The sequence below is a fragment of the Ruegeria sp. YTSA219 genome (assembly GCF_059609985.1).
In genome coordinates this window covers 221,696-277,687 of sequence record NZ_JBXWMT010000003.1, presented here as the reverse complement: position 1 = coordinate 277,687, position 55,992 = coordinate 221,696, and the positions used below count along the sequence as shown (strand labels likewise).

Below are 55,992 nucleotides of genomic sequence, written 5' to 3'. Positions count from 1 at the left end.
TGCCCAGCGTCTTGCCACGATTGAGCACGGTAAAGCGATCACCCACTGCCAGCGCATGGCGCACGTTATGGCTGATAAACACCACACCCACGCCCTGATTACGCACCTTGTCGATGGTTGCCAAAACATTCGATGTCTGACGTACCCCAAGTGCCGAGGTCGGCTCATCAAGGATCAAAACCTTGGCCCCGAAGTAAACCGCCCGGGCAATGGCAACCGTTTGACGCTCGCCCCCTGACAGGGTTCCAACGGCCTGATCCGGCCCGCGCAGATTGATACCCATCTTGCGCATCTCGGCCATACAGACCTCATTGGCCTGGTCGATATCGAACCGTTTCAGCAATCCCTTGCCCTTGGTCGGTTCGCGACCCATGAAGAAATTCCGCGTCACACTCATCAGCGGGATCATCGCCAGATCCTGAAACACGGTCGCAATGCCCGCCTCCATCGCATCGCGTGGCGTGTCAAACTGCAGCGGTTTGCCTTCGAAAAAGATCTCGCCCTTGGTGGGTTTGTGAACTCCGGACATGGTCTTGATGAAGGTCGACTTTCCGGCACCGTTGTCGCCCAGCAGGCAGTGGCATTCGCCAGGCCTGACGTCAAAGCTGACGCCTGCCAGGGCAATAATGTTACCAAAGTGCTTTTCGATATTCTTCATTTGCACGATCGGCGCGACATCCTTTACCGCATCCCCGTGATGGAACTTGCTGTCTTCAGTCATATCAGCGCTCCCCGGTTACGCGTTTGCGGATGGCGTTGTTGAACAATACCGCGATCAGAAGCATTGCGCCCAAGAACACCTGGAACCAGTCCTGATCGAAATCCGTGTAAGTCAGCCCGATGACCACCATGCCAAAGATGATCGCGCCAAAGAACGCCCCGATGGCCGATCCATAGCCGCCGGTCAGCAGACAGCCCCCGATCACCGCTGCAATGATGGCCTCAAACTCTTTCTGGAAGCCACGGCGCGCATCGGTCGATCCCGCGTCGATCACGGTGATGATTGCAACCAGCGCCGCGCAACAGGCGGTTAGCATGAACAAAGAAACTTTGATACGGCTCACCGGCACACCAGAATTCGACGCCGCATTACTGTCGCCACCGGCGGCAAAAATCCAGTTTCCAGCTGGGGTCCGCAGCAAAACATAGGTCGCCGCTAGGGCCAGAACGATAAACCACAAAATCTCGACCGGAATGCCCGGTACTTTCGGCGCCCCGTTTTTGAATGTGTCGATCAATCCGTTTGCAGCCAGCCAGGCAAACAAACCGGCAAAAGCTTCGCCCGAGAAGAACGGGGCCAGCCAGTCGTTTTCGACTACGTCGCGCACGCCACGCAGCTGGGTTGACCCCCCAGTGGCTGCTTTGAGACCCACCAGTGAGAGACCGCGCAGAATGAAAAGGAAAGCCAGAGTTACAATAAAAGAAGGCAAACCCGACCGTATGACGATATTGCCGTTCACCGCCCCAACAAAGGCCGCAAAAACAAATGTCATTGGGATCGCAATGATCAGAGGTAACTGCCAAGTCACCACGCAGACACCAAAGAACAGGCCTGCAAAGGCAACCATCGAACCGATCGACAGGTCAAACTCACCCCCGATCATCAGCAGCGCCGCTCCGATAGCCAGGATACCCAGCTGTGCCGCGGGCGTCATGAAGTTCATAACTCCAGCCAGCGTGAACATGGAATCGTCTGCCGTGAGCGCGAAGAAAATGACCACCAGTACCACACCGGCCATGGCACCAAGCTCTGGACGTTTCATCAGCTTGGTCAGAAACGGTTCTTTCTTTACGCGTTCGTCCGTAGTGACGGGCGCTGACTCACTCATGTTTCCCTCCCAATTCGGTTGAAACGGCGCACCTGGCGCCGTTTCTGTTTTTCACTGTCCCAAACGGATCAGCGGATACCCTGTGCCGACAGGTCGATAACCTGGGCTGCCTTGTCCTGTGTGATCAGGTTCGGACCCGATGGCACGTTGCCACCTGGCATCAGACCGTATTTGGCATGCAGGCCCATGAAGTTCACAGACAGATAGCCCTGCAGATACTGCTGCTGGTCGATGGCAAATGCCGCATCTCCATCGGCGATGGACTGCAGGAAGTTCGCAGACAGGTCGAACGAGGCCACGTTCACATCACGGCCCGATGCTTTCACAGCCGCTACCGTGGGTTCACCAGCCGAACTTGCACCCAGCGCCATGACTGTGTCGACAGCGTCATTCGCGGCCAGAGCGGCCGAGACCTTCGCTTCGATTTCTGAAGGATCGTTCGAGGTCGGCAGAACTTCGACGCTGCCACCAAAGCCTTCGGCAAAACCGGCGCAACGCAGGTCAAGCGCCACATTTCCGACTTCGTGGTTCACACAGATCGCATTTGCGCCACCCATCGAAGCCAGCTTTTCGCCTGCGGCCTTGCCCGCATCAAACTCGTCCTGACCGACATGCAGCAATGCGCCCAGCTGTTTGGACACGTCCGAACCCGAGTTGATCGAGATCACCGGAATTCCGGCAGCAACAGCACGTTCGATTGACGGGCCAAGTGCATCGGCATCCGGGATCGAGACAATCAACCCGTCCGGTTCCTGGTTCACGGCGGCGTCGATCAGCTGTGACATCGCAACCATGTCAAAGGTCTCGGGTGCGCGGTATTCCACGTTCACGCCGACATCCTTGCCCGCTTGCTCAACGCCGTTTTTCACGACGTTCCAGAAGGCGTCATTGGCCTGACCATGAGACACAACGACGATCTCCTGCGCGAATGCAGGCGTGGCCATCGCCAGTGCACCAGCTGCCAGTGCGCCTTTAAAGAAATTATTCATATGGTTTCTCCTCCCGTTTGAACAGTGTGTTGGGGTCTTGGCCCCAATCTTCCGATTAAACCGAATCTTCTTCGCCCCGATCCGGGGCGAAGCTGCCCCAAGTTTCCGCATATCCGATCATTTTGCAACCGGTTTCAAAACTTTGGCCAAAACCATCGACTGTCCGGACTGCGCAGAACGGGTTGCGGCCTCGGCCATAGCAAGCGCGGCGACACCGTCGTCCAGAGTTACAGGCACCCCTGATCCAGAATTTACTGACCTAACGAATGCATCCCATTCGGCGCGATAGGCAGACATGTAGCGTTCAAGGAAAAAGTAAGTCGGCTTGGCACCGGTCACGCCATTCGAAGTTGACTTAACTACTGAGTTTTCAAGGATATTTTGCGCCTGAAGCATCCCTTCTGATCCCAGCAGTTCAACCCTCTGATCATACCCATAAGCCGCACGCCGAGAGTTTTTGATCACAGCGATCCGGCCATCTGCATAAGTCATTGTCACGACTGCCGTGTCCACATCGCCCACGGCACCGATTTCGGGGTCAACAACCGATGTGCCCACTGCCGAGATTACTTCCGGCAGGTCACCCATCAGGAAGTTCGCCATGTCGAAATCATGAATCATCATGTCCCGAAACAGCCCTCCCGATACTTTGACATAGCTCACCGGTGGCGGCGCTGGGTCGAAAGATGTAATGGACAACAACTCGGCCTTGCCGACCTCACCAGCCTCAAATGCAGCCTTCAAAGCAGAAAAATTCGGGTCGAATCGACGATTGAAACCGACCATGACGGGCTGGCCGGTGGCTTTTGCAACGGATTGACAGGTGACAGCCCTCTCAAGGCTCAAATCAACCGGCTTCTCGCACAATACCGCTTTCCCGGCTTGGGTGGCCGCTTCGATCAGGTCGGAATGCGTATCCGTCGGCGTGGCGATCAGCACTGCATTTATCGAAGGATCGGAAATAATCTCTTGTGACTGTCGCGCACTGGCCCCAAATTCCTCGGCCAAACGCGCCGACGCTTCGGGCAGTGCATCAGACACCGCGCTCAGTTCACTGTAAGGATGCGCCGCAATAGCCTGCGCGTGAACACGCCCAATGCGCCCAGCCCCCAGCAATCCTACTTTTAGCATCCCGCGCCCCCGAATCCCTTTTTTCGACACCACAATGATTCTCTTTGCAACCGGTTGCAAGAATTATTTCACAGTTGCGCGAATTCACCCTTGTTTTCGGGTACTCGGCATGTGTGCCCACTGCAGCTGCGGCCGTCCAATTCACAAATATACAGTAACTGGCGCCTCTGACTCAGAACGCAAGCGAAAGGCCGCGCGTCATCCTGAATTCATCTTATCTGGGAAACGCACATTGGCACACTCAACACTTGTTCAGGCCTACCCTGCTATGGCTTGGATTCATTTTGGTTAACATAAAACCACTCAAGTGTTACACTCGACGCATTATTAGATTCCAAGATTTATTTGCAGTTTGAGGTATTGTTATGGCCACAAGAATCCGCAAAAACGTTTGGACCCTGCCAGCCAACGACGAAACTCTGATCTGGTATGAGCGTGCTGTCGAAGCTCTCTGGGACCGAGATCTGGAAGACCCGACATCGTGGTTTTTCATGGGCGCAGTTCATGGGCAGCCGCAGAATTTTCCGAACATTCCCGGTTCCGGACAATTCTGGAACCAATGCCAGCACCAAAGCTGGTTCTTCCTGCCCTGGCACCGTGGATATATCACCGCATTTGAGGCCGTCGTCGGCAAAGCCGTCGCCGATCTGGGCGGGCCGCAGGATTGGGCGCTGCCTTATTGGGACTATTCCCAACCCCTGTCAGAAAACCCGAATGCGCGCCGCCTTCCTGTGGCGTTCCGTGAGCCGACCAAGTCAGACGGCACGCGCAACTTCCTGTTTTCCCGCCGACGTGTAGTGGTGAATGGAGATTTCGGATTTCCGGACGACGTGGTGTCGCTGGATGCGTTGGATCATGAAGATTTCACCAATGATACGCCCGGATTCTCATCAGGGTTTGGTGGCCCGCAAACCGGGTTTCACCCCGGCGGTGGGGACAATGGCGCATTGGAAAGCACGCCCCATAACGACATACACGTTTGGATTGGGGGCTCTGGCGGTTTTATGGCAAATCCGGCCACTGCGGCCTTTGATCCGATTTTCTGGCTGCACCATTGCAACATTGATCGGCTATGGGAAGTCTGGCGCAACGCCGACCCGAGCCATGTCGCCCCACCCTCGCCACTGTGGCGCACTGGCCAGACATTCTCGATGCATGATGGCGATGGCACGGCATTCACCTTCAACAGCGAAGAAATGCTGGACAGCACAAACGTCCTGCACGGGTTTCAATATGACGGCGTTCCACCCGCAGTAGAACCCGCCATTCCAGCAGAGGAGTTTGTCATGGCAGGCAAGGAACCCGAGCTTGCCGGCGCAAGCGAAGCTCCGGTCAAGTTGCGTGGTGCAATGACCACTGCCGGCGTAAAGCTCGACACTTCAGTCGCGCTGATTTCCGGCGCCGAGGCCCCCGGCACCACCCGGCGCGTTCACCTGCATCTTGAGGGGATCAAGGGCCGTGGCATGCCCGGATCTTACCGCGTCATGCTGGATCTTCCGGATGACGCTTTGCCGCCAGCGATTATCGGCACCTTGTCGCCTTTTGGCCTTGAACAGGCAAGCAACCCGGACGGCCCACATGGCGGCAACGGCCTTGCGGTGACTTACGAGATCACAAAGCTGGCCTTTGCACTGGGGCTGAACCAAGGCGACGCCAACAGGTTGCAAATACGGTTTCAACGGATGTTTGATGACAGCGAGGCCTTTGGCCAAGTACCAGGGTTGGAACAGATCGCCCCAACAGAACAGCAGCCAGACATTGAGATCGGCCGCATAAACCTTTATTTCGACTGATCGCCCATGGCGTCGGCTACCGGAATAGATCGCCCTCGCCTGTTTGGACAGGCCGATATCGAAATACGCACGACACTTGGCGTGGCCGCGCTTGCATGGCTTTGGCTTGCTTTGGTGCCCGCGCCCTCATTGCATTGGCCGGCGATGGTTCTGGCGATGATGCTTCCAACGCTTGTTCCGCAGATCGCCCATGTCCGCGCGCGCAGCTTCGCAGATCGAAGATCACGCGCGGCACTTCTGTTTGTTCTGCCATATCTGTTGGCCTGGCTGGTCGCAGGCGCGCTTGCTGCGTTTCTTCTGGCGCCGGTTCTGCACCAAACCGTGTTTGCGCCGTTGGCTTGCCTGTGCGCCGCAGCATGGCAGTTCAGCCCGCGAAAACGCAGCGCATTAAGGAAATGCCACAGCCGTCCGGTCCTGGCCGCCTTTGGCCCTAGTGCCGACCGCGATGTGCTGATCTTTGGGCTGACCTATGCGCGCGATTGTATCACCTCTTGCTTGCCGATGATGCTTGTCATGCTAGGGACTCATGACTTTGCCGTCATGATCTTTTTGACAGTGATCATCCTGTCGGAGCGCGCCGTTCTTCGCCCCGACCCCCGCGCCAGCGCATTCACCCTGTTGCTGACCGCGCTTGCGCTTACGGCGTTGGCCCATGCGCCCCACCATCTTTTGCTTTTGTATAAGGATATTTGCCATGCAGGAATATGACGCCCTAACAAGGTCCGATGTCTCGCTCGACGACGATCCGCTAGTCATTGAAGTGGTCTCGGATACACCGCAATCCTTGTCGGCTATTCAAGAACGTGTGGGTAGTGCACTTCCTGATGTTGCCACCAGTACCCAAGCGGTCTTCGACGCAGATGCGGATCGATTTTTCTTTGTTGAATTCCCCGAGATCGATCCAAAAGGCCAAGAGCGTGAGGTTTTTGCATTTGGCCGTGCCCTCCGTATGGCGCTGGACGTAGCCGAGGCCAACCCGGTCTTGCCAGACAGCCTGTACGGGGCTGCACATGTGGGTACGGAAAGCTTTCTCAGTTTCTGCGAAACCAAGCGCGACAACTCTCGGCCCTATGGCTGGCACCACAAACGGATCAAGACACCGCTGGCCTGGCAGCACACCCGGGGTCAGGGCAGCAAGGTCGCGGTGATCGACACGGGCTATTCCGACCATAGCGAACTGGCGGGCGTGATCGAAACCAACGGCATGTGGAATTTTGTCGAAGGGAACGGGGATGCGCGTGACCGGTTTTCAGGCGGCGTCCTTAAACATCCTGGTCATGGCACGCTTGTCACCTCGGTCGTCGGATCGCGGGGCGGGGCCGATATGAATGGCGATACCACCTCGCCGGGGGCGATAACCGGTACGGCCCCTGCGGCCAAGGTTCTGCCAATCCGGGCGATCAAATCGGTGATCGACATGACACAGCTGCGTATTCCTGCGGCAATCTCTCATGCGGTCAACCAAAACGCCGATGTCATCGTGATGGCGCTTGGCGGGCCGGTGCGGGTCTCTTCAACCGAACAGGCGCTGCGCAATGCGGTACAGGCCGGACTGGTCATCGTCTGCGCCGCGGGCAACTGTTATCCGAACGTGGTCTTTCCCGCCGCCTATGCATCACTGGAAATCTGCACAGCGGTCGCTGCACTGCAGCCCGACAGACGCCCCTGGCGCAAAACTGGGCGTGGCCCCGAGGTCAGCTTTTCGGCCTATGGCGAAAACGTTTGGGGCGCGGCCAAGAACAAGGCGACCGACCCAAACTCGGGTATCCGCGCCAGCCAGGGCACCACGCTTGCCACCTCGATGACAGGCGGTGTCGCTGCACTTTGGGTCGCGCATCACGGCGGTCGGGCAGCGCTGTTGCAAAAGGCCCAGAATGCAGGAACAACCGTTCAGGCGATGTGGTTGCACTGTGCCAAACACGGGATGAACAAGCCAGCCGTCTGGAACGGGGCCACCGATCTTGGCGCGGGCATCATCAACGCTCAGGCGGTCCTGGACGCGCCGCTACCCACAGGCGCCGAAAGCCCGGCGGCACCCGATCCGAATGCGACCCCAACATTGAACATTCTGGTCTCGCATCTTGCGGGAACAGACAGCACCGCCGCCGGAGAGGTTACCCCTGACATGGCCGATTACGCCAATGAGATCATCTGGCTCAGCTATCGCCGTGGGGCCCGCAAACGCATCGCCGAAAGCGATGGTGGGGCCGAGGCCATGGTTGGCGAAGACGCCCCGACCTCGGGGCTGGACACCGCATTGTCGGACAAACCGGCCCTCAGCGCCTATTTGGGCATGGGATAAGCCACGGATGGTGAATGCAGCGCATATCCGGATTGCAATCCAAAAGCATGAACCGATTGTGCGTCATGCTTTGACTGCGCTGTTTCCCGACCCTGATGACCCGGTGAATTATGAAGCCGTCGAGGAAAGTGTAGACGAAGATATCGGCGAAACGCTTGCCGATGTCTTGCTGGAAATTCTGGTCGACGCTGCGAAGGTCAAACAGTTCCTCAATTTTCTGCGCGCGCGCGGCGCCGACCCTGTGCCGCGCGACCGTAACCTGATTTTTGCCGAAAACATCGCTCGGTTTGACGGCACCCTGATCGGCACACCGGCGAATAATTCGTTCGACTTTGCCGCATTGGGCGATTTTGCCCCGCGCGCGGAAAGCTTTCGCTGTCAGATCTGGATCAAAAACACATTCGAAGGATCCGGCGCGTTTGTGGCCCCAAACCTGGTGCTGACCGCAGCCCATGTTCTGGACCCGCTAAACGCCGTGCCCGCCGGGGTCGACCCTCGGCTTGAAATACTGGCCTCGGACGAAAAGCGGTACCGGGCAAAATGCGTAAAGCTCTGGCCCTATCACGACAGTGAAAGGGCCGGGAACCTGCCGCCGGGCGATGAGGTGGATATCGCGCTGCTGCGGATATTCCTGCCGCTGGGGCATACCTATGGCAGTGTCGATGTGACCGGCGATCCCCCCGATTTTGAGGGTGCAGACCTGTTCACATTGGTCCACTACCCCGAAGGTGTCACCAAGGGGTTCATGCCCGGCAAAGTGCACCGAGAACCTGGCGCCAAGCGGTTCCCTCATGACATCGACACATCCGGCGGGTCATCGGGTGGCCCAGGTTTTGACAGCCAGTTCAGGTTTCTGGGCATCCACCAGGGCAAATGGGAGACGACCAAACGGCTTGTCCCTTTCGAGCAGTTCCACGATGACCCCGACTTCCAAGATCTGATCAGCAAAAACTCGAACCAGCGGGACATGTGGTCGCTGAGCCGCGACATTGACGGAACCATCATCATCGGCCGCAACCAATTCGTAACCGGGCTTGCCCATATGCTGGATCATCCCAAATCCAAACTGCGTGGGATCTGGATCAGGCGCGAGGATACGACGTCTATTCGCGGTCTCGGATTCAGCTATGACATGCTGGAATCCTATCTGCTGATGCAAGAAGCACCTAACGCCGCGCCGCAACATCGTTGCATTCGTTTGGGGCCGACCCTGAATACGGACGATTTACTTGCTGATCTGGCCGAGAAGGCCAACGGGACCGTCGCCTCGCCAGACGCTGCTGCTGGAACAACCGCCGCCCAGACCACCGATGTTGCATTCGAGGGCAGCCGCGCGGAGACCCTGATTGCGGACATGGACCTGGCCGCCCAAACCGCAGGGCAAACATGGTGGATCTATTTCGACAACCCGCCCGAAGGGCTCTCACCACGTGCCCAGGTACAGTTCGAGCACATCGCCAAATGCTTGCCCACATCCGAGAACCTGCGCCTGATCCTCGCAGGCTATGAAACCTATCGCCTGTCGCCCCTGCGTTTTGCAAATGTCGGCGCTGTCGACGGCGCGCAGCGCAGCGGCCTATTGGTGGAAGAGCTGGGACCATTCACACGTAGCGATGTTGAGGCTACACTGAACAGCATGATCACCTCGCTTGACCCGGCAAAAGAGCTGACACCGGCTGCTCGACGGGCAATGGTGGACTCTGCTCTGGCCGGGTTGAGCCCTGACAACACAGGTGAATTCGATGGCGAACATCTGGAAACCGTTGTCACCCGTGTTCGCCAAGAGGCCAAACGCTTTCTGGAGATAGAAGAATGAACCAGGCGCAGGAAGAACTTCGTTCGCGCCTGCTGCGCGCTGCAGCCCTTCGAGGGGCATTTGAACCACGGCAGCTTATGCGCGAGGTGCTGAGCGAAGATGAGTACCGCAACCGGGTGCTACGGGCCCGGCTGATGTCATCCCTGCGCGAGTTGAGCCATGTTGATAAGTCGGGCAGCTCTACGAAATGGATACTGCGCCTGACTGCACGACATCGCGAATTATCCGGGATCGAAGAGTTCGACTCGGCGGCAACGCAGACCGAGATCGTGCAGGCTCTGTCGGGACGAGAAGGTTTCGCACCGAGCGCTCTGGATCACCTTATCGAGGCGGAAACAGATGAACAAAACCTGTCGCAGCACCTTGTCACGTTAGAGCGTGCAGGCCAAAAAGCGCCGGGATATGACCGCCTGTTCAGGCTGCGCAGCCGATTGAACCTGCTCAGACGCGAGCGCCGATCAAAAGAGCGCCTGGGTGAGAAATTCGTGGGGCGAGTCAGCGAAATCGACATGATTCAACGCTGGATCGACCATCCGTTGCGCCATGCCCCTTTGAAAACCCTGCATATCGAAGGTCAGTACGGAATCGGCAAATCCTACCTTCTGGAACGCATCATCCAGATCACCGGCGAACGCGACGACGTCATCCTGATCCGGCTGGATTTCGATCAGCCCTCATTGCAGACCGGTCCGATCTTTGAAGAGGTCTCGCGCCAGATCGGCACCGCGATACCACAGGCGGCGCCCGATTTGCGCAGATTGCGGCTGCGCTATTCCGAACAGGTCACCCGAGAGATCTACGAAAGCTCGGACCTTACACCGCGTCAGTTGATCCGGGCGATGATCAATGCGGTGGCTGATGCCGGTCTGCGCCTGGTTATCCTGCTGGATACGCTTGAAGTTCTGGATGGTCAGGGCGCTACTTTCGTGAACAACCTGATGAGCGATCTGGACCGTTTTGTGGAAAAGGAACAGATCGAAGTATCGATCATCTCTGCCGGTCGCGGGCCGATTTTCGGCGATGATCACCCAAGACGGGGCGAATACATCAAGCTCGACCAGATCGAAGACGAGTTGGTCAATCAAACGCTGGATGAGGCCGGAATCCCCGAGGAATTCCGCGATCAGATCATTTTGCGCTGTCAGGGCAACCCGTTGAAATTGCGGCTGTTGATTGACGAGGTGCAGACCGAGGGCCGATTGGCCGAAGTCTCCGAAGACGAGAATGACCCGATTGCTGCAGGCATCGTAAACCGGGCCGTCACATCGCGCCTGCCCGTGCATCTGCGCGGCATTGCCAATTACGGCATGGTTCTTAGCGAGATAAACGCCGACAATCTGAACGGCATCGTCGCACCGGCGCTTGGGCTGGGCGACCTCAGCGACGAAGCAGGCACAATCGTCGCGGATCTTGGTCTGCAATCCTGGCTGATGGACGCCGCCACCGAAGGTCAACTGACCCATAAGGCCGATATGCGGCGGGACCTGTTGGAACCGACCTACAGCCAAAGCCCCATCGAAACCGCGCAGGTCAACCGCGCGGCCTGTGCGTATTACGCCGACCGCGATCCGCTGCTGTTCCTGTACCATTCGCTTCAGCTTATGCGCGTCGGAGAAGCCGCGCCAAGCATCGACCCCTCATTGGCCGAACGCTTCCCCGAACATCTTCTGACCGAGCTGCCAATCGACGCGCAGGACCTGATCCGTCAGGCACGCGGCCAGCGTTCGGCCCCGGTGCAAAAGACCGAGCAGCGGGAATACAGCGCAGCCGGGCTGGACAGCGGTTCCGATCTGCCCCCATCGAAACTGGTACAAATTTCCCCAAAAGCGGCCACTGCACGGGCGCAGATTATCAAAAGCCGCGGATATGTCGCCTCACCGGATGAGCGCGCTGTCAATGACCTGCGCGCGATGTTGGAACAGGGCCAGCGTCGCGAAGCGACCCATATCATCCGCGAGGGGCTGCGGGGCGCCTATGATCCGGCAAGCGAGGTTGGTATCCTGATCCTGTGCCACAACTGGCAAAGCGGTCATTGGTCCATGGCACGTGATCTGTTCAACCTTCTGCCCGAAGACACAGTGCTAAGGCAAATGCACGAGCGGCCCGAGCTGGAAGGCCGCATCCTGCTGGAGGTATTGGGGGAGTTCCGGTTCAGACAGTTGATCGAGAACCTGCACGACAAGGAATTCCACGAAGTCGCGTTGCGCGTTGTGAACCGATCATCCCGGATTGGAATGCAGTCCGCAGCGCTGGAATTCGCACTTATCGCAATGGGCATGAGCTTTGAGGGGGATCATGAGGTTCTGGGCCTGATCGCCCCCTATCTGGATCACGGCCCGCGTGAACTAACCTATGAAAGACTGCGCTTCGCGGGGGGTATCCGTCAGGAATTCGGGTTGGAGTATTCGGAACCAGACATGCCCAACCCAGACTTACCGACGGATGATTACGGGCTCGCCCTGGCCCCGTTGAACCCCTATTTCGACCGGATGCTGGCACTTGTCGACGAGTTTCAGGTGAGCGGCCGGGGTCGTGTTCTGAGCGATTTGTCCAACCTTGCCACCGGCCTGTATGAGGCGGCTGACATCTTTGCCCCGGGCCTGCAGGGGATCGATGACGCAATGGCCCAGATGTCCGACCGGCCCACCGACGTGCTGTCATTGCTGCGCGCCATGGGCCTGACCTCGGACTGGGCCGAAGGATACAGCTTTTACCACCCGATTCCCGATCTCCCAACGCTTGCGCGTGCGGCCAGACGTTGGCAGCAGGTCATCGGCGGCTATTGGGCCTTCCCGTCGCCCCCGCCTCCGGAATGGAATTCCTCTCGGAAATGGAGCGACCTGACGTCCAGCCGAACCCTCGAGCTTTTGGAACGTGGCAGTCATGGCCTGGCAGACCGTGTTCTTAGCTTTTGGGCGGACCCATTGAACGAAGGGCGCAAGAAAACCACTCAGACCCTGCAACGCCGTCTGGCGAGTGTTGCCAAAGGGCTTACCCAGGGGTCAGGACCCGAGGCCATCCTGGGTCGGCTGACCAAAAGCCGGGCGCCGGTGGTGTTTCACCCGGCGCTGGCCATGCTTGTCGAAACCGGGATGCGGCCAGCTTACCTCGATCCCAAAGGTCAGACCGATTGACTTAGAAGACTTCATATTAGCTGAGGAACCAATGTCATGAGCGATTTCGAAAAGGAAACCTTCAACCGGCTGGAAGGCCTTGGAAATGCCGGCGCGATCGACAAGGCGCGCGAGGTTCTGGATGCCAGTCCCGGCATTCTTGGCGAAATGGGCCTGACGCCGGATCGTGCCCGTGAACTGATGGGCGCGCAGCTGAACAAGCTAGAGAGCTTTGGCTCCACGCCCTCGCAACTTGAAGCCATCGTGCGCGCCGTGGGACGCCCTCCCCTGATTGTGCGTGGCGGCAAGGTTGAAGGCAAACAATCGCTGTCATCCGACTTTCCGCCGGATATCGACATTCGTATCGGCAAGGCCGAAGACAATATCGCCTCGGTCGGGCGGATCGAGTTTATCAATCATGACTTTAGCTGGGGTGGCACTGGCTGGGTGATCGAAAAGAAGGACGACCATCTGCTGATCATCACCAATCGCCATGTTGCCAAGCTGGTCGCGCGGCGCAGTTTCCTGGGCGATGGTGTCTTCATGTTTGCCCCCGGCAATGCCCGCTATGGCGCCCGGATAGATTTCCTGGAAGAGGTCGGCTCGACACCCGACCCCGACCGGCTTTTCGACATTCGCAAGTTCACCTATATCGCCGAAGATGCGGCCGCAGATATCGCGCTTGGAAAGATCGACCTGCCCGCAGATACGGCCAATTTCACGCCTACGCCGATCCCGCGCGCCGATACGGATGCCCAGCACGGCGAATGCGTCGCGGTGATCGGGTATCCCGCCAAGGATTCCCTGCGCAATGACCCCACGCAGATGTCCAACTATTTCAACGACCTGTATGACGTGAAACGCTTTTCGCCCGGATTTCTCATCGAAGATGGCGGCGTGACGATCCTGCGCCATGACTGCACGACTTTGGGCGGCAACTCGGGCTCGCCTGTGATCTCGTTGGACAGCGGCAAAGCGGTTGGTCTGCATTATGCAGGTACCTTCGGCGTCGGAAACTCGGCGGTCAGGATCAGCACGGTCAACGCTTTGTTGGACGGGGCGGTGCCGACCTCGATCCCCGGAACTGAAATCGTCCGGCCAGAACGACCTGACGGAAACCATGACGCAGACCATTTTGAACCGCGCGACGGGTACAACCCGGACTTCCTTCAAGTGGCAGAGGTCCCTCTGCCGATAGTACCGAATGCGTTTGGACTTGCCACTCCGTCGGATGCGACCCCGGAACGCCCCAACGAATTGCGCTATCAGAATTTCGGCATTCTCTATTCTGCGACTTTCAAAACACCGATCATTGCCGCGCTGAATATCGATGGTGCCAAAACCCGACCGCAAAAACGAGGTAGCGACAAGTGGTTCGCTGACCTGCGCATCCCGGCAAATGTCCAACTCGGCAAAGAGGATTATGATCACGCGGATATTGACCGGGGCCACCTGGTTCGCCGTGCGGCGACAAATTGGGGTGTCGATGATGCACAGGCCAAACAGGCCAATGATGACAGCTTTCACTATACCGCTGCTGCCCCACAGCACCGGGCCTTTAACCGGAGCCACGCGCAATGGTTGGGTCTTGAGAACTTTATCATGACAAATGTGCGCACACATGGATTCAAGGCCTGTGTGTTCACCGGACCAATCCTGACCGGTGACGAGCCGATGTTGAAAGATACCGGATCGCCGGTACCCCTGAAGTTCTTCAAGCTTGTGACCATGCTGGCCGAAGAGGATGGCAGCGAAGGCATTCTTCGCCTTCATTCCACCGCCTATGTACTCAGCCAGGTTGAGGTCATCCAACAGATGCTCTCGAACCAGGGGAGCGTGGAATCTGTCGGTGGATTTGAGTTTGGTGCCTATAAGACATTCCAGATCCGCGTCCGGGATCTGGAAAAATTAACCGGGCTGAACTTTGGCCCCCTTAGCGATGCCGACCCATTGGCGCAGCGTCTGACCGATGCAGAAAGCCTGGCGGGACAACCACGTCCGATCGTCACAGTCGAGAGCTTTGCCAACGTCGTAATCTGAGGGTGGCGGATGTATACTCAACTAGGAATTGTGCATTTGGCGAGCCGTGGAGGACTCGAACCCCCGACCTGAGAATTAGAAGTTCCCTGCTCTAATCCAGCTGAGCTAACGGCCCGCTCATATTCTGGCTGTATCAGTCAAATCCCTCGCCTTGTCAACTTGATGGAGAGATGAGGTTTTGGGGCAAAAAACCTCTCTGATTTCAGCATTATCTCTGACCGGAGCAAGCTTATACAGGTACCTTGATTGCTGGGTGAACTGCACCTCGAAGCCATGCCTCAAAAGGCCCTAACCGAGTCGAACTTACCAGACTAATTCAGGCCGCATTTGCAGCCTGTCACGATGACAGAATACATCGGCAAACTGGGATGCCGTCACCTGCATCACTGCAATTTGATATTGCACCGCGCAGTGGCAAACCTGTTTGATCAGATCTTCCGCAGATCCCAGCTGATTGCGGTGGCCGGAATTGTTAATAGCACCGCACACATGCCCAGACCCGTCATGGGGGGGGTACGGTGATCCAGTTCCGTTTCGCTCAGATCCGCCAGCATCACGCGCGCCATTGATGTGACAAGGTACGGAAGGCGCGAACCAACTGGAATGTTCGAAACCAATGGGCTGGGTGACAGAAAATTCCTCGGCGATCTCGGACAATGATTTCAGCCTGACCAGCACCAAGTGCCCCAAGGTTCTTAAGCTCGCGCAGTAATGAGTTCCGTTGGTTCTATTCACCCTTCATCATAGTTTTTGCGCCAACCGACGCATGGTGGAAATATATCCGGCGTCGATGGACTCGTGATCGGGGTGCTGACCATCTTCAATGACCTTTTGACCAGCAACATAGACGGCAATGATTTCTGCCTGCTGACCCGAGAACATGTGGAAATCCAGCACGGCTCCGGGCGACACCGCCGCCATCAGACCATTCCTATCGTAAGACAGTTCTACAAAATCGGCACGGCACCCTTCTGCGATACGGCCGATATTGCGCCCGGCTGCACGCGCTCCACCTTGGGCGGCTGCTTGCCAGAGATAACCGCCGACATTGGGCATGTCCTTGGAGCACATAACATTGCGCTGCCGGTGCAGCAGGCGCTGACTATATTCCAGTGTGCGCAGCTCCTGAACTGCCTGGGTACAGATGTTGCTGTCCGAGCCGATACCAAAATGGCCACTTGCTGCCACGAAATCGACCGCCCGGAAAATCCCGTCTCCAAGATTTGATTCCGTCAGCGGGCACAGACCCACGGTCGCGCCCGAAGCGGCAATGGCCGCAACCTCGGCGTCATCCAGATGGGTGGCATGGATCAGGCACCACGCGGCGTCAATCTGGACCTGGTCCATCAGCGCCGAAACAGAGCGTTTGCCACTATGGGCGATACTGTCTTCCACCTCTTTGGTCTGTTCGGCCACATGGATGTGAACTGGACACCCCGGCAACTGGTCTTGCCGAAGCTCCATAAGCCATGACATTTCATCCTCGGTTACGGCGCGCAGGGAATGCGGCGCGATTCCGAGGTTAAGCTTTTCATGCTGCTGCTTCAGGGTTTCGATCAGCAAAGCGTATTGATCACGTGTGTTGGTGAATCGCCTCTGAGCATCTTGCGGAGACACGCCGCCGAAATTTGCGTGTGCATAAAACACCGGAAGAAGCGTCAGGCTGAGGCTCGTTCGATCTGCAGCAGAGACAATTGCAGAAGACAGCTCCTTAGATTGGGCATAGTGCGCTCCATCTTCTTCATTGTGCAGATAATGAAACTCGACAATCTCGGTATAACCGCCTTTGAGCAATTCCATATACAGCTTGGCAGTGATTGCCTGCAGGTCCTCGGGCGATACATTATGAGCGAAATAATACATCATTTCGCGCCAGGACCAGAAGCTGTCGACCGGATTCCGGCGCACTTCTGATAACCCCGCCATCGCGTATTGAAAGGAATGACTGTGAAGGTTGGGCATGCCCGGCACAACCGGGCTTTCAATCACCGGATAGGCGTTGGGATTGTCGTCCGCGACCAGTGCTCCGAACTCACCAGATTCCGTAACGGTTACGGAGATATTGCTAAGCCAGCCCTGGTCCGTCAGTGCCTGTTTGAAATGAAATCCAGTTGTCATCCACTTTCCTTTACTTGGCTGCCGTATCGGCGAGTCTGTTTGGGTCATCCACGGGTGGTGTTAACTTCATCCAGCAACGCGGTAACAAGGTTCTTGATCGCGGCGCCAAGCACCTCTGCCTTAGGGGGCACAAGGTCCCAAGGGGCGTGCTCGATCATATAGGCGGACTGTGCAATTTCGAGTTGCAGCGCATGAATGTTCTGGTCGGGTTGGCCATAGTGCCGGGTAATATAGCCTCCCTTAAAGCGGCCGTTTTTGACAAAGCTGTATTGGCCGGACCCCAGCGATCTTTCGGCGCAGGCCTCAAAGCGCGCGGCTGTGCTGGCCCCGCTATTTGTGCCCAGATTCAAATCCGGCAGCACCCCATCAAACAGCCTTGGCACCTCGGAACGGATGGAATGCAGATCCAACAGTATGCAGGTGCCAAACTGCGCCCTGATCCGCAGAATCTCAGCCTTGAGCGCCTGATGATACGGTGCCCAATAGGATTGGATGCGCGCCTTTGTCTCTTGCCCATCTGGCTCTTGCCCTTCCAGATAAAGCGGCTGACCGTCAAAATCGATTTGCGATATCAGGCCGGTTGTCGGACCGGAATAAAGCGGCGCGTCATCAGCTGAACGGTTCAGGTCCACCACATAGCGCGAATACTGCGCCGCCATGACACCCACACCCAATTCGGCACAAGGCAGCGCCAGCTTGTCCATGTGCCAATCCGTATCCTTCAGCTCCAGCGCGGCGGGTCGCAAACGGCGTTCTACCTCCGGATGCAGCAAGGTTCCGGCATGTGGGACATTCAGCAAAATCGGCGTTGAACCCGCCTTAAACGTCATCAGATTCTGAACAGCCATCGCGTTCCCTTTGTTTGATGTTCTGTCAGCCCATAATTCGGCGGACCGACGAAAACCGACATTTTTTACCGCCCCAAAAGCTGGACTCCGGTCAGATCAGAGATGCGTCGTCATCCGGTATCCCGGCGCAAAGTAAAGCTTGGCATATGTCACCGGCGCGCGACGCAGCCAGGTAATGCGTTCGGCAGTAAAGATCGGGTCGCCAGGTGGCGTGTCCAGGAACTTGGAGATTTCACCATCAGCCTTGGTCGCCATGAAACTAAGCTCCAGATTGCTGAATGGCACCCTGTTAACCAACCAGTCATTCGGCCCCGATTGATCGAAACTTTCCTCCAACACTTCAGGTACAACGTCGGCAACTATCCATCGCACCTCAAGCTGAAACGCTACGTTGTCGGCATAATGCATACATCGCAGGTGCAAGACGTCCTGCTCTTTTTTCAGGTCGAGGCGTGATGCCAGCCAGGACGGTGCGGGTTGCACCTCTCGGTCCACCAAAGAGTACCGATAGGCCGCACCGGTGGCCGTTATCTCGTCACGCACCAAAGGGATCGCAAATTGCGCCTTTCTGATGGGAGAATTCAGAACCCGCGTGCCGGCCTTGCGTTTTCTTTCCAGGTATCCTTCTTCGGCAAGCTCTCTCAACGCCCGGTTGACCGTTGTTCGTGTACTTGAGAATTCAGCGGCCAAATCCACCTCGCTTGGCAAAATGGAATCCGGGCTCCAGATACCGGTTTGGATTCGATCCAAAACCACCTGCTTGATGTCCCGAAAGCTCATGTTCCCCTGAGGTCTTGCCATAAAATTCCCCAACTCAAAAACCGGCCTTAATTGGCTTATACATACACATAAGACATCTGCAATGAAGCATGTAACGCTGCCCCGCACCTATGACCTCTACCTAATTTGACTCCAAGAAGGCGGCTTCGGCGCGATGCCTTTCATTATTTTGTGTACACATTATTCAGTAATCAGTATACCTATTTCAGAAGCATTGCAACTTGGGATCAGATTCTCATGACTGGTAAAACAACCCTTCGTGGCGCAAAAATTGCAACACAAGCCAGCCAGCAGGGCCCTTATGGGCTAATCGAGGATGGCATCATCGTAATATCAGGTGAATTCATCGAATGGGTCGGACCCAGACGCGATCTGCCCGATGAATATACCGAGCTTGAGGCCGAGGATCTGAACGGACGCCTTGTGACGCCCGGTTTGATCGACTGCCACACCCATGTTGTATTTGGCGGCGACCGCGCCCAAGAGTTTGAAATGCGCCTGAATGGTGCAAGCTATGAACAGGTTGCGCGCGCCGGAGGCGGTATTAACGCAACCGTTCAAGCGACACGGGCCGCCAGCCTGGAAGAGCTGATAGAAAGTGCCTTGCCCCGCGTCGACGCGATGACCCAAGAGGGCATGACCACTATCGAAATCAAGTCCGGCTATGGGCTAGAACAACAGACAGAGCTGAACATGCTGCGCGCCGCGCGCGAAATTGGAAAACGTCGCCCGGTTTCTGTTCAAACCACATATCTGGGCGCCCACGCGACTCCGCCAGAGTACAAGGGGCGCGATGACGCCTATATCGACGAGGTCGTCATTCCGACCTTGCGGGCCGCCCATGTAGAAGGGCTGGTCGATGCGGTTGACGGATTCTGCGAAGGGATCGCCTTTCAGCCCAAACAGATCGCCCGTGTCTTTGACGCCGCCGCAGCGCTTGGCCTTCCGGTTAAACTGCATGCCGAGCAGCTTTCTAATCTGGGCGGGGCGCAGCTTGCCGCCTCCTATGGCGCATTGTCTGCGGATCATATCGAGTATCTTGACGAAGACGGCGTGATCACCATGGCCCAGGCGGGAACAGCGGGCGTAATCCTGCCCGGTGCGTTCTATACTCTGCGTGAAACGCGTCAGCCTCCGATTGAGCTGCTGCGCAAACACGATGTCCCAATGGCACTGGCAACCGATTGCAATCCGGGATCATCCCCCCTGACATCTCTTCTTCTGACCATGAATATGGGCTGCACCCTGTTCCGCATGACGCCAGAGGAAACACTTGCGGGCGTAACCTGTAACGCAGCTCGTGCCCTTGGTTTGAGTGATCGCGGTATGATCGCCGCGGGTCAGCGGGCCGATCTGGCGGTCTGGAATGTGGGCCGTCCGGCCGAGCTTTCTTATCGTATCGGGTTCAACCCGCTTCACAAACGCATCTTTGGAGGTCAAGCGTGACAACTCTCACTCTGGCACCCGGGCAGGCTACTCTGCCTCAGCTTGAAACCATCTATCGGGATGAAGCCTCGGTCATACTTGATCCGACGTGTCGTCCTGCGGTCGAGGCGGCCGCGAAACGGATCGCTATCGCCGCTGCGGGTGATGTACCGGTTTATGGCGTCAACACGGGTTTTGGCAAATTGGCCAGCCTCAAGATCAAATCTGAAGACACCGCCACTTTGCAGCGAAACCTGATCCTCAGCCATTGCTGCGGCGTAGGAAACGCGATGCCCCGCCGGATGGTTCGGCTTATGATGTCTCTTAAGCTATTGAGTTTTGGCCGTGGCGCATCTGGCGTCCGCTGGCAACTGGTCGAACTTATGCAAGGCATGCTGGAAAAAGGCGTCACCCCTGTTGTTCCGAATCAGGGATCGGTTGGCGCGTCAGGCGACCTGGCACCTCTTTCACATATGACCGCAGTAGTGATCGGTGAGGGAGAGGCGGAATATAAAGGCGAAATTCTTCCGGGTGCCGAGGCGCTTGCAAAGGCTGGCCTGTCCCCGATCGAGCTTGGCCCCAAGGAAGGTTTGGCCTTTATCAATGGCACTCAGTTTTCAACGGCCTATGCGCTTGCCGGTTTGTTCGAAGTCTGGCGTGCTGTGCGCAATGCGCTGGTCATCTCGGCCATGTCCACCGATGCCATCATGGGATCAACCGCTCCGCTGCAGCCCGAAATCCATGCGCTACGAGGACATCGTGGCCAGATCGAAGCGGCAGGTTCGATGCGTGAGATACTGGCGCAATCCGAAATTCGAGAAAGCCACCGGGATGATGATACACGTGTTCAGGATCCCTATTGCATCCGCTGTCAGCCGCAGGTGACTGGTGCGGCGATGGATGTCCTGCGACAGGCCGCACAAACCCTTTTGATCGAAGCGAATGCTGCAACAGACAACCCACTTGTGCTGACCGAAGCGGATATGATCGTGTCCGGTGGTAATTTTCACGCGGAACCCGTTGGGTTCGCTGCTGACATGATTGCGCTGGCATTGTCCGAGATTGGCACGATCAGTCAACGCCGTATTGCTCTGATGGTCGATCCAACGCTCAGCTTCGATCTTCCGCCCTTCCTGACACCTGAACCCGGATTGAATTCCGGCCTGATGATCGCCGAGGTGACGACAGCCGCTTTGATGAGCGAGAACAAGCATCTGGCCAACCCTTGTGTCACCGATTCAACACCCACCTCCGCCAATCAGGAAGATCACGTCTCGATGGCAGCGCATGGTGCGCGGCGGCTGTCCCGCATGGTCGAAAACCTCAACCATATCCTTGGGGTCGAGCTGCTCTGCGCCGCGCGTGGCATCGAATTCCGCGCCCCCCTCCAGACGAGCCCGTTGCTGCAACAGGCCATCGCACGGCTGCGCGAGGATGTTTCGAGCCTGCAAGAGGATCGCTATATGGCGCCCGATCTGAAAGCGGCAAAGGAATTGGTCGCGTCGGGTGCGTTGCTGAACGCGCTGAACGCCTCTTTGCCGGGCCTTACCTGATGGCGGCCTTTGCCATGATGGCGCGCGACCGCAGCCGAGACACATGATTGAAAACTTCAATGCCCTTGCCCTGTCGGGCTCTATCCAATCTGAAGGGAATGACCGATGAGCGATCCTCGTAAGAACAGCCGGGACATCTATCCGCCAACCGGGACCGAACTGAATGCCAAAAGCTGGCTGACCGAAGCACCACTGCGGATGCTGATGAACAACCTGCATCCTGACGTGGCAGAAAACCCGCACGAGCTGGTAGTATATGGCGGCATTGGCCGGGCCGCGCGAACCTGGAAGGATTTCGACCTGATCGTCGACAGCCTGAAAGATCTGGAAGCGGACGAAACCCTGGTCGTGCAGTCGGGAAAGCCCGTCGCCATCGTGAAAACCCACAAGGACGCACCGCGCGTGCTGATTGCCAACTCGAACCTGGTGCCGCATTGGGCGAATTGGGATCACTTCAACGAGTTGGATAAGAAAGGTCTGGCGATGTATGGCCAGATGACTGCGGGTTCCTGGATTTACATCGGGTCGCAGGGCATCGTCCAAGGCACCTATGAGACCTTCATGGAAGCAGGACGCCAGCACTATGGTGGCAGTCTGAAAGGCCGTTGGATCCTGACCGGGGGTCTGGGTGGTATGGGCGGTGCTCAGCCACTGGCTGCTGTGATGGCGGGTGCCTGCTGTCTGGCCGTGGAGTGCGACGAGAAATCCGCCGATTTCCGACTGCGCACGCGCTATGTCGACGAGAAAACCCACAGCCTGGACGAGGCGCTGGATATGATCGAGCGTTGGACCAAAGCGGGCGAAGCCAAATCCGTGGCGCTGATCGGAAACGCCGCCGATATCTTCCCCGAAATACACAAGCGCGGCGTCAAGCCCGACATCGTCACCGATCAGACTAGCGCGCATGACCCGATCAACGGATACCTGCCGCAGGGCTGGACCGTGGCCGAGTGGCGCGCCAAGGCTGAAACCGCCCCGAAAGAGGTCGAAAAGGCAGCCCGCGCCTCGATGAAAGTACAGGTCGCGGCGATGGTCGCCTTTCACAATGACGGTGTTCCAACCGTCGACTATGGCAACAACATCCGGCAAATGGCGCTTGAGGAAGGTCTGGAAGACGCCTTCGCCTTCCCGGGCTTTGTGCCTGCCTATATCCGTCCGCTATTCTGCCGTGGCATTGGCCCGTTCCGCTGGGCGGCCTTGTCGGGGGACCCCGAGGACATCTACAAGACCGATCAAAAGGTCAAAGAACTGCTGCCCGATAACACGCATCTGCACAACTGGCTGGATATGGCGCGCGAACGGATCGCATTCCAAGGCCTTCCTGCGCGTATCTGCTGGGTTGGTCTGGGTGACCGACATCGCCTGGGTCTGGCGTTTAACGAGATGGTCAGAGCGGGCGAGCTAAGCGCGCCGGTGGTCATTGGTCGTGACCATCTGGATTCCGGTTCAGTCGCCTCGCCCAACCGCGAGACCGAAGCGATGAAGGACGGGTCTGACGCGGTCTCGGACTGGCCTCTGCTAAATGCACTGGTCAACACCGCCTCGGGCGCGACTTGGGTATCTCTGCACCATGGCGGCGGCGTTGGCATGGGCTTTTCCCAGCATGCGGGTGTGGTGATCTGCGCCGACGGCACCGATGATGCTGCCAAACGCCTGGAGCGCGTTTTGTGGAACGACCCTGCCTCGGGCGTGTGGCGTCACGCCGATGCGGGTTATGACCTGGCCAAGGATTGCGCCCGTGAACACGGGCTGCGCCTGCCTGGAATTCTGGGAAACTAAGTTTGGATCAAGCGGAACAGATCCCGGCCATTCATTTGTGAAGGCCGGGATTGAACGATTACCAAACACCGTGCGCACCGGTTGCTTTTGGAAACGGTGATCTAATGGACAAAGCACAGCGTATTGAACGCGCGTCTCCAGGCTGAAACCTCGGAGGCAATCGGCGCGCCTTGCAGACCTTGTTTGATCAACCCCGCCAGACGATCCGAATCGCCTGCGGTCATCCCCCAACGGACAAGCTCGGGCGTGCCAATCCGCAGACCGTTCATATCACCCTCAACCGCCGCCACGGGCAGACCGATGCCGCAGGCAAGGAACCCAGCTTGGCGTAAGGTTTTTGAGGCCGCTTGCCCGCCCCCGAATGGCTCGGCCAGCACAGCGAACTGGTGAGAGTTGGTAAAGCCCTCGGCCCCAGCGAACACAGGCACATTTTGTGCATCCAAAGCCGCAGCCAATGCCTGCGCCATGGCGATCATCTCTTTCGCATAGGCCGCGCCAAAGTCTTTCCAGTCCAGCATCGTGAACGCAAGCGCGGCAGTTTTCGCCGCATCAAAATTGGCCGTCATGCCGGGAAAGGCGATAGCGTCCAGCGTTTTGGCGATTTCTGCATCATTCGAAACGATCAGCCCACCTGCAGGGCCACCAAGGCTTTTATAGGTGCTCATCGTCATGAAATGCGCGCCCTCGGCCAGCGGGTTGGACCAGGCGCGCCCGGCAATAATGCCGCATTGATGGGCCGCATCGAACATGACCTTGGCCCCGACCTCATCGGCGATGGACCGCACTTCGGACACGGGATGCTCGAACAGGTTCAGGCTGCCACCAATCGTAATCAGCTTGGGCCGCTCGGCTCGTGCCAGCGCCCGCAGTTGGTCCAGATCAACGGTATAGCCATCGGCATTCACCGGGGCCTCTATGGTGCGCAAGTCGTATAAGCCGGCGCAGCCATCGACATGATGAGTCACATGCCCGCCAATGGATGCGGGCGGCGCAATGATTGTGTCGCCCGGTTTGCATGTGGCCATAAAGCCATAGAAGTTGGCAATCGCACCAGAAGGCACACGAACCTCGGCGAATTTGGCATCGAACACATCCGCGCAAAGCTGGGCCGCGATCACTTCGATTTCCTCGATCGCTTCCAGTCCCATTTCGTATTTGTCGCCGGGATACCCCAAAGAGGGGCGCGACCCGATGCCAGAGGATAATAGCGCTTCGGCTTTCGGGTTCATCACATTGGTCGCAGGGTTGAGGTTAAAGCACTCTTCCTCATGGATCACTCGGTTCTGCTCGGCCAGCTGCTCGATACGGGCCAGCAGATCGGCAGACGTTGCGGACGCCGTCGTGGCCGCTATGTCCTGAATCAGGGTTTCACTGGTGCTCGGCACCCAATCTCGTTGTGCAAGCGTCATTGGACGTCCTCCGTTTTGCAGCATGGTGGCAGCCATTCCGTGACAGCGCAAAGCAGATTTGCTATTTCTTGGCGTAGAAAAACTAAGGCTTGAAATGAGTGTCATGCCCAAACGCCCGAAAGGGCCCCCGCTGAATGCAATGCGCGCCTTTGAAGCTGCCGCACGTCATGTCAGCTTTGTCGCCGCCGCTGAGGAATTGAGCGTCACGCCCGGAGCGATTTCGCAGCACATCAAGACACTGGAGGGCTGGGCAGGTACCGCGTTGTTTCGGCGCAACGCGCAGGGGGTGGAACTGACCAAGGCCGGGGCTTCGCTGGTGGCTGAATTCTCTGCGGCGTTCGACGGGTTGGCCGAGGCGGCGCGTGCCCTCCGCAACCTCAAACCCAACGCCGATTTTCATATCGCCGCCTTGCCATCTGTTGCGCAGCTTTGGCTACCAAAACGGCTAAGCCGGGTCAGGGCGCAGTTTCCGCATATCAATTTTTCGGTGACCGCGATGGAAAATCCACCCAGTCTTGATCGGGAATTGTTCGATCTGGCCATATTCATTGGCGAACCCGATGCTGAGCCCGAGCAGATTTGCATCTGCCCCGATCTCATCTCTCCGGTCGGCGCGCCTAGCCAGATTGAACGTATGAACCACTTTGGCGACGCCGTCCTTCTGCATGACCAGACCTGGAACGACGATTGGACAATCTGGTCACAGAACACGGGAATTGAACTACAGGATGCGCAGACCGGGCCGCAGTTCTCTCTGTACAGCCTTGCCGTGGAAGAAGCGAAGGCAGGTGCGGGTATCCTGATGGGGCATCTATGTTTGCTTGAGGATGCCCTGGCAAGCGGCGCTCTTAAGTCTGCAAGCGAATACACCTGCCCAACGGGCCGCTTTCTGTTCGTCCAGATACCTGGCGCAACGCGGCAAAGGCTCGAATCGCAACAGGTCGTGGCATTGCTGAACGAAGGTAGTGCCTAACAACCGGCCTATTCTGCGGGCTTTAGATCCAATCGCATGAAGGCGCTGTTGGGGTCGGCCTCATAGCCGTAGATCGGGCCGCAATAGGAATAGCCTAGCGCTTCATACAGCCTGCGCGCGGCGTCGTAGTAGGACAGATGATCGGCGCCCGTCTCAAGAACCAGCGCCGAGGTCCCTTCGACCCGTGCGTGATCAGCAAGATGGGTCATCATCACTCGCGCCAGACCGCGGCCACGTGCGGTGGCAAGGATATGCACGGATTTGACTTCGGCGGTCCCATCCGGCAGCGCCTTGAGCGCGCCGCAGCCCAGCACCTTGTTACCCTCATACAAAGCCCAGAACCGCATTCCGGGCCCGGCCAAGGCACTGGCATCCATCGTGTGATTGCTCTCGGCTGGCCCGGCGGTTTCGCTATGGGCAAAATGCGCCTCGACCACCGGGCGCAATGCGTCGGAGGTTGGGTCAGCCTCGCGAATGTCGATCATTTAATGCGTCCAGGGTGCGCGCCGATCGGTGGCAAAATTCTCGCCATAACCGCGGGCGCGCAGGTTCGGCTTGCGTTTATGCGGTTCACTGACCTGTGCGTCGATACCGTTGTCCTTGGCGTAATCCAGCGCCTCTTCCTTGGTGTCGAAATTCAGACGCACCTGGGTCTGGGTGTCACTGGAAGACGTCCAGCCCATCAACGGATCAACCTCGCGCGTGGATGCTGGGGCATATTCCAACACCCAATGCCGGGTCTTGGCCGTACCCGATGTCATCGCATTCCGCGAAGGCTGGTAGATCCGTGCGCGCATGTCGCCTCTCCGTACTCACTTGGCTGAAGTTGTTTATGCGTCAGAGCGAGGCCTGGGACAAGGTGGCAAATGTCGCGGAGGACAAGGATGTTCTGATGACGAAAACTGTCATTAGGGGAATGGTATAATCATTCAAACGCCACAACAAGGACAGCAAGATGATCCACCACGAACGCAGCCTCGACATTGATACCCGACCCGAAGATATCTGGGCCATTTTGAGCCGGTTTATGCATATCGACGATTTCGCCCCGCAGGTGACATCAGTAGATGCGCTAACACAAGGTGCGGATGGGGTGGGATCGAAACGACGATGCCATTTTGAAAATGGGACGTCTCTGGTAGAAGAAGTCACGGATTGGCAAATCAACCGGGGCTACCGTGTCCGCTTGTCTGAGATGTCTGCAAAGCCTCTGACCCAAGCACATGCAGCAATCGCCGTTGAACCCCTTGCCAACAACCAATCCAGAGTAGTCTGGAGCATGGATTATCAAATGAAGTTTGGTCCATTGGGATGGCTGATGGGGCAGACTGTGCTGAAAGCGATGATGGGGCGTGTCCTGGGTGACAACCTGAAAGCGCTTGAAGAAAAGGTGCGTTCGGATCAAATACCGGATCATCGGTTTGCGTATTACTGAAACTGCCGTTTCTAGATCGGATCAGGTCTTGCAGTTGGACAAAATAAGAACAAATGTAGGGGCCTGACCCGGAGCCTGCCCATGCCTTACGCCCATTCCGACAAGACTCAGCTGACTGCTGATGACGTCCGCGCCCGCCTGAAACTGGAAGGCGGTAAAGAATTCGTCATGCATACCGAGTTCTCACCGGCAGGCGACCAGCCCACCGCGATCAAAGAGCTGACCAACGGTATCTTCGACGGCGAAAGAGAACAGGTCCTGCTGGGCGCGACCGGGACGGGCAAGACCTTCACAATGGCCAAAGTGATCGAGGAAACCCAGCGACCCGCCATCATCCTTGCGCCCAACAAGACACTGGCGGCGCAGCTCTATGGTGAGTTCAAAGGTTTCTTCCCGGAAAACTCGGTCGAGTATTTCGTGTCTTACTACGACTACTACCAACCCGAGGCCTATGTCGCGCGCAGCGACACCTATATCGAGAAAGAATCCCAGATCAACGAACAGATCGACCGGATGCGCCACTCGGCCACGCGGGCGCTATTGGAACGCGATGACGTGATCATCGTCGCCTCAGTGTCGTGCATCTACGGTATCGGCTCGGTCGAAACCTATGGGGCGATGACGCAGGACTTGAAGGTTGGCGGCGAATACAACCAGCGCCAGATCATGGCCGATCTGGTCGCCCAGCAATACCGCCGAAATGATCAGGCATTCCAACGGGGCTCGTTCCGGGTGCGGGGTGACAGCCTGGAAATCTGGCCCGCCCACCTTGAAGATCGCGCTTGGAAATTCTCGTTCTTCGGTGAGGAATTGGAAACCATCACCGAGTTCGACCCGCTGACCGGTGAACGCGCCGCGAATATGGAACAGGTGCGGGTTTACGCCAACTCGCACTACGTGACGCCGAAGCCAACGATGAACCAGGCGATCATCGGCATCAAGAAGGAACTCCGCATCCGACTGGATCAACTGGTCGGAGAGGGCAAACTGCTGGAAGCGCAACGTCTGGAACAACGCACGAATTTCGATCTGGAGATGTTGGAGGCCACCGGCGTCTGTAACGGAATCGAAAACTACTCGCGCTATCTGACCGGTCGCGCGCCGGGCGAGCCGCCCCCGACGCTGTTCGAATTCATCCCCGACAACGCCATCGTCTTTGCCGACGAATCCCACGTCAGCGTGCCGCAGATCGGCGGCATGTACCGGGGCGACTATCGGCGCAAATTTACCCTGGCCGAACACGGGTTCCGCCTGCCATCCTGCATGGATAACCGCCCCCTCAAGTTCGAGGAATGGGACGCCATGCGCCCGCAATCCGTGTTCGTCTCGGCCACGCCTGCCAAGTGGGAGATCGAACAGACCGGCGGCGTTTTCACCGAACAGGTGATCCGCCCCACAGGCCTGCTGGATCCCGAGGTCGAAATCCGCCCTGTCGGCATGCAGGTCGACGATCTGCTGGACGAGGTGCGCAAGGTCGCCGCCGATGGCTATCGCACGCTGGTCACAACGTTGACCAAACGCATGGCCGAGGACCTGACTGAATACATGCACGAACAGGGCATCAGGGTCCGTTACATGCACTCCGACATCGACACGCTGGAACGCATCGAGATTCTGCGTGACCTGCGTCTGGGCGCGTTTGACGTGCTGATCGGCATCAACCTGCTGCGTGAGGGGCTCGACATCCCCGAATGTGGGCTGGTCGCCATTCTGGACGCCGACAAAGAAGGCTTCCTGCGCTCGGAAACCTCACTGGTTCAGACCATTGGCCGCGCCGCGCGCAACGCCGACGGGCGGGTGATCATGTATGCCGACAAGATCACCGGTTCCATGGAGCGCGCGCTGAACGAAACCGATCGCCGCCGCGCCAAGCAGATCGCCTATAACGAGGAACACGGCATCACCCCAGCAACGGTGAAGAAAAACGTCGAGGATGTTCTGGCCGGTCTCTACAAGGGCGACGTCGACATGAACCGCGTCACCGCCACCATCGACAAACCGATGCACGGCGCGAATCTTGAGGCGCATCTGGACGGGCTGCGCGACAAGATGCGCAAAGCTGCCGAGAACCTGGAATTCGAAGAGGCCGCCAATATTAGGGACGAGATCAAACGCCTGGAAGCGGTCGATCTTGCCATCGCCGACGACCCCATGGCGCGCCAATGGGCGGTCGAGAAAGCCTCGGAAGACGCGGTGAAATCGAAGGGCCGGTCAACGGCTGGGAGACCAGGGCAGCGGGGCGGGAATGTGAAGCGGCGGAAGAGGTAGGCTGAGAAGATATCTATTTGCGAACCTTCCATATCGCGCCCGCGTACCTATTCACTCTCATTGCTTCAGTCTCGCAAAAGTTAACTTTTCTGAAACTACCGACGCACGTTCCCTTCGCGCACGACCAAGTTACTTGGTTCTTGCACCAATTTATGCAGGTTGGCGCTTGTGCTTGATAAATTCCCAAATCATGAAAATTACCATCAACGGCATTAGAATCAAAATGCTAAAGTCGGCATATCCTGACCACCCAGACGAATAATAGATTTCAGGGTACACAAATTTCCAAACGACACCTGGGCTCAAGCAAACCAGCACTTTTAGAGCGCCAGAGTTAAAGACACAGAATTCTTTAATCAGGGTTATCAGCCCAATCATCAGATGCTTCCTTTGAAGTTCCACGTATACTGATTCCAAGCTGCGCGTATGAACTATGCGGATACTACTTTACCTGTGCAAGCGATCTGTAGATATCAATCTATTGGAGTCTTACGCACCCGCTCTCTAGTCTATCAGTCGAGCACTGCGAATTTCGTCTATTGCTCGCTCCCATTTTTTCGGATTGCCAACCAAATATGGGTGAAAGCACTACCCAACACGTTCGCAATTCAAGGTACCCGCACTTCAAACTTACAGCCTAGCGCCCTCTCCTCCACGTTTGAAATCACGAATTGTGATCCCAACCTGTTGCCATGACAACCTCCCACACCCTGCCCAGTACCCATGAGTACCAAAGCGCCATTCACCGGGTGCGCGGCACCCGTGTGGTGCTGGCCGAGGATCTGGCACAGGTTCTTTTGCAAAAAAAGGGCGGGAATATCCCGCCCGATACCTTACCCCTTATCCCAATGGGCAATCACATCATACCCAACCGGCGTTGGCGGGCTTTCCATGAACTCGGCGAAATGGCCCCATAGCTCGGCCACTTTGGGTGCGTTTGCGTTCGAGGTCGCCTCGCTTTCAACGACCGAGATCACATAGCCCGACCCGTCCTCGTTCATCACATTGGTAAAGCTGTGCATGCCGGGCATGCCCATGATTTCTGATTTCAATGCGTTCATTTTCGCCGTCGCCGCCTCGCGCGTGCCGGGCTTCATCTTGAATTGAGTAATACGTGCAAACATGATCTTCCTCCCTCGTCCGGCGATATCGCCATGTGACGCGGTCAGAACGACCCCGCCGCACGCAACCTAGCACGGCAGCCCGAAATCTCACATTGATACGCGTGATTTGCGGCCATTTTCAACCATACGCCTCACTGTATTTGGGCCACTGACACGCCAGAGTTGCTGCCCAGCGCGGAAGGCTCGACATCTGAATCACATATTGTGATTCCACAGCCGCAGCCAGACCGATCCTGAACTACCAAAGCGCTGTTCACCGTGTCTGCGGCCTGTGCTAACTGCCGGCCTGTGACAAGCCGGCTTTCAGCTTCTCCAGCGTATTCAAAAGGCGGTCTAAGTCAGGTTCGTCCAGCCCGGTATCGGCGATCATGCAGGCGGTGATCTCATGCGCCACAGACCGTAATGCCGATCCCGCCCCTGTCAGAGAAACAACAACCTGGCGTTCGTCCTCTTTGCTACGGGTTCGGTCGACAAGCCCGTCGGCCTCAAGGCGTTTCAGCAGCGGGGTCAGCGTGCTGGTTTCCATCGACAACGCGTTGGCCAACTCACTGACATTTCGCCGGTCTCTCTGCCACAGCAGAGTCAGGGTGATGTATTGCGGATAGGTCAGCCCTAGCGGGCCGAGGTGTCTCTTATAAGCGCGGTTGATCACATGCCATGACGTATAGACCGCATGGCAAAACATCTCGTCGGTCTTCGGTTGGGTCGGAGAATCTGTCACGGCAGCACCTTCGCTCGCTTATATCGTGCACGATATAATTCATTGACCCACGCCCACAAGGCAGTTTATATCGTACTCGATATTATTGCGCACGATATAGGAGGCAACGCATGTCCTGGCTACCAACGCTCATCACCGAGACACCCGAGGAGGGATTTGACCTGGCAATCAAACTATCACGGATGGCGGTTAAGAAGACGCAGCCCAATGACGAGATTCGTCAGCGCCTGAGGCCGATCTACGAAAACGATGCGGACAGCCTGACTATGGTGTCGCATGTCGTGGCGACAAATTACCAGACTGTGGCGGCAGCGAACAACTATTGGCGCAAGTGAGTAAAGGTGAAATGGGCTGGGTGGCGGAAGGAATGACCCATTCCTATACGCCCAGTTCCGCCCGCATCTTCTTGGTCAGCTTGGCCACGACCAGATCATAGGACGTCACGATATGCTCGCGCAGCGACGTGTCGCTCATCCCGCGGTCCTCATAGACCTGCAGCCATTTCATCCCGCGCGAGGCCAGATATGGCGCAGGGCGAATTCCGGGTTCGTCGCTCAGCACCTCAAAGGCCAGTTCAGTGGCTTTGAAGGTGAAGGCGTCCTGACCGTCGTTCCAGCCGCAGATCGCAAATACCTTGCCCCCCACTTTCCACACGTCTGCGTTGCCCCATTGAACCACATGAGAGCTGACCTTCAGGCCCGCGCAGAAACTGTTGAACTCTGCTCGCGTCATCGGCTCAGCCTCTTTGTTCCGAAGTCCTTACCCACCTGTCAGGGCCTCACGAATTTGGCATTGCCAACGCGTTTTTGAGGGGCAGCGCTTTGTTCTGCATTCGGGGCAATCACCCCACAGGCCACACCATCCTGATCGGGATCGTTTTGCAGGTGATAGCCCGGCTCGCCCTCCAGAAACGGACCAGGAAGAACCGAGAGCGCAGCACCACATCCGGCAAGGGCAACAAGATGTAAAACCGCCTCATCACGCTCGAATTCTGAAGTGCGCAACCAGACGCTCAGGGCAATGATGCCTGTCGTCAGCGGCAACATGAGGACCATCAGCAGAATCCGCACCGGTGACAATGCGCGCCGGCGCAGAGCTTCGGCGCGTTGAACACGTTTGGCCGATTTCGGATCCGTGAACAGCGCCTTGGGAGTGGTCTTTTCTGGCTGCATTCCCGATCAATACACCAGTATCCGTGGGATGCCGATACCTAAGGGACAAACATATCTGTGAAACTCTGTCACGATGCAGGACGCTCTACGAACCTGGGCCAAGCAAACAAGACAGACCGTCCAATTTCTTGGCTGCTCGCTTGTGATCTGGCAGAGACCTAACGCACCACGTGCACTGAGCATGCAGCGTGGCGGACAACATGGGTAGCGGTGGAGCCCAAAAGCAAATCCTGCATACCTGGTCGATGAGACGCGATGATGATCAGATCCGGCTTATTCACGTCGGCCCAGTCAAGGATCGTCCGACCGGAATGCCCCTCGACAACGACTCCGCGGGCGCCCGAAATATTTTCCGCCAGCGCATCCAACTCGGCCTGAACGGCCTTGCGCGCATCGTCCAGATACCCGACCGGCATATAAGCGCTGGCATAGGCCGGTATATGTTCGACCACGTGCAGCAGCGTGACCTGTGACTCGGGTGCCGCCAACAGTTGCGCCAGTTTCAATGCGGACGGCATATCACGCGCGTCGTCGAATGATATTGGTACAAGAATATTGTGATACATGGCACGCGCCTCCTTGGTTGCTCAAGTATACTGGTCGATTACCAGACGCGTGACCTTGATCCAGGTCAGGATCAGTTGAAGGTTTCCGCAACATCGTACATGACGGGCTCAAAACTCTTGCACAACTCGTTGATTTTACGGTTTCTATCACGCATTTCTGACGTACGCAGCATGGCCAGAAAATCCTCGCGACGCTCCCATTGCGAATAATTGGCAATCCGGGTCTGGGCGTCGTTCACGTGCAATCCCGCTGCAACAAATCCAGGTTGCTTTGAGATGAAGCTGGCATAGGCATCCGTCAACGCCTCAAGCAGATCCTGGCAGGTGCCAGGCGTCATTTCAAATGTTGTGATTACGGTCTGCACAGTAGCGTTTTTGGAAATCTTTGGCATCTTGAAACTCCCTTGTCTGTCTCAAACCTAACACAGGATTCTGAAAGGTCTTGTGTTTCCTTTTGGCCTAGGCGCGCTCTTTTCAATTCGAAAAATAAACAAAACACTAACACTCCGTTAACCATGCTGACGGAAGCTGCAAGCATGTATCGCATTGCCCTGATATTGCACCTGTTGCTGATGGCCTCTCCTGCCTGGTCAGGTGCATGGCTGCGAGAAAAGGATGCAGCATTCACAGCCGCCTCACTGACAGCTTTTCGGCTCCCTGAGGATGGGTACGACTATAAAACCTCTCTCTATGCGGAATGGGGATACAGCCAGAACCTGACGGTCGGCTTTGATTTCGAACAAAACCAAGACCTCTATGGCCATGCACTCATCTTTGCCCGTGTCCCAGTAGCGGATTTGGGCCAATGGGGTCGGTTCGCTGCTGAATTTGGTGCCGGTGCATATCACAAACATGAACGGGCCTGGGCACAGTACAAAGTGACGCTGTCTTACGGCAAAGGATTCCAGAGCGCCTTGGGAAGCGGTTGGATCGCGATTGATGCCGCCATCGAAAACCGAACACATGATGACATCTATCGAAAGCTCGACCTGACAACAGGGCTTTCATCGGACAGGTTGATCAATCCCCTAATCCAAATCGAAACGGCCTACAGGTCTGGGCACTCGATATATTGGAAGGCACGCCCCTCGGTCATGATCCGAACCAAAGACAGTTCTACTACCTGGGTTCTGGGGGTGGAAAGAAATGATGCCCGCAAAAACACGGGCATCAAACTGGCTTTGTGGAACGAATTCTAAGTCCAATCCGTTCCTACATTAATTCCGGCAGACGCCCGCACCGTCAGCGCTCCATCCTCAGGATTGCTGAAACCTCGCCCTTCAGACCCTCAGGCCAGCGTAACTGGATATCAGATCCATCCACCCCGTGCTCCAGCAGGACATAGGGGTGCGAATATTTGGTTGACCCAAGCGCTGTCTTCAAAGGTCCCAGAACGGTAACCGAGTCACAACTGCGCGCCTTGCCACCAAAGGGCAACCGGTCCTCAGAAGATACCGTCCACGCCGTTGCAGCTGTGTTCTGTGCGTGCCGTACCCTCAGTGGATTTGCGGTTTTAGCAGTCACACCATGGAACGTATTGTTTTCAAACGTCACGTTCAAATGGGCTGTGTTGTTCAGATCAGCGAATGTCGTGTCCACGCGTTCGGCCCGGTCGATCCCTCCGTTGATGGACCGGAATTTGTTTCCCGTCACGACGACGCCGTTCAGGAAATGCCCGGCGCCATAGGGACGAATGACAATGCTGCTGAACCAGGGCGCGACCTCGTTCGAGTAGAAGATATTGTCGGTAATGCTCATGGCGCTGAATGAGAAGCCAGCGGTGTAAACAGGGTCCGAATCCCGCTCATTTGTCCATTCGACAAAACAGTTATCGACATAGTTCTCGGCGATGGTCGAGCTGTTGTAAGTTCCGATCATGACCAAACCGGCCGAGCGCACCCCCTGAGTGATGCTGTCTCCCTGGAAAAAATGGTTGCCTAAGACCATGTTGTTGGTCCCTGCCAGCACCGCAAAATGCAGGAAACGAACCGCGCGATTGTGGCGCAACTTGATGTCATTGGCCGTTGAGTTCAACGCAATCGACTTGCGATCCGAGACGTCAAAGGACTCTTCAGAAGACAGGAACTGACAATTATCGACCAACATGCCCTGACACCCTGTACCGATCGAGGTGATACCGCGATCCAAAGGTCGGCTGATAAAACAGTTCGTTATGGCAAATGTGCTGCCTGACGGCGCAAGGCGAATTGCGCTACAGCGGCCATTGCATTGAAACTCGATCTCTTCCATTCCGAACTTGCGCAACGTGCTGAAACCGCTGAAATCAAGCAGATATTTGAAAGACAAAAAGGTAAATGTCTGCGTCCCGGATGCGTTATAGATCGGCGCGTTCAAAGTGATCTCTCCCGCCCCTTCATCCTTGGACCGGACATAGATCTCGCGGCCAACGCCGCTGCCCTGCACCAGCGCGCCGACAGGAATGTTGGCAACATTCGCAACATTGGTCAAACGCGTTGGGTCCGACGGGCTGTAGGTTGCCAGAGATGTGAATGTCTCGGTGCCCCAGGCCGAACTGCTTTGAACATCGAACTGGCCATTGCGGATGATCCGGCGTGTCGAAAACCCTGTTTGTTTGTTCGGAACCGCCGCTGCCATGTCAATCGGCTCACTCACCGAAATCTTGCGCCCGCCCAGATCCAGCGATTCATGATCCGAGTTGTTCAGCAAAGCCTGAAAGGCCTTTTTGAATGCCAGGTCCTCGGCGCCGAAGGCCGTGATATAGGCCGGCAGGTTAAAGTTCTTCGTCAGCAAGAGCATCTTGTCATCGGGCATTGTGACCATGCCCTCAAATTCAATCTCAGACGAGATCGTCGTGTTTTCCGTCAACAGGTAGGTGCCATCCGAGACAAAGACACGTCGTCCATTCGCTGCCTGATCAGCGGCGACAAACGCTGCTGTGTCATCGGCTACACCATCACCGACCGCCCCGAAATCACGGATATCGACCAGAGAGATCATGTCGCGCAGGAACACATTGGTGACATCCGTAATCTCGATATCGTCGATCCGGACCACAGCGCCGTTGGTGCCTTCAATATCCAGCCCGAAATGCCCGTACAGGGTGGAAACACCCCAAGGCATATCCACACCCGTCCGTTGCCCCGCGCCCACAATCGCAGTGATTTCATGCACGGTGCCGTACCCGGACAGCTGTGTTGCCGGGCCCTGTTTGACCACGCCCGGCACCTGAACATCACCTGCCCCGCCCGCCCAGGCGGCGATACGAACCTCGGGCAAGGGGCCGCTAATCGCTTTTATCCGGGCTTTGATCTGTAAGTAGCACCCGGGCAGCAGCGGTGTCTGACCCATATAGCGCAGCTGTTGTGTTGCGTTCACCTTCAGAATTTCCAGACATCCGCCAAAATCCGCATCTGCCGGAACAAATATACCATTCCCCGATCCATGATAGGTTGGCGAACCCGGTGTTCCGTCACCACTTGACCATACGTTCAGACCGTTTGCGAAAGCAGGCGGCATGAACACGATGCCGTCGGTGATTGCCTTGTTCATAGAAATCCCTTTCCCATTCGCGCAGCGGCCAATCACCACGCGCATAAACCCAGTGTTCGGGGTCGGCCCCGAACGCAAAAGCCTGAGTATCGAAAAGGAATTAACCGCCGCTCATATCACCGTGACGGTGGTGTTGCGCTAGGCCGCCGGATCCGAATTTCCCAAAAGCTGCACGCCGTTGATTTTCCAGCCCCGTCCCTGAGGGATCATCTCGTAGTCCAGAATGTGAACCTGCCCGTCGCCATCCGTGATCATCACCTTCTGCCACAACGCCCCTGAAATTTCGCGAAGTTCCAGAAACCGCACGTCCGCAGGCCGCCAGACCATCGGATAGCCACGCCGGACCATCACCCCGAAATTCTCAGGCGTTCCGAAAAGGCGCTGGATAGTGGGGCTGGCAAATGTAAAGGCGGTTGCGAAATCATCCGCCTTGAACGCCTGTATCTGCCCCGCGATATTCGCCTCGATCTCGGCGTTTTGGGCAATGGCTCCGGATGCCAGTCCGGCACTCAAAGATACAGCAAGCAATAAACGACGCATGGGGCCACCTCCTGATCGAAGGATAGCCCCACGCGCGATCAGGTCAAATCAGACCAGCTCTCCGGCCAGCGCCTTGTCGATCAGCGCAATGGTTTCCGGCACGCCATAAAGCGCGATGAACCCGCCAAATCGCGGCCCCTGGGATGCGCCCAACAGCACTTCATACAGCGCGGTGAACCAACCCCGCATAGGGTCAAACCGCTCGCGCCCGACAGAGTAAACCACCGATTGCAACGCCTCATCCTCGATCGGTCCGTCATATGCCGCCAGCTCTGCTTTCAACGCCTCCAGCGCTTCGCGCTCTTGATCCGTCGGCGCCCGGTGCTGGCGGGTGGGCTTGACGAAATCGTTAAAGTAGCGGACCGCAAAGCCCGCCGCCTGATCCAGATCAGGATGCGTCTCAGCCGTGGCCTCAGGCGCATAGCGGCGGATGAACCCCCACAGCGCCTCTTTGTCTTCAGCCCCCGAAACCGACGCCAGATTCAACAGCATCGCAAACGGCACCATCAGGGTCGATTCAGGAACCTCCCCGCCGTGGATATGCCACACCGGATTGTTCAACTGCGCCTTCAGCTCCTGCCCCGGATAGGCCCGCAGTTGCTGATGATATTCATCATAGGCCTTGGGGATCACATCAAAATGCATCCGCTTGGCGGTCTTGGGCTTTTGATACATAAAATACGCAAGACTCTCAGTCGGTGCATAGGTCAGCCATTCGTCGATCGAGACGCCATTGCCCGAAGATTTCGAAATCTTCTGACCGTTCTCATCCAAAAACAGCTCATAACTGAAATGCTCTGGCGCACGGCCACCCAACGCCCGGCAGATCGCGTCATAGATCTTTTCGTTGGTTGCATGTTCCTTGCCATACATTTCAAAATCAACGCCCAGCGCGGCCCAGCGCGCACCGAAATCCGGCTTCCACTGCAGCTTTACGTTGCCACCCGTGACCGGCAGCGTCCATTCCTTGCCGTCGTCGTCATCAAAGGTGACGGTATAGGTCTCGGCGCAGACCTTTTTCATCGGCACGTACAGAACCCGACCCGTTTCGGGGTGGATCGGCAGGAAGATCGAATAGGTCTGCTGCCGCTCTTCTCGCAGGCTTTTCAACATGATGGCCATTACGGCATCATAGTTGTCGACCGCCCGCTTCAGAATCTCGTCAAACTGACCCGAGCGATAAAAGTCGCGCGCCGAATAGAAATCATACTCGAACCCAAAAGTGTCGAGGAACCGGCGTAACATTGCGTTGTTGTATTCGCCAAAGCTTGGGTATTCGCCGAACGGATCAGGGACCGAAGTCAGAGGACGCTGCAAATGCTCTTCAAGCGCTTCGGGATTCGGCACGTTGCCGGGAACTTTGCGCATACCGTCCAGATCGTCCGAGAAACAGATCAGCTTGGTCGGAATATCCGACAGCGCCTCAAACGCACGCTTGACCATGGTGGTCCGCGCCACCTCGCCAAATGTCCCGATATGCGGCAAGCCGGACGGGCCATAGCCCGTCTCGAACAACACATACCCCTTGTCCGGAGCCCCTTTCTGATAGCGTTTGAGCAACCGGCGCGCCTCTTCAAAAGGCCAAGCCTTGGACGACATCGCGGTTTCACGCAGTTCAGACATTTTCTTCAAGCTCCATCGGGAAAACAGCGTCGGCTTTCGTTTGCCGCCGACCGACCCCTCCTATTGTGCCGGTGCAGCATGAGTCAATAAAGCAAGCTGTTTTTCCTGTCTGGAAACTGGCCTCAGACGACTAACTGATCCAACTTGGCCGCCCAGATGAAATCATTCTCACTAAGGCCGTCAATTTCGTGGGTCATCAGCTGAACATCCACATATCCCCATCCAAATCTAATGTCGGGATGATGCCCTTGCTGATCGGCCAGCCAGGCGCAAAGGTTTGCCAGATAGGTCGCCTTGGCAAAGCCTTTGAATTTGAAATGACGGCTGAGAGTTTTTGCATCCGCATCCAGCGACCAATCGGAGGTCAACTGGGCCAGATGCGCGCTTGCCGCATCACGGTTCAAAGCTGGAATGCCGCCGGAACAAGGGGCACAGGTCCGATCCGATAGGGTGCAGGTTTGTTCTGATGTGGTCATGTCCAGCTTACTCCGCCGCTGTTGCCTTTTCGGGAAACTTATTCGGCAACAGGCCCAGTGATTGCGCCTTATGCACATCCGCCAGCAAATCCCGATCGGCGGCAGCAAACAGTTCCTCGGGGTCGTCCAGCACGAAATAGCCCATCTGGTGCATATCAATCCGGTAGGGCGTGCGCAGGATCGTCAGAACGTCAAAGGGATCGCGGTCGGGTATTTCGCTTTCCACCGCGTAGACAAGTTCGGTCGGGGATGAGGCAAGCCCCGATCCCAGCGCCTTGATCACCCCATCCTGACGCCGCAGACCAAATTCGATCGAAAACCAATACAGTCGGATCAGCCAAGCATAGTCCTTTTCACCGGCCCGCACCCCAGCCATTCCGATAGCATGACTGAACGCAGCAAATCGCGGATCGCTCAACAACGGAGTATGGCCGAAAATTTCATGAAAGATGTCCGGTTCCTCGATATAATCGAAATCCTCGCGGGACCGGATAAACGAGGCGGCCGGGAAAACCCGGTCGGCCAACATGCCAAAGAAGGTCTTGAACCCGATCAGCGCGGGTACAGGCTGCACTTTCCAGCCTGTCATATCCAGAAGCCTCTCAGAAATATCAGCGCATGATGGAACACGGGTTTTCGGAAGCTCCAGCCGGTCCAGCCCCGCGAGATAATCACGCGCCATATAGCGCTGTATGTTCTCTTGCTGAGCGGCATAAAGATCAGCCCAGACAGCATCCTCTTCGTCGGTATATGTGATGTGACCATCGGCATTGGCCACCTTGGCGACGTATTTTGTCGACTTTGGCATGGAAGCTCCTCCTGAAAAGAGCATAGCCAGCCATCGTGAAAAATTTCATTTGAATGTTTTTCAGGATCATACAATATGAACGAAACATTTCACAAACTCAAAAGATATGACGCAAATGCTTCAAAACGCGGATATCGCCATCCTGCAAGAGCTTCAGACCGATGGCCGTCTGTCTATGCAAGAGCTCGCGGATCGTACCGGCCTGTCTGCCTCGCAATGTTGGCGGCGGGTTCGCGATCTCGAAGCTGCTGGGGTTGTGGCAGGCTATACCGCTCGTGTGCCCGCCAAATCCGTCGGCCTGAACGCAATAGCCTATGTTCATGTTGCGCTGCGCGATCATCAGGAAGACAGCATCACTTCGTTTTTGCGGCTGGTTGAGACCGAGGCTCAGATTGTCGAGTGCGCCTCAATCACCGGGGATCATGACTTCATTCTGAAAGTCTATTCGAAAACACCCGAAGATCTTGAGGCGTTCATCATGCAAAGGCTGTTGAAATCGGGGTTAGTCCGCGACACTCGCAGCAATTTTGTACTGCGGCAGACGAAAACACGTGGCCCTTTGCCCATTCTTTGATCTATCGCTCCAAAATCCGTTGAACCTATTCCCTGCCCCACCTATCGTGCGGGATCAGAACAGTTCAATCAGGACACCCCTATGACCAACCAAGTGCCACACCCGATGTCTCCTCAAGATTGCCTCGTGGCGATTATGGTTGCGATCTCTGCATCAGATGAGACCATCCGCACCGCCGAGCTGGTCAAAATCGAGGGCGCGGTCAACATGCTGCCTGTCTTTGCAGAATATGACATCGACCGGATGTATCGCGTTTCCCAGATCGTCTTCGATCTGTTTGAACAAGAAGATGGTCTGGATGCCCTGTTTGGACTGATTCGCGACAACCTGCCCGAACGCCTGAACGAAACCTCCTATGCGCTTGCATGTGATGTTGCGGCTGCAGATGGTACGCTGGCAGAATCCGAATTGCGGCTGCTCGAGGAAATCCGTTACGAGTTGGACATCGACCGTTTGCATGCCGCTGCCATCGAGCGCGGTGCGCGGGCACGGCACACGACCTGACATCAGCTGCTGCCGGCCAGCTTCCCCCACCTTTCGATCAGTGCGCGCTGCAATTTGCGCGACCTGTTATTCCAGCTCCGCCCGCCTTCGGGCCGTTCACGATACGCTCGGGGGATCGTTGCGCGATGTTCTATGTCGGCCGTGAATATCGCAAAGGCCAGCTCTGCCCCATCTGGTGAGGTTATGAACCCACCCAGGCCCGAGACAAAGTTCAGGGTTCCGGTTTTCGCATTCACTCTGATCGGATGATCCTTGACCGGCCGCCCCTGACTGTCGGCAAGGGTAAATTTCTTCAGCAAAGGCCGGAGGTCTCCGGCTTTCTGCGCCGCCAGCAGCGCGACCACCAAATCCTCGGGCGCTACGCGTGAATCGCCCCCAAGCCCTGAATGATCGACCATCGCAACCCCGGTCACACCATAGGTCTCTGTGGCCCATCTGTTCATCTCGGCGGCTGACTCCGCCAAAGTCTGCGGTCGCGTACCGCGCGCCCTCGAGGCAGCGAGCCCTACCATCTCGGCAGTGAGGTTGGTCGAGTATTTCAGCATGCCCTGCAATATGCTCTCGAGCGGGTCGCTTTGATGAATGACCAAAGGGGTTCCATTCGGCATCTGCCGCGTGACCTGCGTCCGCCCCAGCACAATTCCGTTGGATCGGGCCAATGTTCTGAAAACGTCACCTGCATAAAGCGCGGGCTTGCGGACAGGCAGCCACCGCGCCCCATCGCTACCTAACGCGCCTTTGGCAACAGTCCACCGGTCCTGACGGGCGCTGGGTTCGTAGGTATAGATCGGCAGGTTGTGGCCCTCGACCTTCATGGACGCCACTTCCACTGCAGGGGTATAGCGCGTGCTTCGGGCATCCATGGTCACGTCATAGCTGGCGCCCTGCTTTTTCCACTCGAAATGCACGCGATTGAAATTCAGAGAAATGCCGCTGATCGCAGGGCTGTACCCCAAATGATCTGGCTGCCCCGGATCAATGCTGAACACGTAAGGCAACGCGCCATCATAAACTTTGAACGCGCCGCGGACCTCGGTGATTCCGGCCTCGCGCAAGTTTGCCGCCATCGCGGCCAGCGCATCCGTATCCAGCAAAGGATCACCACCGCCAACAAGAACAAGATCGCCGTTCAAAATGCCGTTTTCTATGGGCCCCTCAGCGACCAACGCAGTTTCGAACCTGTAGTCAGCACCCAACACATTCAGCGCGTAAAGCGCGGTCAGGGCCTTGCCAACACTTGCCGGTGGCAAACCCCGGTCGCCACCATAGGCTTCAAGCACCGTGCCTGTATCAGCGTCGGCTACAGCAAAGGCGACTTCGCCGCGCAGGTTCGCGGCTTCGACCAAGCGCACAACACCTACGATCGGCTCATCACGAATCTGAGGCCTCAATGATGTAAGCGGTGCCTCACCCATAACGGCTACAGGCATCAGGGCCGCGCCCAGCCCAGCAATAAATCCTCGTCGCGAATAACGATCATTCATGGGTTAATTAAAATCCCAGAGATCACAGGCAAACAACCTGAGATCCGAATTATGGGCCCACAGGGGCTATTCAGGCAACACCTTGTTGCCCCAAACCCCCTGAATGCGCAACTGGGTCGAACTGACATCCAGCATCGGCACATTCACAAAACACCACGCCGGGGCCTGTGCCCGGCCCAGTAAATGCCGCGCCTGCCCGTCGATGCGGTATTTGGCATAGCGACGCGCCGCAGGGGACATACGTGCAGAGATGCGGTCTCCGGGACGGGCAACAACGCCAACCGGTACGGTTTCAATAATCGACTGCCAATCCTTCCACTTATGGAATTGCGCCAGGTTATCTGCACCCATCAGCCAGACAAACCTGACCTGCGGATAAAGCTTCTGCAGGGCGGCGACAGTATCCGCCGTGGCGCGCGTGCCGATCTGGGTCTCGATATCCGTCACCTCGACACGTGGATGCTGCATCACAGCTTGCGCTGCCTTCACCCGCCGCGCCAATGGCGCAGGCCCGCGCTCTTTCAAAGGATTGCCCGGAGAGACCAGCCACCACACCCGATCCAGCCCAAAGGCCTTCATTGCCTCGAGTGTCACATGCACATGGCCCTTATGCGGCGGATCAAATGACCCCCCGAACAACCCCACGACCTGCCCGGGCCGTACATATGGGATAGAGCTACGCTGCATCTCTTGCTGATGTTCAGAACTCGGCGGGGTTGTCAATCAACAGGTTGCACAGCGTCGCCCAACCTGACCCGCCCGGGCCGCACCACCTCGGCGCACCAACCGCCATGACCCCGAACGGCGGAATAACCACACTTGCCCAGCGCCTCCTCCATCCGGCTGCACGGCGCGCAGATCACAGTGAAACGCAGGATGGCCTCGCCCACCTGCACCTCACGCCCCTTGAGCGCCGCCAAATTGATTCCTGATACCACCAGATTGCGTCGCAGGGTTTCAGGCGCAACCAGACCCTACCCGAGATAGGAGCCTATCGCAGACAGATGTTCCCGCTGGATCAGGGTCACGGCTCGCTTGCCCGCGCAGCTGCGGTCTCCGTCCGGCCCATTAGCAGAGAACATGGCCCCCTCTACAGCGACTATCTCATTCCGCAGCGCAGGCCGCAAACTAATCCAGTCAGCGCAACCTGCTTGTGAGTAGCAAGAAATAACGTATTGGAATGCCGTTGTTATAGCGGTTCCTTCAGTCTGCGTTACTGAACGGACCTTCTTGCAGTTTCCTAGCTTCCCTCCAAGCCCACAACGCAAGGATTATTTGCAGAGTCAAGGCACTGCCATAGCTTGCAGCACCTGTACTGACTGGATAAGCACTACCCCGACAGAAAAACACTAAATCAATAGGAACAATCTATTGCGCAACCTATCATTGGCCACTGCTTTCCTCGCCCTCTCGTCGAATGTTTTGTATGCAGGCGCACAGGAGGATGCCGATTATATAGCCAACGTCACCGTAAACGAAGAAGTCATGCAAGGTGTGCTGGTCGCAATGCGTCCGGTCCTGATACAAGCGGTGCAACAAGATCTAATTTCCAGGGGCATAAAAGTATCTGATACCGAAGCGTTTTTCGACATTGTGATGGACGTATTCATGGATGGATTCATCCACGAACTGCGGATTCCAACGGCTCAATTCTATGTTGAAAATTTCTCAGCTTCTGAATTGCACGAAATAACCCAGTTCTACGACAGCCCGACGGGAAAGAAGCTACTCCGATTAACGCCTGCAATGATGCAGCATGGCGCAAAAACGGGTCAGGTGGCCGGTGCAAAAGCGGCTCAGATGGTTCAACCCGAAATTGTTCGGCGCATCCACGAAGAAGGTCTCGTAATCGAAAATAGATCTTTCACCGACAAATTGCTGGAAGCCTTCGAATAAGCTCAGAACTATTCTTGCTCGCCCTTGTCGGCTCGGGTATCACACCGTCCAACCAAATTCCTCCGACCCAAAGGACGCGACATGGCCGCCTATCAATATGTCTACCACATGCAGGGTGTCTCCAAGACCTATCCCGGTGGCAAGAAGTGCTTTGAAAACATCCACCTGAGCTTTCTGCCCGGCGTGAAAATCGGTGTTGTCGGCGTCAACGGCGCGGGTAAATCGACGCTGATGAAGATCATGGCCGGCCTCGACAAGGATTTCACCGGCGAGGCCTGGGCGGCCGAAGGCGCCAAAGTCGGTTACCTGCCGCAGGAACCGAAGCTGGACGAAAGCCTCAGCGTGCGCGAAAACGTCATGCTGGGCGTGGCCGAGAAAAAGGCGATCCTCGACCGCTATAACGAACTGGCGATGAACTACTCAGACGAAACCGCGGATGAGATGGCCAAGCTGCAGGACGAGATCGACAGCCAGAACCTCTGGGATCTCGACAGCCAGATCGACGTTTCGATGGAGGCGCTGCGCTGCCCGCCAGACGATGCCAATATCGCCAACCTCTCAGGCGGTGAAAAACGCCGCGTCGCGCTGTGCAAATTGCTGCTCGAAGCGCCCGACATGCTGCTGCTCGACGAGCCGACCAACCACCTGGATGCCGAAACAATCGCCTGGCTGCAACAGCACCTGATCGATTACAAAGGCACCATCCTGATCGTCACTCACGACCGCTATTTCCTCGACAGTATCACCGGCTGGATCCTCGAACTCGACCGAGGTCGTGGTCTGCCGTATGAGGGCAACTATTCCGCGTGGCTGGAACAAAAGGCCAAGAGGCTGGAGCAGGAAGCCCGCGAGGACAAGTCTAAGCAGAAGACCCTGCAACGCGAACTCGACTGGATGCGCCAAGGCCAGAAGGCCCGTCAGGCCAAATCCAAAGCCCGGATCAACGCCTATAATGATTTGGCGGAACAGTCCGAGCGCGAAAAGCTGACCCGCGCACAGATCGTCATCCCCAACGGCCAGCGCCTTGGCGGTAAGGTGATCGAGGTCGAAGGCCTGTCCAAACACATGGGTGATAAGCAACTGATCGAGAACCTCGACTTTACCCTGCCCCCCGGCGGAATTGTCGGCGTCATCGGGCCCAACGGCGCCGGTAAATCGACCCTGTTCAAGATGCTTACTAGTCAAGAGCAGCCCGACGCAGGCACCATCACGCTTGGCGACACGGTTGAACTGTCCTATGTCGACCAGTCCCGCGACGACCTCAAGGACAACGACACCGTATGGGAGGCGATCACCGGCGGCGCCGAGATCATTCAGTTGGGCGATGCGCAGGTCAATTCCCGCGCCTATTGCTCGTCCTTCAACTTCAAGGGCGGCGACCAGCAGAAAAAGGTCTCCTTGCTGTCAGGGGGTGAGCGCAACCGCGTCCACATGGCCCGCCTGCTGAAAGAGGGCGGCAACGTCCTGCTGCTCGATGAACCGACCAACGATTTGGACGTCGAAACCCTGCGCGCCCTGGAAGACGCGCTGGTCGATTTCGCCGGCTGCGCCGTGGTCATCAGCCACGACCGCTTCTTCCTCGACCGGATCTGCACGCATATTCTGGCGTTTGAGGGTGATGCCCATGTCGAATGGTTCGAGGGCAACTTCGAGGATTACGAAGAGGACAAGAAACGCCGTCTGGGACCAGACGCGCTGGAGCCGAAGCGGTTGAAGCATAAGAAGTTTGCGCGATGAGACGGAAGCTCAAAAGACGGTTGGAAAAATGGCAACGTAGCGCGCTGAAAATCAGCGCGCCGCTGCGCAAGCGCATCCGGCAAATGTACAAGACAGATTACTGTGTGATCGTGGCAAGCAATGGCCGGTCGGGCAGCACCATGACCTACCATGCGCTGCGCGATGCACTGGAAAGGCTGGACCCAAACCTCTCGGGTCAGGCCAGTTTCGTGTCTCGGTTGGACGACGCCACCTTCCAGGCGCCGTTTCTTTACAAGACGCATGATTTTCCGCAGGTTTTGTCAAACTGGTCAAAAGATACCCGAGTCGTCTTTTGCTTTGGCTCGACAAAGGACTCTACCTTTTCAGTCTACACAGCGATGGAAGGCTATGGCCCTGAGTGGATAAAAAAGCACTTCTACAATCTGCATGCGACGGGCACATATGACGAGCTTTTCGAACGTGATGTGCTGCAACAGGCACGGCAGATCAAGGAATGGGTCACTTATGACGACATCCCGGTATTGTGCGTTCACTACGATGCGTTGTGGGAATATCAGGACGAAATCTCTGAATTTACCGGATTGAAATTTGTACCGGCTCCGCGGCGTGAACGGGCTGAAAAAGATATTCCGGAAGATCTGCGAAAGGCCGCGAGCCAAATCTACGATCCGATTGACGAAGTGATTTCCCAGCTTCCCAGATGTTTTGTGGCCTCGCCCGAAATGAACGAGATCGTGGGCAAATTGCCGCTCGCAAAGTGATCCTCGGACGGTCTGGCGCGTGACGTTCTTCCGGGCGCTCGCGAATCCAAAAAATTCAGTCTAACCACATAAATTGTATAGATTGTTTCAGGATATTCTGATGCGTAGATTCTGATGCCTGGCGCTAGTTTCAGTCGTTCAGGATTGCAAATCCGGCTTGTCACATCTCGTCTGAACTGGCATACTCAGAGTGCTACCGTTTTTCTATTTCGACCCACTGTCTCCTTCTACGGCGTTCAGTCTATCGATACAGACGACGACGCCAGGCTGTCGCAACTCCGTGGGCAGCACCAGATAAGGAGAACACGGATATGCCTTCAGGCACCGTAAAATGGTTCAACACCACCAAAGGCTACGGCTTTATTGCACCCGAAGATGGCGGCAAAGACATCTTCGTTCACATCTCGGCCGTCGAACGCTCGGGCCTGACCGGTCTGGCCGACAACCAGAAAGTCACGTACGAGCTGCGCTCGGGTCGTGACGGTCGCGAAAGCGCCGACGACATCCAGCTGGCGTAAGCCGCTGTAAGGGCAGGGTTTTCCTCTGCCCTTTTCTATTTGTGCCTGAGCGACCACCTGTAAAAGTGTGTCTCGGCGATTACATCACAATTCAGTTACTCTTCCCCGACGATTGACCGGATCGGATATCATCCGGACACTATGGTCATGATTTTTCTGTTGTATTGAAGAGAGCTGATATGTTGACACGCCGTACATTCCTGACTGCAACAGCAGCAGCAAGCCTTGTTTCGACCGCCGCGTCGGCAAAGAAAGCCGTCGAATACGACCCTACTCCACAATTTGTTCGAATCAAAAAGCAATTCCTGCCAGGCCAGCTTCTGGTGGTTCCACGCTCGTTCTATCTGTACTTCGTAACAGAACCTCGCAAGGCAATCCGTTACGGGTGTGGGGTGGGCAAAGCCGGGCTGGAGTTCACCGGAACAGCGACCATAGACGTCAAAAAGGAGTGGCCCACCTGGCGCCCCACCAATGAAATGATCGAGCGTGAACCAATTACATATGCTCGTTTCAAGGATAACGACTATGTGCAGCCTGGCGGTGACGGCAATCCGTTAGGTGCACGGGCGCTTTATCTGTTCCAGAACGGCGTTGACACTTATTTCCGAATTCACGGGACCACTCAGCCGCAGACCATAGGCCGTGCGGCCTCGAACGGATGTATACGCATGCTGAACACGCATGTCATCGACCTGTACCAGCGGGTGCCGATTGGAACAGTTGTGACGGTCGTCTGATCAATCTTCTGCTGAATTCACAAGTTCCAAAACCTTTGGTCCAAGGTCTTCAACGATGAGGGCCACACCACTGGCGTTGGGATGGATGCCATCTGCCTGCATGTGTTCCCGTACTTCTTCGGGGTTTCCTGCCGCAGTCAAACCTGTGAAAAAACTTGGCGCATATCCAGTCTGATATCGATCCGCCAGATCGGAGTAGATCGCATCAAATGCGGCTTTGTAATCTGGACCGTAATTCCCCGGCGCCTGCATCCCGACCAACAACACGGCGACCTCAGCGCCATCTGCTGCTTTCAGGATCGTCTCAAGATTTGCGCGTGCAACTGCCGGATCAAGCCCTCGCAACAGATCGTTCCCGCCCAATGCGACGATCATCCCATCCACGTCGGGCGTCAGTGTCCAGTCCACACGTGCCGCCCCTCCGGCGGTGGTGTCCCCGGATACACCCGCATTGATCAGGCGCACATCCGCTCCGTGATCTTTCAACCAACGATCCAGCTGCGGAACAAATCCGTCTTGCTCGGGCAGGCCGTACCCTTGAGTCAAAGAATCCCCGAGAGCTGCAATCACTACGGTTTCTGCTGTGGCCGCAAAGCCGCAACACGTGATAAGCACCGGCATCAAAGCCTTGCGCAACATCTCAACTGCTCCATATCCCATTTGATTACCTCGGTTCGGACCTACCCATGATCGCAACTGTTCTATCGCTTGAAAATGCCGCTTTATCGCTGGATGGCAATGCCGGTCAGGTAGATATCCTGCACGACATCACGCTTTCCGTACACAAGGGCGAGACACTGGGTCTGATTGGGCCGTCCGGGTCAGGAAAATCGTCGTTACTAATGCTGATGGGCGGGCTGGAACAGGCGACGGGCGGCCAGGTAACCGCACTCGAGCAAAATCTGACCCGCATGAACGAAGACGAGCTCGCGCGGTTCCGACGCAACAGCATGGGCGTTGTATTTCAGAATTTCCACCTGATCCCCACGATGACTGCCCTTGAGAACGTGGCCACACCGCTGGAGTTGGCCGGCCACAAAGATGCCTTTCAACGGGCCGAAGCCGAATTGGAGTCCGTAGGGCTGACGCATCGACGCGACCATTATCCGGCGCAGCTCTCCGGTGGAGAGCAGCAGCGCGTCGCGCTCGCCCGTGCCTCTGCCCCGCGACCACAGATCCTGCTGGCGGATGAGCCTACCGGCAATCTGGACGAAACAAACGGAGCCGCCATCATTGATCTGCTGCTTGGCCTGCGCGACAGGCATGGTGCTACTTTAGTTCTGGTGACCCATAGCCACAGCCTTGCGCGCAGATGTGACCGTGTTGTCCGGCTGCGCGATGGAAGGATTGCCGATGACACAAGGCAAGAGGCCGCCGAATGAGCCTGCGGATGGCCGGGCGGCTGGCGCGGCGGGAACTGCGCGGAGGTCTGCGCGGTTTTCGGGTGTTTCTGGCTTGTCTTGCACTTGGGGTCGCTGCCATTGCCGCAGTGGGTTCGGTCCGCCACGCCATCCAAACCGGACTGACGCAAGAAGGCGCGGCTCTGCTGGGCGGGGATGCACAGCTGGAATTCACCTATCGCTTTGCGGATGAGGCTGAGCGTGCATGGATGAACGACGCGGCCTTAGCCATCTCCGAAGTCGTCGATTTTCGGTCAATGGCAGTCGCGCAGCAGAATAGTGACCCACAGCGGGCGCTTACGCAGGTCAAATCCGTTGACGACTCCTATCCATTGTTGGGCAAGCCAATACTAGAGCCCCAGATGCCCCTGCGTGACGCCTTTACAGGCCAGCAAGGGGCGCCCGGTGCCGTAATGGCTCCCGCTCTGATCGACCGGCTTCAGCTATCGGTTGGGGATCGGTTTTCACTTGGAACTCAGGAATTTGTCCTGATGGCAGCCCTGATCCACGAACCGGACGGGGCGGCAGACGGGTTTGGATTGGGTCCGCGCACGCTGATCCGCACACAGGACTTGCTGACTTCCGGATTATTGGCACCGGGTACTCTGTTTTCCACCAAATACCGCCTGGATCTACCGCCGGGGTCTGATCTTACAGCTCTTTCGGCGCAGGCAAGCGAAGCCCTTGAAGGCAGCGGAATGCGGTGGACCGATGCACGGAACGGTGCCCCCGGCATTTCAGAATTTGTTGCCCGGCTCAGCGCTTTTCTGGTTCTGGTTGGACTATCCGGGCTGGCTGTTGGCGGCATCGGCGTATCTGCAGCGGTGCGCGCCTATCTGGCGCAAAAGACTGAAACCATTGCTACCTTGCGTACTTTGGGTGCCGATCGGGCGACCGTGTTTCAGACTTATCTGATCCAGATCGGTATTCTCTCTGGCATCGGCATTTTTCTGGGCATCATATTGGGTGGATCGGTGCCTCTGCTGCTTGCGCCGCTGATCGAAACTCGCCTGCCTGTGCCCGCAGTGTTCTCGTTCTATCCGCAGCCTCTGGCTGAAGCCGCGCTTTACGGCGTGCTCACCGCCTTTTTATTCACACTCTGGCCCCTTGCCCGTACTGAAGAAGTCCGCGCTGCGACCCTGTTTCGCGATGCGCTGTCTTCGGCGCGCTTCCTGCCCCGTGCAAAATACATCCTAGCGACAGGCATCGGGCTTGCGGCGCTGATCGGCGCAGCTGCCTTTTTCAGCGGATCGGCGCGCCTGACCCTTTGGACCAGCGGCGGGTTGGCCGGAGCGCTGGTTCTGCTTTCGATGGCAGCGCTGGCGATCCGCAAACTTGCGCGCCTGACCACAAAACCCGCCCGAGGGAATCCTCCCCTGCGATGGGCCCTGTCGGCCATTTCCGATCCGCGCGAAGGGGCCGCATCGGTTGTCCTGTCGCTGGGGTTGGGCCTGTCGGTACTGGCCGCAGTCGGGCAAATCGACGGCACCCTGCGAAACGCGATTTCAGGAAACCTGCCCGATGTCGCCCCTTCTTATTTCTTCGTCGATATCCAGAAAGAGCAGATGCCCGGCTTTACCGAACGGCTGGAAAACGACCCTGCCGTAAGCCGGATCCAAAGCGCGCCCATGCTGCGCGGGATCATCACGCAGATTAACGGGCAGCCCGCGATTGAGGTCGCCGGGGACCACTGGGTACTGGAAGGCGACCGCGGGGTCACCTATTCCGACGCCCCGCCCTCGAACGCACGGGTCACCGCCGGGGAATGGTGGTCCGAGGACTATTCCGGAACGCCTCAGGTCAGCTTCGCCGCTGAAGAGGCCGAAGAGATGGGCCTGAAGCTGGGTGACCAACTGACCGTCAACATATTGGGGCGCGACATCACCGCAGAGCTCACCTCTCTGCGCGAGGTGGATTTCTCGACCGCCGGGATGGGTTTCATCATGTCCATGAACCCGTCGGCCCTGGCCGGCGCCCCGCATAGCTTCATTGCCACCGTCTATGCCGAAGAGCAGGCCGAAGCCGCGATCCTTCGTGATCTGGCGGGTAAATTCCCCAATATCACCGCAATCCGTGTCCGCGATGCGATTGACCGGGTCTCGGGTCTGCTGGCCGGGTTGGCCGCTGCGACGTCTTATGGGGCTGGTGTATCGCTGCTAACCGGCTTTCTGGTCCTGATCGGCGCCGCGGCAGCGGGTGAACCAGCCCGGCGGTACGAGGCCGCAGTCCTGAAGACCATCGGTGCCGACCGTCGGCGCATATTGATCAGCTTTGCCCTTCGGGCTGTTCTGCTGGGGTCTGCCGCTGGAATTGTGGCCCTGATGGTGGGCATCCTCGGCGGCTGGGCGGTTGCGACATATATTTTCGACACCAGCTTTGACGTCATCTGGCCATCTGCCATCGGCATCGTATTGGCCGGGATCATCGTCACGCTGGGCGCGGGGTTGATCTTTGCCTTGAAACCCCTTGCCGTTCGCCCGGCGCGCATCTTGCGCGCCAGCGACTGAGTTTATCGGACGCAGGCGACGGGCTGCAAAATCGTCAGCAGATTTGCATTGTCACACACCAGCGAATCCAGCGTGATTTCGTCCAGCGAGGCATAAAAGACCTCGGCCGCGTCCCGCAGCGCAAGACGCAGCCGGCAGGCGTTGGTGAGCGGGCATGTATTGTCGGCATCCGCAAAGCACTCGGCAATCGGCAAGTCGCCCTCGATATGCCGAAAAACCGAACCGATCCGTATCTGATCAGCAGATCTAGCGAGTACCATACCGCCATTGCGACCGCGATGAGTGCTCAGATAATCTAACTGGCTGAGTTGGTTGATCACCTGCGCCAAATGGTTTTCCGAGATATTACAGGCCTTTGCGATCTCGGATTTGGTCACCAACCTGTCTGGATTTGCTGCACAATACATCAGTAGGCGCACAGCAATATTTGTCCGCTTGGTTATCCGCATGTTTGCCTCCCTAAGTTCAACATGCTGCCTTATTGCATGTTGGGCAAAAAAGCGGTTTGACATACATCAATTCCCGGTCAGAAGTGATCCCGCATGGCAGACCCCTATTTCTTTGGCTACGGCAGCCTCGTGAACCTCGCGACCCACGATTTCCCCGACCCGCATCCTGCGCAGTTGAAGGGATGGCGGCGGGCCTGGCGGCATACCGATTTGCGCCCGGTCGCTTTCCTGACCGCCATTCCGGATCCCACTTCTGAAATCGACGGCATGATTGCCCATGTCCCGGGAAATGACTGGGACGCGCTGGATCAACGTGAGTGGGCCTACGACCGCGTTCCAGCGACTAAGGCCGTCACCCATTCTCTGCCACACGAGGTTGAGATCGCTGTTTATGCCGTACCTGATGACCGTCAATCCGCGGCCAGCCGGCGCCACCCCCTGCTGATGAGCTATATCGACGTGGTTGTGCAAGGCTATTTGCGTGCGTTCGGGTCCGAGGGCGCCGATCGCTTTTTTGCTACCACTGATGGCTGGGACGCCCCGATCCTGAATGACCGGGCAGAGCCGCGGTATCCGCGCCACCAGGCATTGAAACCAGATGAGACTTGTTTTGTGGATGATCGGCTGAAGCGAATAGCAGCCCAGATCGCAGAGACCTAATAGAAAAATGGCGCGGCCAGCAGACCACGCCTTATCACAATCTAAGGCACTAAGATCAGCCGCGCGCGCGGATCACCTGCAGAAGGGGCAACAGGGTTGCCATCTCGGGGCCGCGCTCCATCCCTGTCAGTGCCTTGCGCAAAGGCATGAACAGACTCTTGCCCTTGCGGCCTGTCGCGTCTTTCACCGCGCTGGTCCACTGCCCCCAGGTCGCGCCGTCGAACGGGCCTTCTGGCAACAACGCCACAGCCTCGGTGATGAACTCTCGGTCTTCATCGGCAATCAGTGGTTCGGCACCGTTAAGGCACAGCTCCCACCACCCTTTCAGGTCTGCCAGAGTGGTGATGTTCTCGCGGGCCATGGCCCAGAACGGTTCGGCCAGTTCGGCCGGTACGCCCGCATCTGCCACAGCATCCGCAACGTCGGCCAATGACAAAGATTGCAGGTGTTTTGCCGTCAACGGAAACAGGTCCTGAACGTCAAACTTGGTCGGCGCGGCACCAAAACGACCAATGTCAAATCCATCGATCAGCTCGGCCATCTCTGTCCGCAACTCAACCGGGTCGGATGAGCCCAGACGCGCCATCAAGCTGAGCAATGCTAACGGCTGTACGCCCTGCTCACGCAGATCACGCAGAGCCAGCGTGCCCAGTCGCTTAGACAGCGCCTCGCCCTGGGGGCCGGTCAGCAGAGAATGATGTGCAAAACGCGGGCAAGTACCGCCCAACGCTTGGATGATCTGAATCTGCGTCGCAGTATTGGTTACATGGTCCGAGCCACGCACCACATCGGTCACACCCATTTCGGTATCATCGACCACCGACGCAATCGTGTACAGAACCTGACCGTCGCCCCGGATCAGTACTGGATCCGACACCGAGGATGCATCAATCGAGATATCGCCTAGAATACCGTCGGTCCACTCGATCCGTTCATGATCCAGCCTAAAGCGCCAGACACCGTTGCCACGTTCTGCCCGCAGCGCGTCTTTCTCGGCGTCGTTAAGGTTCAATGCTGCGCGGTCATAAACCGGCGGCTTGCCCATATTCAGCTGCTTCTTGCGCTTGAGGTCCAGCTCGGTCGGGGTTTCGAAGGCTTCATAGAACCGGCCCATCTCCCGCAGCTTGTCGGCTGCCTCAGCATAGCGGTCCAGACGCTCGGACTGTCGTTCGACCCGGTCCCAATGCAGGCCCAGCCACTCGAGGTCCTGTTTGATGGCATCGACATATTCTTCCTTCGACCGCTCGGGGTCTGTGTCGTCGATACGCAGGATGAACGTGCCGCCAGCCTTGCGGGCAATCAGGTAGTTCATCAGCGCTGTGCGCAGGTTGCCCACATGGATGTAACCGGTGGGTGACGGGGCGAAACGGGTGGTTGTCATAGGAGTCTCCTGTTGGCGCGGCTCTTCTCACAGGATGGGCAAATTGTCCAGCCACCGCACCGGTTCACGCCAACGTCAGGTGGCAATCCTCGGGCGATACCCTATCTTCAAAGTGCTGGCACACACAGGGAGATCTCAAAATGACCGTTACACTAACTCGTAGGGCCGCACTGGGCGCGGCGGCAGCATTGCCTTTTTCATCAGCTGCTACCCCCATCCTGGCTGCAGCAAGCGATACCAAAGCGAATTCAACCATCGCGAAATCGTTCCAGCTGGGCGATTTCACCGTAACAACTCTGCTGGATGGCAGCCTGCCGCGCGATGGCGCCAAAGAGATTTTCGGCGGCGGCGCCACGGATGAGGAATTTGCAAACGTATCGGCCCAGAATTTTATTCCTGCCGATAAAGCCCAGTTCTTTTTCACACCAACGCTGGTCAATACCGGATCTGAACTTGTGCTGTTTGATACTGGCCTTGGGCAAGGCGGCATTCAGGCGGCATTGGCAGATGCAGGCGTGAACCCGGATCAAATCGACGTCGTCGTCATCACCCATATGCACCCTGACCATATTGGCGGCATGACCACAAATGACGCGCCAACCTTCCCGAATGCGCGCTATGTCACCGCATCATCCGAGTATGACTTTTGGGCCGCGCAGGATTCCGGCAATCGGGTCGGCGATCTGGTCGCCGCCAAAGTGACCCCAATGGCCGAAAAGATGACCTTTGTCGGCGATGGCGGCGAGGTTCTGTCCGGAATAACCGCCGTTTCAGCGCATGGGCATACCCCCGGACACACGGTCTTTCATCTGGAAAGCAACGGTCAACGTCTGGTGCTGACGGCCGATCTGGCCAATCACTATGTCTGGTCCTTCGCCCAACCCGAGTGGGAAGTGAAATTCGACATGGACAAAGCCGCAGCCGCCGCTTCTCGGCGTAATGTGCTGGGAATGCTGGCGGCGGACAAAATCCCGATGATCGGATATCACATGCCCTTCCCTGCCGCCGGTTTCGTCGAGACGCGCGGCGATGGGTTCCGATTTGTCCCGGTCAGCTATCAGATGATGGGTTAACGTCTAATACCCCAGGTCCGGCCGGATTTTCGACCCGTCCGTAAAGCGGGACAGGCGGAAAACGGCCGGATTAACACAGGGGACATTGCCCGAGACCAGATCAGCCATCAGCCGCCCGGCACCGGGCCCGATTCCGAACCCATGACCCGAGAAACCCGTAGCGATGA

Annotated in this window: 55 protein-coding genes and 1 tRNA gene (2 of these 56 only partly in view); 26 read left to right on the top strand and 30 right to left on the bottom strand. The window is 57.0% G+C overall.

Annotated features, from left to right (window positions below; all coding sequences use genetic code 11):
• The 4 genes from AC2FFB_RS06890 to iolG form a co-directional block, all read right to left on the bottom strand.
• Window positions 1-721, bottom strand: the 5' portion of a protein-coding gene (locus AC2FFB_RS06890) for an ATP-binding cassette domain-containing protein (RefSeq protein WP_142635708.1). 101 nt of this gene lie to the left of the window's left edge; the window shows 721 of its 822 coding nt (coding positions 1-721); its start codon is at window positions 719-721; its stop codon lies beyond the left edge, outside the window.
• A 1-nt stretch (window position 722) separates the two neighbouring features.
• Window positions 723-1,829 (bottom strand): ABC transporter permease, encoded by a 1,107-nt coding sequence (locus AC2FFB_RS06885; RefSeq protein WP_142635706.1) that lies wholly within the window; start codon window positions 1,827-1,829, stop codon window positions 723-725.
• 68 nt (window positions 1,830-1,897) lie between these two features.
• Window positions 1,898-2,818 (bottom strand): sugar ABC transporter substrate-binding protein, encoded by a 921-nt coding sequence (locus AC2FFB_RS06880; RefSeq protein WP_142635704.1) that lies wholly within the window; start codon window positions 2,816-2,818, stop codon window positions 1,898-1,900.
• Between the two features lie 117 nt (window positions 2,819-2,935).
• Window positions 2,936-3,949: an inositol 2-dehydrogenase gene (gene iolG, locus AC2FFB_RS06875; protein ID WP_496874696.1), complete on the bottom strand. Its 1,014-nt coding sequence runs from the start codon at window positions 3,947-3,949 to the stop codon at window positions 2,936-2,938.
• Window positions 3,950-4,314: 365 nt separating this feature from the next.
• Here iolG and AC2FFB_RS06870 point away from each other — a divergent pair, with 365 nt between their 5' ends.
• The 6 genes from AC2FFB_RS06870 to AC2FFB_RS06845 are packed head-to-tail and all read left to right on the top strand — an operon-like array spanning window position 4,315 to window position 15,013.
• The gene (locus tag AC2FFB_RS06870) at window positions 4,315-5,742 is read left to right on the top strand and encodes a tyrosinase family protein (RefSeq protein WP_496874695.1); all 1,428 of its coding nucleotides are present in this window, start codon (window positions 4,315-4,317) and stop codon (window positions 5,740-5,742) included.
• Between the two features lie 6 nt (window positions 5,743-5,748).
• Window positions 5,749-6,450 (top strand): copper chaperone, encoded by a 702-nt coding sequence (locus tag AC2FFB_RS06865; RefSeq protein ID WP_496874694.1) that lies wholly within the window; start codon window positions 5,749-5,751, stop codon window positions 6,448-6,450.
• Window positions 6,437-8,044, top strand: coding sequence for a S8 family peptidase (locus AC2FFB_RS06860; RefSeq protein ID WP_496874693.1), 1,608 nt, complete (start codon window positions 6,437-6,439; stop codon window positions 8,042-8,044). The genes AC2FFB_RS06865 and AC2FFB_RS06860 overlap by 14 nt, the downstream gene beginning before the upstream one ends.
• A 7-nt stretch (window positions 8,045-8,051) precedes the next feature.
• Entirely contained in the window at window positions 8,052-9,860 is a 1,809-nt protein-coding gene (locus AC2FFB_RS06855) for a trypsin-like peptidase domain-containing protein (protein ID WP_496874692.1), read from the top strand.
• Window positions 9,857-12,994, top strand: a complete 3,138-nt coding sequence (locus AC2FFB_RS06850; RefSeq protein WP_496874691.1) for an ATP-binding protein — start codon at window positions 9,857-9,859, stop codon at window positions 12,992-12,994. The genes AC2FFB_RS06855 and AC2FFB_RS06850 overlap by 4 nt, the downstream gene beginning before the upstream one ends.
• A 36-nt stretch (window positions 12,995-13,030) precedes the next feature.
• On the top strand, window positions 13,031-15,013 hold the full coding sequence (locus AC2FFB_RS06845; protein WP_496693628.1) for a DNA/RNA non-specific endonuclease: 1,983 nt from the start codon (window positions 13,031-13,033) through the stop codon (window positions 15,011-15,013).
• Window positions 15,014-15,050: 37 nt separating this feature from the next.
• Here AC2FFB_RS06845 and AC2FFB_RS06840 read toward each other — a convergent pair.
• From AC2FFB_RS06840 to hutC, 5 genes are all read right to left on the bottom strand, one after another.
• Window positions 15,051-15,128: transfer RNA gene (locus tag AC2FFB_RS06840), tRNA-Arg, on the bottom strand.
• Between the two features lie 313 nt (window positions 15,129-15,441).
• On the bottom strand, window positions 15,442-15,579 hold the full coding sequence (locus AC2FFB_RS06835) for a hypothetical protein (RefSeq protein WP_496688873.1): 138 nt from the start codon (window positions 15,577-15,579) through the stop codon (window positions 15,442-15,444).
• 175 nt (window positions 15,580-15,754) lie between these two features.
• Complete coding sequence (locus AC2FFB_RS06830; protein WP_496874690.1) at window positions 15,755-17,131, bottom strand: formimidoylglutamate deiminase; 1,377 nt, start codon at window positions 17,129-17,131, stop codon at window positions 15,755-15,757.
• A 44-nt stretch (window positions 17,132-17,175) separates the two neighbouring features.
• Window positions 17,176-17,979, bottom strand: coding sequence for an N-formylglutamate deformylase (gene hutG / locus AC2FFB_RS06825; RefSeq protein WP_496874689.1), 804 nt, complete (start codon window positions 17,977-17,979; stop codon window positions 17,176-17,178).
• Window positions 17,980-18,075: 96 nt separating this feature from the next.
• Window positions 18,076-18,780, bottom strand: a complete 705-nt coding sequence (hutC, locus tag AC2FFB_RS06820) for a histidine utilization transcriptional repressor HutC (RefSeq protein ID WP_496712084.1) — start codon at window positions 18,778-18,780, stop codon at window positions 18,076-18,078.
• A gap of 216 nt (window positions 18,781-18,996) precedes the next feature.
• On the opposite strand from hutC, the gene hutI reads away from it, so the two are divergent.
• The 3 genes from hutI (at window position 18,997) to hutU (ending at window position 23,516) form a co-directional block, all read left to right on the top strand.
• Window positions 18,997-20,205, top strand: a complete 1,209-nt coding sequence (gene hutI / locus AC2FFB_RS06815; RefSeq protein WP_496693625.1) for an imidazolonepropionase — start codon at window positions 18,997-18,999, stop codon at window positions 20,203-20,205.
• Window positions 20,202-21,737, top strand: coding sequence for a histidine ammonia-lyase (gene hutH / locus AC2FFB_RS06810; protein WP_496874688.1), 1,536 nt, complete (start codon window positions 20,202-20,204; stop codon window positions 21,735-21,737). The genes hutI and hutH overlap by 4 nt, the downstream gene beginning before the upstream one ends.
• Before the next feature lie 105 nt (window positions 21,738-21,842).
• A complete protein-coding gene (hutU, locus tag AC2FFB_RS06805) occupies window positions 21,843-23,516 on the top strand; it encodes a urocanate hydratase (protein WP_496874687.1) in 1,674 nt (557 codons plus the stop codon).
• A gap of 101 nt (window positions 23,517-23,617) precedes the next feature.
• Here hutU and glyA read toward each other — a convergent pair whose 3' ends face one another.
• On the bottom strand, window positions 23,618-24,925 hold the full coding sequence (gene glyA, locus AC2FFB_RS06800; RefSeq protein ID WP_496874686.1) for a serine hydroxymethyltransferase: 1,308 nt from the start codon (window positions 24,923-24,925) through the stop codon (window positions 23,618-23,620).
• Window positions 24,926-25,028: 103 nt separating this feature from the next.
• On the opposite strand from glyA, the gene AC2FFB_RS06795 reads away from it, so the two are divergent.
• Window positions 25,029-25,898 (top strand): LysR family transcriptional regulator, encoded by an 870-nt coding sequence (locus AC2FFB_RS06795; protein ID WP_496874685.1) that lies wholly within the window; start codon window positions 25,029-25,031, stop codon window positions 25,896-25,898.
• Between the two features lie 8 nt (window positions 25,899-25,906).
• Here AC2FFB_RS06795 and AC2FFB_RS06790 read toward each other — a convergent pair whose 3' ends face one another.
• Both AC2FFB_RS06790 and AC2FFB_RS06785 read right to left on the bottom strand, forming a co-directional pair.
• Window positions 25,907-26,383 (bottom strand): GNAT family N-acetyltransferase, encoded by a 477-nt coding sequence (locus tag AC2FFB_RS06790; protein WP_142635670.1) that lies wholly within the window; start codon window positions 26,381-26,383, stop codon window positions 25,907-25,909.
• Window positions 26,384-26,695 carry an ETC complex I subunit gene (locus AC2FFB_RS06785; protein WP_142635668.1) on the bottom strand — a complete coding sequence of 104 codons (312 nt, stop codon included), beginning with the start codon at window positions 26,693-26,695 and terminating at the stop codon, window positions 26,384-26,386.
• 158 nt (window positions 26,696-26,853) lie between these two features.
• On the opposite strand from AC2FFB_RS06785, the gene AC2FFB_RS06780 reads away from it, so the two are divergent.
• Both AC2FFB_RS06780 and uvrB read left to right on the top strand, forming a co-directional pair.
• The gene (locus AC2FFB_RS06780; RefSeq protein WP_496874684.1) at window positions 26,854-27,333 is read left to right on the top strand and encodes an SRPBCC family protein; all 480 of its coding nucleotides are present in this window, start codon (window positions 26,854-26,856) and stop codon (window positions 27,331-27,333) included.
• Window positions 27,334-27,414: 81 nt separating this feature from the next.
• Entirely contained in the window at window positions 27,415-29,601 is a 2,187-nt protein-coding gene (uvrB, locus tag AC2FFB_RS06775) for an excinuclease ABC subunit UvrB (protein ID WP_496676451.1), read from the top strand.
• Window positions 29,602-30,434: 833 nt separating this feature from the next.
• Here uvrB and AC2FFB_RS06770 read toward each other — a convergent pair.
• Both AC2FFB_RS06770 and AC2FFB_RS06765 read right to left on the bottom strand, forming a co-directional pair.
• Window positions 30,435-30,725, bottom strand: coding sequence for an antibiotic biosynthesis monooxygenase family protein (locus AC2FFB_RS06770; protein WP_142635662.1), 291 nt, complete (start codon window positions 30,723-30,725; stop codon window positions 30,435-30,437).
• A gap of 274 nt (window positions 30,726-30,999) precedes the next feature.
• Entirely contained in the window at window positions 31,000-31,446 is a 447-nt protein-coding gene (locus AC2FFB_RS06765; RefSeq protein WP_496696318.1) for a MarR family winged helix-turn-helix transcriptional regulator, read from the bottom strand.
• A 110-nt stretch (window positions 31,447-31,556) separates the two neighbouring features.
• Here AC2FFB_RS06765 and AC2FFB_RS06760 point away from each other — a divergent pair, with 110 nt between their 5' ends.
• Window positions 31,557-31,781: a hexameric tyrosine-coordinated heme protein gene (locus AC2FFB_RS06760; protein WP_142635660.1), complete on the top strand. Its 225-nt coding sequence runs from the start codon at window positions 31,557-31,559 to the stop codon at window positions 31,779-31,781.
• A 43-nt stretch (window positions 31,782-31,824) separates the two neighbouring features.
• Here the strand turns inward: AC2FFB_RS06760 and AC2FFB_RS06755 are convergent, their stop codons facing one another.
• The 4 genes from AC2FFB_RS06755 to AC2FFB_RS06740 all read right to left on the bottom strand — a co-directional run bounded on the left by AC2FFB_RS06755 (window position 31,825) and on the right by AC2FFB_RS06740 (window position 33,576).
• Window positions 31,825-32,178, bottom strand: a complete 354-nt coding sequence (locus AC2FFB_RS06755) for an MmcQ/YjbR family DNA-binding protein (protein WP_496874683.1) — start codon at window positions 32,176-32,178, stop codon at window positions 31,825-31,827.
• Between the two features lie 38 nt (window positions 32,179-32,216).
• On the bottom strand, window positions 32,217-32,618 hold the full coding sequence (locus AC2FFB_RS06750; RefSeq protein ID WP_246097187.1) for an excalibur calcium-binding domain-containing protein: 402 nt from the start codon (window positions 32,616-32,618) through the stop codon (window positions 32,217-32,219).
• Window positions 32,619-32,776: 158 nt separating this feature from the next.
• Window positions 32,777-33,184: a universal stress protein gene (locus AC2FFB_RS06745; protein WP_281972496.1), complete on the bottom strand. Its 408-nt coding sequence runs from the start codon at window positions 33,182-33,184 to the stop codon at window positions 32,777-32,779.
• 71 nt (window positions 33,185-33,255) lie between these two features.
• On the bottom strand, window positions 33,256-33,576 hold the full coding sequence (locus AC2FFB_RS06740; RefSeq protein ID WP_142635654.1) for an antibiotic biosynthesis monooxygenase family protein: 321 nt from the start codon (window positions 33,574-33,576) through the stop codon (window positions 33,256-33,258).
• 123 nt (window positions 33,577-33,699) lie between these two features.
• On the opposite strand from AC2FFB_RS06740, the gene AC2FFB_RS06735 reads away from it, so the two are divergent.
• On the top strand, window positions 33,700-34,383 hold the full coding sequence (locus AC2FFB_RS06735; RefSeq protein ID WP_246097186.1) for a hypothetical protein: 684 nt from the start codon (window positions 33,700-33,702) through the stop codon (window positions 34,381-34,383).
• A gap of 43 nt (window positions 34,384-34,426) precedes the next feature.
• Here the strand turns inward: AC2FFB_RS06735 and AC2FFB_RS06730 are convergent, their stop codons facing one another.
• A complete protein-coding gene (locus AC2FFB_RS06730) occupies window positions 34,427-36,715 on the bottom strand; it encodes a glycosyl hydrolase family 28-related protein (RefSeq protein WP_496693615.1) in 2,289 nt (762 codons plus the stop codon).
• On the opposite strand from AC2FFB_RS06730, the gene AC2FFB_RS06725 reads away from it, so the two are divergent.
• On the top strand, window positions 36,681-36,857 hold the full coding sequence (locus tag AC2FFB_RS06725; RefSeq protein WP_496693614.1) for a hypothetical protein: 177 nt from the start codon (window positions 36,681-36,683) through the stop codon (window positions 36,855-36,857). The genes AC2FFB_RS06730 and AC2FFB_RS06725 overlap by 35 nt on opposite strands.
• Here the strand turns inward: AC2FFB_RS06725 and AC2FFB_RS06720 are convergent.
• The 4 genes from AC2FFB_RS06720 to phhA all read right to left on the bottom strand — a co-directional run bounded on the left by AC2FFB_RS06720 (window position 36,854) and on the right by phhA (window position 40,162).
• Window positions 36,854-37,255: a DUF4864 domain-containing protein gene (locus AC2FFB_RS06720; RefSeq protein WP_496693613.1), complete on the bottom strand. Its 402-nt coding sequence runs from the start codon at window positions 37,253-37,255 to the stop codon at window positions 36,854-36,856. The genes AC2FFB_RS06725 and AC2FFB_RS06720 overlap by 4 nt on opposite strands.
• A 48-nt stretch (window positions 37,256-37,303) precedes the next feature.
• Window positions 37,304-38,878, bottom strand: a complete 1,575-nt coding sequence (locus tag AC2FFB_RS06715) for a lysine--tRNA ligase (protein ID WP_281972498.1) — start codon at window positions 38,876-38,878, stop codon at window positions 37,304-37,306.
• 122 nt (window positions 38,879-39,000) lie between these two features.
• On the bottom strand, window positions 39,001-39,354 hold the full coding sequence (locus tag AC2FFB_RS06710; RefSeq protein WP_496693612.1) for a 4a-hydroxytetrahydrobiopterin dehydratase: 354 nt from the start codon (window positions 39,352-39,354) through the stop codon (window positions 39,001-39,003).
• Window positions 39,355-39,361: 7 nt separating this feature from the next.
• The gene (gene phhA, locus AC2FFB_RS06705) at window positions 39,362-40,162 is read right to left on the bottom strand and encodes a phenylalanine 4-monooxygenase (protein WP_496693611.1); all 801 of its coding nucleotides are present in this window, start codon (window positions 40,160-40,162) and stop codon (window positions 39,362-39,364) included.
• 106 nt (window positions 40,163-40,268) lie between these two features.
• Here phhA and AC2FFB_RS06700 point away from each other — a divergent pair, with 106 nt between their 5' ends.
• Both AC2FFB_RS06700 and AC2FFB_RS06695 read left to right on the top strand, forming a co-directional pair.
• Complete coding sequence (locus AC2FFB_RS06700; RefSeq protein ID WP_246097185.1) at window positions 40,269-40,736, top strand: Lrp/AsnC family transcriptional regulator; 468 nt, start codon at window positions 40,269-40,271, stop codon at window positions 40,734-40,736.
• Between the two features lie 81 nt (window positions 40,737-40,817).
• Window positions 40,818-41,240: a tellurite resistance TerB family protein gene (locus AC2FFB_RS06695; RefSeq protein ID WP_142635642.1), complete on the top strand. Its 423-nt coding sequence runs from the start codon at window positions 40,818-40,820 to the stop codon at window positions 41,238-41,240.
• Between the two features lie 2 nt (window positions 41,241-41,242).
• Here AC2FFB_RS06695 and dacB read toward each other — a convergent pair whose 3' ends face one another.
• From dacB to AC2FFB_RS06680, 3 genes are all read right to left on the bottom strand, one after another.
• Entirely contained in the window at window positions 41,243-42,724 is a 1,482-nt protein-coding gene (gene dacB, locus AC2FFB_RS06690) for a D-alanyl-D-alanine carboxypeptidase/D-alanyl-D-alanine endopeptidase (RefSeq protein ID WP_496874682.1), read from the bottom strand.
• A gap of 66 nt (window positions 42,725-42,790) precedes the next feature.
• Window positions 42,791-43,411, bottom strand: coding sequence for a nicotinate-nucleotide adenylyltransferase (locus tag AC2FFB_RS06685; RefSeq protein WP_496693609.1), 621 nt, complete (start codon window positions 43,409-43,411; stop codon window positions 42,791-42,793).
• A gap of 32 nt (window positions 43,412-43,443) precedes the next feature.
• The gene (locus tag AC2FFB_RS06680) at window positions 43,444-43,695 is read right to left on the bottom strand and encodes an MOSC domain-containing protein (RefSeq protein ID WP_416383917.1); all 252 of its coding nucleotides are present in this window, start codon (window positions 43,693-43,695) and stop codon (window positions 43,444-43,446) included.
• Window positions 43,696-44,110: 415 nt separating this feature from the next.
• Between AC2FFB_RS06680 and AC2FFB_RS06675 the strand changes: the two genes are divergently transcribed.
• The 5 genes from AC2FFB_RS06675 (at window position 44,111) to AC2FFB_RS06655 (ending at window position 48,355) form a co-directional block, all read left to right on the top strand.
• Window positions 44,111-44,620 (top strand): DUF2059 domain-containing protein, encoded by a 510-nt coding sequence (locus AC2FFB_RS06675; RefSeq protein ID WP_496688910.1) that lies wholly within the window; start codon window positions 44,111-44,113, stop codon window positions 44,618-44,620.
• Between the two features lie 81 nt (window positions 44,621-44,701).
• Window positions 44,702-46,357 (top strand): energy-dependent translational throttle protein EttA, encoded by a 1,656-nt coding sequence (gene ettA / locus AC2FFB_RS06670; protein WP_282021610.1) that lies wholly within the window; start codon window positions 44,702-44,704, stop codon window positions 46,355-46,357.
• Entirely contained in the window at window positions 46,354-47,100 is a 747-nt protein-coding gene (locus AC2FFB_RS06665) for a hypothetical protein (protein ID WP_142635632.1), read from the top strand. The genes ettA and AC2FFB_RS06665 overlap by 4 nt, the downstream gene beginning before the upstream one ends.
• Window positions 47,101-47,411: 311 nt before the next feature.
• Window positions 47,412-47,618 (top strand): cold-shock protein, encoded by a 207-nt coding sequence (locus tag AC2FFB_RS06660; protein WP_142635630.1) that lies wholly within the window; start codon window positions 47,412-47,414, stop codon window positions 47,616-47,618.
• Between the two features lie 179 nt (window positions 47,619-47,797).
• Window positions 47,798-48,355: a L,D-transpeptidase gene (locus tag AC2FFB_RS06655; RefSeq protein WP_142635628.1), complete on the top strand. Its 558-nt coding sequence runs from the start codon at window positions 47,798-47,800 to the stop codon at window positions 48,353-48,355.
• Here the strand turns inward: AC2FFB_RS06655 and AC2FFB_RS06650 are convergent, their stop codons facing one another.
• A complete protein-coding gene (locus tag AC2FFB_RS06650; RefSeq protein ID WP_496693607.1) occupies window positions 48,356-49,015 on the bottom strand; it encodes an arylesterase in 660 nt (219 codons plus the stop codon).
• 26 nt (window positions 49,016-49,041) lie between these two features.
• Between AC2FFB_RS06650 and AC2FFB_RS06645 the strand changes: the two genes are divergently transcribed.
• Both AC2FFB_RS06645 and AC2FFB_RS06640 read left to right on the top strand, forming a co-directional pair.
• Window positions 49,042-49,737, top strand: a complete 696-nt coding sequence (locus tag AC2FFB_RS06645) for an ABC transporter ATP-binding protein (protein ID WP_496874681.1) — start codon at window positions 49,042-49,044, stop codon at window positions 49,735-49,737.
• The gene (locus tag AC2FFB_RS06640) at window positions 49,734-52,262 is read left to right on the top strand and encodes an ABC transporter permease (protein ID WP_496688916.1); all 2,529 of its coding nucleotides are present in this window, start codon (window positions 49,734-49,736) and stop codon (window positions 52,260-52,262) included. The genes AC2FFB_RS06645 and AC2FFB_RS06640 overlap by 4 nt, the downstream gene beginning before the upstream one ends.
• Window positions 52,263-52,264: 2 nt before the next feature.
• On the opposite strand, the gene AC2FFB_RS06635 is transcribed toward AC2FFB_RS06640, so the two are convergent.
• On the bottom strand, window positions 52,265-52,711 hold the full coding sequence (locus tag AC2FFB_RS06635; protein ID WP_142635622.1) for an RrF2 family transcriptional regulator: 447 nt from the start codon (window positions 52,709-52,711) through the stop codon (window positions 52,265-52,267).
• A gap of 93 nt (window positions 52,712-52,804) precedes the next feature.
• On the opposite strand from AC2FFB_RS06635, the gene AC2FFB_RS06630 reads away from it, so the two are divergent.
• Window positions 52,805-53,371 (top strand): gamma-glutamylcyclotransferase family protein, encoded by a 567-nt coding sequence (locus AC2FFB_RS06630; RefSeq protein ID WP_496823125.1) that lies wholly within the window; start codon window positions 52,805-52,807, stop codon window positions 53,369-53,371.
• A gap of 55 nt (window positions 53,372-53,426) precedes the next feature.
• Here the strand turns inward: AC2FFB_RS06630 and gltX are convergent, their stop codons facing one another.
• Complete coding sequence (gene gltX, locus AC2FFB_RS06625) at window positions 53,427-54,752, bottom strand: glutamate--tRNA ligase (protein WP_496688920.1); 1,326 nt, start codon at window positions 54,750-54,752, stop codon at window positions 53,427-53,429.
• 140 nt (window positions 54,753-54,892) lie between these two features.
• Here gltX and AC2FFB_RS06620 point away from each other — a divergent pair, with 140 nt between their 5' ends.
• Window positions 54,893-55,825, top strand: coding sequence for an MBL fold metallo-hydrolase (locus AC2FFB_RS06620; protein WP_496874680.1), 933 nt, complete (start codon window positions 54,893-54,895; stop codon window positions 55,823-55,825).
• A 3-nt stretch (window positions 55,826-55,828) separates the two neighbouring features.
• Here the strand turns inward: AC2FFB_RS06620 and AC2FFB_RS06615 are convergent, their stop codons facing one another.
• On the bottom strand, window positions 55,829-55,992 hold the 3' end of the coding sequence (locus tag AC2FFB_RS06615; protein WP_281995372.1) for an NAD(P)/FAD-dependent oxidoreductase. The gene runs 1,165 nt beyond the window's last position; only the last 164 of its 1,329 coding nucleotides appear in the window; the start codon falls outside the window, past its right edge; its stop codon occupies window positions 55,829-55,831.

Excerpts from the sequence above, each read along its gene's own strand:
- AC2FFB_RS06885 (WP_142635706.1), bottom strand. The coding sequence starts at position 1,829 with ATGAGTGAGTCAGCGCCCGTCACTACGGACGAACGCGTAAAGAAAGAA.
- AC2FFB_RS06880 (WP_142635704.1), bottom strand. The coding sequence starts at position 2,818 with ATGAATAATTTCTTTAAAGGCGCACTGGCAGCTGGTGCACTGGCGATG.
- iolG (WP_496874696.1), bottom strand. The coding sequence starts at position 3,949 with ATGCTAAAAGTAGGATTGCTGGGGGCTGGGCGCATTGGGCGTGTTCAC.
- AC2FFB_RS06870 (WP_496874695.1), top strand. The coding sequence starts at position 4,315 with ATGGCCACAAGAATCCGCAAAAACGTTTGGACCCTGCCAGCCAACGAC.
- AC2FFB_RS06865 (WP_496874694.1), top strand. The coding sequence starts at position 5,749 with ATGGCGTCGGCTACCGGAATAGATCGCCCTCGCCTGTTTGGACAGGCC.
- AC2FFB_RS06860 (WP_496874693.1), top strand. The coding sequence starts at position 6,437 with ATGCAGGAATATGACGCCCTAACAAGGTCCGATGTCTCGCTCGACGAC.
- AC2FFB_RS06855 (WP_496874692.1), top strand. The coding sequence starts at position 8,052 with ATGGTGAATGCAGCGCATATCCGGATTGCAATCCAAAAGCATGAACCG.
- AC2FFB_RS06850 (WP_496874691.1), top strand. The coding sequence starts at position 9,857 with ATGAACCAGGCGCAGGAAGAACTTCGTTCGCGCCTGCTGCGCGCTGCA.
- AC2FFB_RS06845 (WP_496693628.1), top strand. The coding sequence starts at position 13,031 with ATGAGCGATTTCGAAAAGGAAACCTTCAACCGGCTGGAAGGCCTTGGA.
- AC2FFB_RS06835 (WP_496688873.1), bottom strand. The coding sequence starts at position 15,579 with ATGGCGCGCGTGATGCTGGCGGATCTGAGCGAAACGGAACTGGATCAC.
- AC2FFB_RS06830 (WP_496874690.1), bottom strand. The coding sequence starts at position 17,131 with ATGACAACTGGATTTCATTTCAAACAGGCACTGACGGACCAGGGCTGG.
- hutG (WP_496874689.1), bottom strand. The coding sequence starts at position 17,979 with ATGGCTGTTCAGAATCTGATGACGTTTAAGGCGGGTTCAACGCCGATT.
- hutC (WP_496712084.1), bottom strand. The coding sequence starts at position 18,780 with ATGGCAAGACCTCAGGGGAACATGAGCTTTCGGGACATCAAGCAGGTG.
- hutI (WP_496693625.1), top strand. The coding sequence starts at position 18,997 with ATGACTGGTAAAACAACCCTTCGTGGCGCAAAAATTGCAACACAAGCC.
- hutU (WP_496874687.1), top strand. The coding sequence starts at position 21,843 with ATGAGCGATCCTCGTAAGAACAGCCGGGACATCTATCCGCCAACCGGG.
- glyA (WP_496874686.1), bottom strand. The coding sequence starts at position 24,925 with ATGACGCTTGCACAACGAGATTGGGTGCCGAGCACCAGTGAAACCCTG.
- AC2FFB_RS06795 (WP_496874685.1), top strand. The coding sequence starts at position 25,029 with ATGCCCAAACGCCCGAAAGGGCCCCCGCTGAATGCAATGCGCGCCTTT.
- AC2FFB_RS06790 (WP_142635670.1), bottom strand. The coding sequence starts at position 26,383 with ATGATCGACATTCGCGAGGCTGACCCAACCTCCGACGCATTGCGCCCG.
- AC2FFB_RS06785 (WP_142635668.1), bottom strand. The coding sequence starts at position 26,695 with ATGCGCGCACGGATCTACCAGCCTTCGCGGAATGCGATGACATCGGGT.
- AC2FFB_RS06780 (WP_496874684.1), top strand. The coding sequence starts at position 26,854 with ATGATCCACCACGAACGCAGCCTCGACATTGATACCCGACCCGAAGAT.
- uvrB (WP_496676451.1), top strand. The coding sequence starts at position 27,415 with ATGCCTTACGCCCATTCCGACAAGACTCAGCTGACTGCTGATGACGTC.
- AC2FFB_RS06770 (WP_142635662.1), bottom strand. The coding sequence starts at position 30,725 with ATGTTTGCACGTATTACTCAATTCAAGATGAAGCCCGGCACGCGCGAG.
- AC2FFB_RS06760 (WP_142635660.1), top strand. The coding sequence starts at position 31,557 with ATGTCCTGGCTACCAACGCTCATCACCGAGACACCCGAGGAGGGATTT.
- AC2FFB_RS06755 (WP_496874683.1), bottom strand. The coding sequence starts at position 32,178 with ATGACGCGAGCAGAGTTCAACAGTTTCTGCGCGGGCCTGAAGGTCAGC.
- AC2FFB_RS06750 (WP_246097187.1), bottom strand. The coding sequence starts at position 32,618 with ATGCAGCCAGAAAAGACCACTCCCAAGGCGCTGTTCACGGATCCGAAA.
- AC2FFB_RS06745 (WP_281972496.1), bottom strand. The coding sequence starts at position 33,184 with ATGTATCACAATATTCTTGTACCAATATCATTCGACGACGCGCGTGAT.
- AC2FFB_RS06740 (WP_142635654.1), bottom strand. The coding sequence starts at position 33,576 with ATGCCAAAGATTTCCAAAAACGCTACTGTGCAGACCGTAATCACAACA.
- AC2FFB_RS06735 (WP_246097186.1), top strand. The coding sequence starts at position 33,700 with ATGCTGACGGAAGCTGCAAGCATGTATCGCATTGCCCTGATATTGCAC.
- AC2FFB_RS06725 (WP_496693614.1), top strand. The coding sequence starts at position 36,681 with ATGAACACGATGCCGTCGGTGATTGCCTTGTTCATAGAAATCCCTTTC.
- AC2FFB_RS06730 (WP_496693615.1), bottom strand. The coding sequence starts at position 36,715 with ATGAACAAGGCAATCACCGACGGCATCGTGTTCATGCCGCCTGCTTTC.
- AC2FFB_RS06720 (WP_496693613.1), bottom strand. The coding sequence starts at position 37,255 with ATGCGTCGTTTATTGCTTGCTGTATCTTTGAGTGCCGGACTGGCATCC.
- AC2FFB_RS06715 (WP_281972498.1), bottom strand. The coding sequence starts at position 38,878 with ATGTCTGAACTGCGTGAAACCGCGATGTCGTCCAAGGCTTGGCCTTTT.
- AC2FFB_RS06710 (WP_496693612.1), bottom strand. The coding sequence starts at position 39,354 with ATGACCACATCAGAACAAACCTGCACCCTATCGGATCGGACCTGTGCC.
- phhA (WP_496693611.1), bottom strand. The coding sequence starts at position 40,162 with ATGCCAAAGTCGACAAAATACGTCGCCAAGGTGGCCAATGCCGATGGT.
- AC2FFB_RS06700 (WP_246097185.1), top strand. The coding sequence starts at position 40,269 with ATGACGCAAATGCTTCAAAACGCGGATATCGCCATCCTGCAAGAGCTT.
- AC2FFB_RS06695 (WP_142635642.1), top strand. The coding sequence starts at position 40,818 with ATGACCAACCAAGTGCCACACCCGATGTCTCCTCAAGATTGCCTCGTG.
- dacB (WP_496874682.1), bottom strand. The coding sequence starts at position 42,724 with ATGAATGATCGTTATTCGCGACGAGGATTTATTGCTGGGCTGGGCGCG.
- AC2FFB_RS06685 (WP_496693609.1), bottom strand. The coding sequence starts at position 43,411 with ATGCAGCGTAGCTCTATCCCATATGTACGGCCCGGGCAGGTCGTGGGG.
- ettA (WP_282021610.1), top strand. The coding sequence starts at position 44,702 with ATGGCCGCCTATCAATATGTCTACCACATGCAGGGTGTCTCCAAGACC.
- AC2FFB_RS06665 (WP_142635632.1), top strand. The coding sequence starts at position 46,354 with ATGAGACGGAAGCTCAAAAGACGGTTGGAAAAATGGCAACGTAGCGCG.
- AC2FFB_RS06660 (WP_142635630.1), top strand. The coding sequence starts at position 47,412 with ATGCCTTCAGGCACCGTAAAATGGTTCAACACCACCAAAGGCTACGGC.
- AC2FFB_RS06655 (WP_142635628.1), top strand. The coding sequence starts at position 47,798 with ATGTTGACACGCCGTACATTCCTGACTGCAACAGCAGCAGCAAGCCTT.
- AC2FFB_RS06650 (WP_496693607.1), bottom strand. The coding sequence starts at position 49,015 with ATGGGATATGGAGCAGTTGAGATGTTGCGCAAGGCTTTGATGCCGGTG.
- AC2FFB_RS06645 (WP_496874681.1), top strand. The coding sequence starts at position 49,042 with ATGATCGCAACTGTTCTATCGCTTGAAAATGCCGCTTTATCGCTGGAT.
- AC2FFB_RS06640 (WP_496688916.1), top strand. The coding sequence starts at position 49,734 with ATGAGCCTGCGGATGGCCGGGCGGCTGGCGCGGCGGGAACTGCGCGGA.
- AC2FFB_RS06635 (WP_142635622.1), bottom strand. The coding sequence starts at position 52,711 with ATGCGGATAACCAAGCGGACAAATATTGCTGTGCGCCTACTGATGTAT.
- AC2FFB_RS06630 (WP_496823125.1), top strand. The coding sequence starts at position 52,805 with ATGGCAGACCCCTATTTCTTTGGCTACGGCAGCCTCGTGAACCTCGCG.
- gltX (WP_496688920.1), bottom strand. The coding sequence starts at position 54,752 with ATGACAACCACCCGTTTCGCCCCGTCACCCACCGGTTACATCCATGTG.
- AC2FFB_RS06620 (WP_496874680.1), top strand. The coding sequence starts at position 54,893 with ATGACCGTTACACTAACTCGTAGGGCCGCACTGGGCGCGGCGGCAGCA.